General features: G+C 64.1%; 44 protein-coding genes and 1 tRNA gene. 16 read left to right on the forward strand and 29 right to left on the reverse strand.

The window, feature by feature from the left end; all coding sequences use genetic code 11:
- The 4 genes from sphst_RS09880 to sphst_RS09895 form a co-directional block, all read right to left on the reverse strand.
- A partial coding sequence (locus sphst_RS09880; protein WP_107045474.1) for an HWE histidine kinase domain-containing protein occupies positions 1 to 2,143 on the reverse strand: 2,143 nt, incomplete at its 3' end.
- Positions 2,140 to 2,472, reverse strand: a complete 333-nt coding sequence (locus sphst_RS20470) for a hypothetical protein (protein ID WP_234387553.1) — start codon at positions 2,470 to 2,472, stop codon at positions 2,140 to 2,142. The genes sphst_RS09880 and sphst_RS20470, both read right to left, overlap by 4 nt.
- A gap of 696 nt (positions 2,473 to 3,168) precedes the next feature.
- Complete coding sequence (locus sphst_RS09890; protein WP_031393613.1) at positions 3,169 to 3,903, reverse strand: metallophosphoesterase family protein; 735 nt, start codon at positions 3,901 to 3,903, stop codon at positions 3,169 to 3,171.
- A 288-nt stretch (positions 3,904 to 4,191) separates the two neighbouring features.
- Positions 4,192 to 5,022, reverse strand: coding sequence for a 23S rRNA (adenine(2030)-N(6))-methyltransferase RlmJ (locus tag sphst_RS09895; protein WP_031393614.1), 831 nt, complete (start codon positions 5,020 to 5,022; stop codon positions 4,192 to 4,194).
- Between the two features lie 130 nt (positions 5,023 to 5,152).
- Here sphst_RS09895 and sphst_RS09900 point away from each other — a divergent pair, with 130 nt between their 5' ends.
- Positions 5,153 to 5,488 (forward strand): hypothetical protein, encoded by a 336-nt coding sequence (locus sphst_RS09900; protein ID WP_234387554.1) that lies wholly within the window; start codon positions 5,153 to 5,155, stop codon positions 5,486 to 5,488.
- A gap of 72 nt (positions 5,489 to 5,560) precedes the next feature.
- Positions 5,561 to 6,112 carry a hypothetical protein gene (locus tag sphst_RS09905; protein ID WP_031393616.1) on the forward strand — a complete coding sequence of 184 codons (552 nt, stop codon included), beginning with the start codon at positions 5,561 to 5,563 and terminating at the stop codon, positions 6,110 to 6,112.
- A 166-nt stretch (positions 6,113 to 6,278) separates the two neighbouring features.
- Here sphst_RS09905 and sphst_RS09910 read toward each other — a convergent pair whose 3' ends face one another.
- Positions 6,279 to 7,376: an alkaline phosphatase gene (locus tag sphst_RS09910; RefSeq protein ID WP_043156644.1), complete on the reverse strand. Its 1,098-nt coding sequence runs from the start codon at positions 7,374 to 7,376 to the stop codon at positions 6,279 to 6,281.
- Positions 7,377 to 7,965: 589 nt separating this feature from the next.
- Between sphst_RS09910 and katG the strand changes: the two genes are divergently transcribed.
- The 3 genes from katG (at position 7,966) to sphst_RS09925 (ending at position 11,652) form a co-directional block, all read left to right on the forward strand.
- Positions 7,966 to 10,152, forward strand: a complete 2,187-nt coding sequence (katG, locus tag sphst_RS09915) for a catalase/peroxidase HPI (protein WP_234387555.1) — start codon at positions 7,966 to 7,968, stop codon at positions 10,150 to 10,152.
- 436 nt (positions 10,153 to 10,588) lie between these two features.
- Entirely contained in the window at positions 10,589 to 11,200 is a 612-nt protein-coding gene (locus sphst_RS09920; RefSeq protein WP_031393619.1) for a TetR/AcrR family transcriptional regulator, read from the forward strand.
- Positions 11,197 to 11,652 (forward strand): SRPBCC domain-containing protein, encoded by a 456-nt coding sequence (locus sphst_RS09925; RefSeq protein WP_031393620.1) that lies wholly within the window; start codon positions 11,197 to 11,199, stop codon positions 11,650 to 11,652. Before sphst_RS09920 ends, sphst_RS09925 begins: the two co-directional genes overlap by 4 nt.
- A gap of 91 nt (positions 11,653 to 11,743) precedes the next feature.
- On the opposite strand, the gene sphst_RS09930 is transcribed toward sphst_RS09925, so the two are convergent.
- On the reverse strand, positions 11,744 to 12,415 hold the full coding sequence (locus tag sphst_RS09930) for a hypothetical protein (protein ID WP_031393621.1): 672 nt from the start codon (positions 12,413 to 12,415) through the stop codon (positions 11,744 to 11,746).
- A 311-nt stretch (positions 12,416 to 12,726) separates the two neighbouring features.
- Here sphst_RS09930 and sphst_RS09935 point away from each other — a divergent pair, with 311 nt between their 5' ends.
- The 3 genes from sphst_RS09935 to sphst_RS09945 all read left to right on the forward strand — a co-directional run bounded on the left by sphst_RS09935 (position 12,727) and on the right by sphst_RS09945 (position 16,272).
- Positions 12,727 to 13,563: a hypothetical protein gene (locus sphst_RS09935; RefSeq protein ID WP_031393622.1), complete on the forward strand. Its 837-nt coding sequence runs from the start codon at positions 12,727 to 12,729 to the stop codon at positions 13,561 to 13,563.
- 161 nt (positions 13,564 to 13,724) lie between these two features.
- Positions 13,725 to 14,840: a sialidase family protein gene (locus sphst_RS09940; RefSeq protein ID WP_234387557.1), complete on the forward strand. Its 1,116-nt coding sequence runs from the start codon at positions 13,725 to 13,727 to the stop codon at positions 14,838 to 14,840.
- A 187-nt stretch (positions 14,841 to 15,027) separates the two neighbouring features.
- Positions 15,028 to 16,272 (forward strand): DUF2254 domain-containing protein, encoded by a 1,245-nt coding sequence (locus sphst_RS09945; RefSeq protein ID WP_051916304.1) that lies wholly within the window; start codon positions 15,028 to 15,030, stop codon positions 16,270 to 16,272.
- Between the two features lie 67 nt (positions 16,273 to 16,339).
- On the opposite strand, the gene sphst_RS09950 is transcribed toward sphst_RS09945, so the two are convergent.
- From sphst_RS09950 to sphst_RS10015, 14 genes are all read right to left on the reverse strand, one after another.
- Positions 16,340 to 17,212 (reverse strand): Brp/Blh family beta-carotene 15,15'-dioxygenase, encoded by an 873-nt coding sequence (locus tag sphst_RS09950; protein WP_051916305.1) that lies wholly within the window; start codon positions 17,210 to 17,212, stop codon positions 16,340 to 16,342.
- The gene (locus sphst_RS09955; protein ID WP_031393626.1) at positions 17,209 to 17,922 is read right to left on the reverse strand and encodes a bacteriorhodopsin; all 714 of its coding nucleotides are present in this window, start codon (positions 17,920 to 17,922) and stop codon (positions 17,209 to 17,211) included. The genes sphst_RS09950 and sphst_RS09955 overlap by 4 nt, the downstream gene beginning before the upstream one ends.
- 131 nt (positions 17,923 to 18,053) lie before the next feature.
- Positions 18,054 to 19,400, reverse strand: coding sequence for a sensor histidine kinase (locus sphst_RS09960; protein ID WP_031393627.1), 1,347 nt, complete (start codon positions 19,398 to 19,400; stop codon positions 18,054 to 18,056).
- Positions 19,401 to 19,402: 2 nt separating this feature from the next.
- A complete protein-coding gene (locus sphst_RS09965; RefSeq protein ID WP_031393628.1) occupies positions 19,403 to 20,080 on the reverse strand; it encodes a winged helix-turn-helix domain-containing protein in 678 nt (225 codons plus the stop codon).
- Between the two features lie 66 nt (positions 20,081 to 20,146).
- Positions 20,147 to 21,331 (reverse strand): trypsin-like peptidase domain-containing protein, encoded by a 1,185-nt coding sequence (locus sphst_RS09970; protein WP_051916306.1) that lies wholly within the window; start codon positions 21,329 to 21,331, stop codon positions 20,147 to 20,149.
- A 140-nt stretch (positions 21,332 to 21,471) separates the two neighbouring features.
- Complete coding sequence (locus sphst_RS09975) at positions 21,472 to 22,935, reverse strand: DUF389 domain-containing protein (RefSeq protein ID WP_051916307.1); 1,464 nt, start codon at positions 22,933 to 22,935, stop codon at positions 21,472 to 21,474.
- 35 nt (positions 22,936 to 22,970) lie between these two features.
- Positions 22,971 to 24,305: a chloride channel protein gene (locus tag sphst_RS09980; RefSeq protein ID WP_031393631.1), complete on the reverse strand. Its 1,335-nt coding sequence runs from the start codon at positions 24,303 to 24,305 to the stop codon at positions 22,971 to 22,973.
- 646 nt (positions 24,306 to 24,951) lie between these two features.
- The gene (locus sphst_RS09985; protein WP_107045470.1) at positions 24,952 to 25,734 is read right to left on the reverse strand and encodes a PP2C family protein-serine/threonine phosphatase; all 783 of its coding nucleotides are present in this window, start codon (positions 25,732 to 25,734) and stop codon (positions 24,952 to 24,954) included.
- Positions 25,731 to 26,741 (reverse strand): type VI secretion system-associated FHA domain protein, encoded by a 1,011-nt coding sequence (locus sphst_RS09990; RefSeq protein ID WP_031394286.1) that lies wholly within the window; start codon positions 26,739 to 26,741, stop codon positions 25,731 to 25,733. Before sphst_RS09990 ends, sphst_RS09985 begins: the two co-directional genes overlap by 4 nt.
- Before the next feature lie 11 nt (positions 26,742 to 26,752).
- The gene (locus tag sphst_RS09995) at positions 26,753 to 28,429 is read right to left on the reverse strand and encodes a serine/threonine-protein kinase (protein ID WP_234387558.1); all 1,677 of its coding nucleotides are present in this window, start codon (positions 28,427 to 28,429) and stop codon (positions 26,753 to 26,755) included.
- Entirely contained in the window at positions 28,429 to 29,169 is a 741-nt protein-coding gene (locus sphst_RS10000) for a LysM peptidoglycan-binding domain-containing protein (RefSeq protein WP_056407306.1), read from the reverse strand. The genes sphst_RS09995 and sphst_RS10000 overlap by 1 nt, the downstream gene beginning before the upstream one ends.
- Positions 29,166 to 30,614, reverse strand: a complete 1,449-nt coding sequence (locus sphst_RS10005) for a putative bifunctional diguanylate cyclase/phosphodiesterase (protein ID WP_234387559.1) — start codon at positions 30,612 to 30,614, stop codon at positions 29,166 to 29,168. Before sphst_RS10005 ends, sphst_RS10000 begins: the two co-directional genes overlap by 4 nt.
- A gap of 520 nt (positions 30,615 to 31,134) precedes the next feature.
- Positions 31,135 to 32,406 carry a spinster family MFS transporter gene (locus sphst_RS10010; protein ID WP_031395745.1) on the reverse strand — a complete coding sequence of 424 codons (1,272 nt, stop codon included), beginning with the start codon at positions 32,404 to 32,406 and terminating at the stop codon, positions 31,135 to 31,137.
- A gap of 51 nt (positions 32,407 to 32,457) precedes the next feature.
- A complete protein-coding gene (locus tag sphst_RS10015; protein WP_107045471.1) occupies positions 32,458 to 34,806 on the reverse strand; it encodes a TonB-dependent receptor in 2,349 nt (782 codons plus the stop codon).
- A 144-nt stretch (positions 34,807 to 34,950) separates the two neighbouring features.
- Between sphst_RS10015 and sphst_RS10020 the strand changes: the two genes are divergently transcribed.
- Positions 34,951 to 35,619 carry a TetR/AcrR family transcriptional regulator gene (locus sphst_RS10020; protein ID WP_051916250.1) on the forward strand — a complete coding sequence of 223 codons (669 nt, stop codon included), beginning with the start codon at positions 34,951 to 34,953 and terminating at the stop codon, positions 35,617 to 35,619.
- A 67-nt stretch (positions 35,620 to 35,686) separates the two neighbouring features.
- Here sphst_RS10020 and sphst_RS20475 read toward each other — a convergent pair whose 3' ends face one another.
- The gene (locus sphst_RS20475) at positions 35,687 to 35,971 is read right to left on the reverse strand and encodes a hypothetical protein (RefSeq protein WP_156360380.1); all 285 of its coding nucleotides are present in this window, start codon (positions 35,969 to 35,971) and stop codon (positions 35,687 to 35,689) included.
- Between sphst_RS20475 and sphst_RS10025 the strand changes: the two genes are divergently transcribed.
- The gene (locus tag sphst_RS10025) at positions 35,970 to 36,377 is read left to right on the forward strand and encodes a VOC family protein (protein WP_051916251.1); all 408 of its coding nucleotides are present in this window, start codon (positions 35,970 to 35,972) and stop codon (positions 36,375 to 36,377) included. The genes sphst_RS20475 and sphst_RS10025 overlap by 2 nt on opposite strands.
- A gap of 223 nt (positions 36,378 to 36,600) precedes the next feature.
- On the opposite strand, the gene sphst_RS10030 is transcribed toward sphst_RS10025, so the two are convergent.
- From sphst_RS10030 to sphst_RS20480, 3 genes are all read right to left on the reverse strand, one after another.
- Positions 36,601 to 38,898 carry a sensor histidine kinase gene (locus tag sphst_RS10030; protein ID WP_031393215.1) on the reverse strand — a complete coding sequence of 766 codons (2,298 nt, stop codon included), beginning with the start codon at positions 38,896 to 38,898 and terminating at the stop codon, positions 36,601 to 36,603.
- Entirely contained in the window at positions 38,898 to 39,269 is a 372-nt protein-coding gene (locus sphst_RS10035; protein ID WP_051916249.1) for a response regulator, read from the reverse strand. The genes sphst_RS10030 and sphst_RS10035 overlap by 1 nt, the downstream gene beginning before the upstream one ends.
- Before the next feature lie 256 nt (positions 39,270 to 39,525).
- Positions 39,526 to 39,849 carry a hypothetical protein gene (locus sphst_RS20480; protein WP_156360379.1) on the reverse strand — a complete coding sequence of 108 codons (324 nt, stop codon included), beginning with the start codon at positions 39,847 to 39,849 and terminating at the stop codon, positions 39,526 to 39,528.
- Between the two features lie 211 nt (positions 39,850 to 40,060).
- Here sphst_RS20480 and sphst_RS10040 point away from each other — a divergent pair, with 211 nt between their 5' ends.
- From sphst_RS10040 to sphst_RS10060, 5 genes are all read left to right on the forward strand, one after another.
- Complete coding sequence (locus tag sphst_RS10040) at positions 40,061 to 41,182, forward strand: GGDEF domain-containing protein (RefSeq protein ID WP_031393213.1); 1,122 nt, start codon at positions 40,061 to 40,063, stop codon at positions 41,180 to 41,182.
- A gap of 655 nt (positions 41,183 to 41,837) precedes the next feature.
- The gene (locus sphst_RS10045; RefSeq protein ID WP_051916248.1) at positions 41,838 to 42,284 is read left to right on the forward strand and encodes a Csu type fimbrial protein; all 447 of its coding nucleotides are present in this window, start codon (positions 41,838 to 41,840) and stop codon (positions 42,282 to 42,284) included.
- Positions 42,284 to 43,024, forward strand: a complete 741-nt coding sequence (locus sphst_RS10050) for a fimbrial biogenesis chaperone (RefSeq protein WP_081877439.1) — start codon at positions 42,284 to 42,286, stop codon at positions 43,022 to 43,024. Before sphst_RS10045 ends, sphst_RS10050 begins: the two co-directional genes overlap by 1 nt.
- An 18-nt stretch (positions 43,025 to 43,042) precedes the next feature.
- The gene (locus sphst_RS10055) at positions 43,043 to 45,385 is read left to right on the forward strand and encodes a fimbria/pilus outer membrane usher protein (RefSeq protein ID WP_081877438.1); all 2,343 of its coding nucleotides are present in this window, start codon (positions 43,043 to 43,045) and stop codon (positions 45,383 to 45,385) included.
- Entirely contained in the window at positions 45,382 to 45,837 is a 456-nt protein-coding gene (locus sphst_RS10060; RefSeq protein WP_051916245.1) for a Csu type fimbrial protein, read from the forward strand. Before sphst_RS10055 ends, sphst_RS10060 begins: the two co-directional genes overlap by 4 nt.
- A gap of 327 nt (positions 45,838 to 46,164) precedes the next feature.
- On the opposite strand, the gene sphst_RS10065 is transcribed toward sphst_RS10060, so the two are convergent.
- A tRNA-Ser gene (locus sphst_RS10065) sits at positions 46,165 to 46,255 on the reverse strand.
- A gap of 88 nt (positions 46,256 to 46,343) precedes the next feature.
- Here sphst_RS10065 and sphst_RS10070 point away from each other — a divergent pair.
- On the forward strand, positions 46,344 to 47,204 hold the full coding sequence (locus sphst_RS10070; RefSeq protein ID WP_107045472.1) for a peptidylprolyl isomerase: 861 nt from the start codon (positions 46,344 to 46,346) through the stop codon (positions 47,202 to 47,204).
- Here the strand turns inward: sphst_RS10070 and mmsB are convergent.
- From mmsB to sphst_RS10090, 4 genes are all read right to left on the reverse strand, one after another.
- Positions 47,201 to 48,082: a 3-hydroxyisobutyrate dehydrogenase gene (mmsB, locus tag sphst_RS10075; RefSeq protein WP_107045473.1), complete on the reverse strand. Its 882-nt coding sequence runs from the start codon at positions 48,080 to 48,082 to the stop codon at positions 47,201 to 47,203. The two genes, sphst_RS10070 and mmsB, sit on opposite strands and share 4 nt — an antisense overlap.
- Positions 48,083 to 48,286: 204 nt before the next feature.
- Positions 48,287 to 49,063: an enoyl-CoA hydratase gene (locus sphst_RS10080; RefSeq protein ID WP_031394231.1), complete on the reverse strand. Its 777-nt coding sequence runs from the start codon at positions 49,061 to 49,063 to the stop codon at positions 48,287 to 48,289.
- A 53-nt stretch (positions 49,064 to 49,116) separates the two neighbouring features.
- On the reverse strand, positions 49,117 to 50,157 hold the full coding sequence (locus sphst_RS10085; protein WP_031394232.1) for an enoyl-CoA hydratase/isomerase family protein: 1,041 nt from the start codon (positions 50,155 to 50,157) through the stop codon (positions 49,117 to 49,119).
- A gap of 141 nt (positions 50,158 to 50,298) precedes the next feature.
- Positions 50,299 to 51,444, reverse strand: a complete 1,146-nt coding sequence (locus sphst_RS10090) for an acyl-CoA dehydrogenase family protein (protein ID WP_031394233.1) — start codon at positions 51,442 to 51,444, stop codon at positions 50,299 to 50,301.
- Between the last annotated feature and the right edge of the window lie 93 nt (positions 51,445 to 51,537).

Raw genomic sequence — 51,537 nt, forward strand, 5'->3', positions numbered from 1 at the left:
CCCCGCCTGGGTCGAACGTCAGGGTCGAAGATCCGCTCGTTTCCAGCGCCAAGGCCCGCTCGATCAAGGTCGATCCGAAACCGCGCCGTGTGGGCTTGCTGACCGGAGGACCGCCGCTTTCCTGCCATCGCAGCTCCAGTCCGGCCTGCGGGTCAAACTGCCAACGAATGTCGACATGACCGCCGGCGGCCGACAAGGCCCCGTATTTGCCGGCGTTGGTGGCAAGCTCGTGGATCGCCAACGACAGCGCCAGTGCCGCTTTCGGGAGAAGCATCACATCCGGACCGGTGATCGTGACGTTCGCATGCTCCGCCCGATACGCGTCTAGCTCCTGTTGGATCAGCACGATGAGCGACACGCCTTCCCATCGACTCTGAGTGAGCAGGCTGTGCGCGCGCGACATCGACCGGATTCGCCGGTCGAGCCCATGGGTGAAAGCAGCGAGCGAGGACGCACTTCGGCTTGTCTGCGCCACCATCGCCTGAATGCTGGCCAAGGTGTTCTTCACCCGGTGGTCGAGTTCGGCCATCAGCAATTGTTCCTGCTGCCAGGCGCGCAGCCGTTCGCGTGCGGCAGCATCGATCCGCCGCAGGACGACCTCCAGCAGCGACACCCGCAGGTCGAACGCAGCATCGTTGTCGGACGGCGACCAGGGGGTCGACCGGCCGCGCACGGTTTCGGTCCACGCCTCGAAGGATTTGCGCGGCGTCAGCCGGATGCCGTTCGGACCGACCTCCATGGGCTTGGTCGGATCGCCGCCCCATTGCACGGTCTCGACGACCTCGGGCCTGAACCACAGCACGAAGTCGCGCGGTTCGCGCGAGACGGACACGGCAAGCAACCCGGAGGCGATCTCCGCATAGGCCTTGGCCGGCGGATAATCTTCGCCCAGCCGATCCGTGGCATACACCCCTTCGAACGTGCCCATGCGCAGGGTCAGCCAGTCTGTCAGGGCGCCAATCTGGTCGTCATCGGGCGTATTGCCCAGCGCGGTGATGCCGCTGTTGACGCGGATAGCGACACCGCCACGGGTCTGCCCCACCCGCAGCGCAAGACCACCCGCTTCTATGTAGTCGAGCAGCTGCTGCTGCTGCGCGACCAGCCCGGCACCGTAATCGTCCTCGCTCGCCAGCGCGTGCATGATGCCGGACAGCGCCTTGCGGGACAGCAACCGGGCCTCGAGCTGCTCGGCGCGCAGCCGCACTTCGAGTTGCAGCGAGAACATCGATCCGAACAGCTCGCAGACGCCGCGGAGATGACGCGGCAGGCGGCGCGGCGTATGATGGTGACAGGCGATCAGCCCCCAAAGCCTGCCTTCGAAGATGATCGAGATCGACATCGACGCGTCGACGCCCATGTTGCGCAGATATTCCCGGTGGATCGGCGAAACGTCACGCAGGGTCGCGTGGCTCATGTCGAGCGGCAGGCCGCTGCGCGGATTGATCGACGGCAGCAGCGGCGCGGGCGTGTAATCGACTTCGGTGATCAGCCGCAGCCAACTGGTCAAATACAGCGTACGCGCCTGTTTCGGGATATCCGACGCGGGATAGTGCAGATCGAGGAATGGCGTGATGTCGGCGTTCCGGGCTTCGGCGAACACCCAGCCGGAATCGTCGGGCATGAAGCGATAGACCATCACCCGGTCGTAGCCCGCGACCGCCCGCACCCGCTCGGCCGCCAGTTGGCAATAGGCCTGGAGATCGGGAGCGTCGCCAAGTCCGTCGAACATTTCCTGGACGCAGGCGAGCGGATCGACGGCATGACGGTCGCTCAGGTCGGCATCCTCGACCTCGATCACCAGCGCGCCATCGCTCAGATGGACGCTGGCATCGATGGCGCGGTCGGGGACGACCCGCAGCAACGGATCCAGCAGGTGACGCGGGCGCGCGAGGCTGGAGCTTTGCAGCAACTCGCGAAGCCGCTGAAGCTGCTCGGCATTCAGCAATTCCGCCAGGTTCTGCCCGGTCAGCGACGCCGCATCCCTGCCGAACAGGCCGAGGGTGTCGCCTGCGACCTGCTCGACCAGCATCGTTGCAGGATCGACCACGAGCATCGCACCATGGGGGAGGATCGAGCCGGGAATATGGATCGGCTCGCGATCGCAGTTGGTCAGATCGACGGCACCGTCCAACTGCTTCGTCATGCCGACATCCATTTCTCATACGCCGCAAACATCGAGACCGCCGCTGCAGCAAGGCGGTCCTGCACGGCAGCGTCGGGTAGGTTGGTGTCCAGCCCGACGGCACACCGGCTCCAGTCACCGGCACTCAGTCCTGGTTCGGGCAGGCCCCAGACAAGGCAGCCGGTCAGTCCACCGCCGACACCGAGCATGGGGTCGACGACGGTATGGAAACCGTATGTGTGGCCGAGAAGCAGACGAGATTCGCCCCGGTCGGCCGTGCTTGCCGCCCGACGCGAAAGCACGGGATGACGATGCCGGCGTTCGTGAATGTCGCCCGTGGCGGTTCGCAACCCGGAGCGGCCCCTCGGTGTCGGCACGCTGCTTTGGCGAGCAGGCATCGGGGCGTTCGGATGCTTGCCGCGCAGGGCGGTTCCGACCGCAGCGGACGCCTGTAACACTGACGCGCGCATTGGATTCCTCGATCAAGACGTACGGTCGATGATTGCCGTGGCATTCCTCGACGTCGCCGTATCCACACCATATTTTCGAAATCTTGCCTAGCGAATGTTGCTTATCGGTTTGCCGCCGCGACAATCATCGCAATTATTCCCGTAGCGCCGTGCTCATGCCGTCGAACGAATATGGCATAATTTTTGACATGTTTACGTACAAAATTCTCAGCCAAGTCAAGGCATTGACGACCAGATACGTCGATGGCGTAAATGAATGCTATTAAGTTCCCACAAGGCAGCAAAGGGAAAAACTATGTACCCAACACGCATTCCCGGCAACGAACCCGACCCTGCGATATGTCTTCGGTGCCAGGCTTCAGGACGCGACCGATAACCCGGCGGCGCATACGCTGCCTGACGATGATGCCGGTGATGTTGATGGCGTCGAGCTCACACGTGACGCTTGGTCGGCGACTGCAGAAAATTGGCTTTGGGGAGGCTCGGCGCTGATGCCGTTCCCTGAAGGACCGGATTTCGAGAAGCGACACGGCTTCCTGAAACGCACTTCGCATCGAGAAATACGATACCCTCGTGCTAGACCCGACCGGTTCGCAAAGGTCTGGACCAGTCGGTACGGGCATTCGCCTCGGCATCACGGGCCGCTTGTTCCCAATCATAATCGACGGACAGAAATTCTACCACCCAGCCATCACCTTCGTTGGACAAGACGGCATAGCGCGCATGCGGCGATCCGCTTTCGACTAGGTGAGCGTGGGGTCGGTCATCGTCATAGGCCGGAAGACCGACGCTTCCCGGATTTATGATCATGCGCCCGTCGTCGAGCGTCATCACCCGCTGGAGATGCGTATGGCCGCAGAGGATCACGGCCGCATCGACAGTTCCCGCACGGTGTCGAACTTCCTCGCGAGTGGCCTGACGAAGCCCCGCCTCCGTCACCGTCTCTAGAAAATAGGTCAGGTCGCTGTCCGGCGTGCCATGAACAAGCAGCACATCTTTGGACAGGCGCATGGTCGTGGGCAATGCTGTCAGCCACGCACGCTGTTCAGCGCTCAGCTGGTCGAAGGCGTGGCGATCGGACAATCCCATGCGCTCGCGAGGCTGCTCCGAGATCTGACGTTCGTGATTGCCGCGTATAGTGGGCAATCCCAGAGGCATCAGTCGATCGGCTGTTTCCCGCGGGAACAGGCCCCCTGAGCAGATGTCCCCGAGGTTCACGATCTGGTCCACGTGCCGGGTGGCGATGTCGCCGAGAACTGCGTCGAGGGCAGCGACATTCCCGTGAATGTCGGAAATTGCAGCGATCTTCATTACGGACCTATAACGATCTCGCCGTCCTATCGTAACCCCCGCGCTTCGGCAACGACAAGCATGAGGCCGGTTTCGGAACCGTCAGCAGCTTGGTGCCCCCCGGCGGCACGGATTACTGGTCCCAATAGATTGTCTCGAAATCGCCGACCGGAGGTGGGAAATCAGGAATGATCGTACTGAACGGACGGCCGCTCTCGACGATGCGAATTGCCTGCCAGAGCGTCCGGTCTCTGACGTTGGCAGCCCAGCTGCTTGCGGCCGGGCAGAGCGGGCCGATGCGGGTTTACGCTAATCGCCCAACCACGCGGCGGTGATCTCGCCGCTATGCCCCTCCGGCGCCAGCACCGCGCGCAGCGCTTCGAGCATAGGCGGCAGCGCCTGCGTGAAGGCGTAGGGCGGGTTGACGATATACAGGCCCGCGCCGTTGTAGATGCCGGACTGATCGGCATCGTACAGCCAATGCTCCACCCCCAGCACTTTGGGGATACCGAGCCTGCGCAACTGCCCCGTCCACCGCGTATGCGTGGCGCGGTCCTTCAGCGGATACCAGATCACCGTCACGCCATGCGCCCATTTGCGGTGCGCGGCGGCGAGGGTCGCGGTGATACGGTCGCGGTCATCGGGCTGTTCGTACGGCGGGTCGACCACCACCACGCCACGCGCGGTGCGGGGCGGCAGCAGCGCCAGCCAAAGCTCATAGGCGTCGCGCTCGTGCACCGCAGCGGGCGTGCCGCGCATCACCCCGCGCAGGGTATAGGCGTCCTCGGGGTGCTTCTCGTTCAGGATCAGCAAATCCTGCGGGCGCAGAAGCTGCGCGAGGATCCGCGGCGAGCCGGGGTAGAATTGCGGTTCGGTCCCGGAATTCACCGCCTGTACGGCGGCGCGGTAGTCGTCCAGCAACGGGTTCGGCTCGGCAAAGGCCCGCAGCACGCCCTGTAGGGACTCGCCGGTGCGTTGCGCGTCCTCGCCGTCAAGGTCGTACAGCCCGCAGCCGGCATGCGTGTCGATCAGCGTCAGCGCGCCCGGTTTCTGCTGCAGGGCCCGCACGAGCGCGATCAGCAGGCTGTGCTTCACGACATCGGCACTGTTGCCCGCATGGAAGGAATGGCGATAATTCATTGTGACGTAAGACCCTGACGCTCTGCCTGCATGCGGGCTGCCGGGCACGATTGCCGGGCGCGAGGTGACCGAAGTAACCGGTCCGGTGCCATTATAAAGTCGGGCGGCAACCTTCAACGCCGTTCTGATCATGGCACGGGCCACACGTCCCGGCCTTGTGTCGGACGATGATGATCCCGTCGCGATAATCGGTTATCGACCGTCGACGATGATGGATGGCATTGCAGATATGGCGCTCCGGCATGGCGATCGCCGCGCCCGGGCTTATGAACGGAATGAACCGGTGATCCGGTGCATCCAGGATGCGATCACCGCCTATCGCCGCGACGGCGGCGATCGTGACGGTCGCCCGACGATTGGCGCGCTGATCGCCGCGTGCAGTGCTTCTGGTCTCACGGCGGCCCGTGGCGGTCCGGTGACACGCTATACGATCTGTCAGGCGCTGAAGCTGACAGGCCTGTCCTGATGCGGATCGACACGGGCGAAATGCACGAAGCGGCCGCGCAACGTACCGGCCGCCTCGTCTGTTCTCGCCATTATGCCAATCGATCCTGACCAGACCGCCACGATCATCACCAGCCGGGCCATCCGTGCCGGCCATGAGCAGGATTTCGAACGCTGGGTGGAGGAACTGAACCGGCACGCCCGTGCGGCGCCGGGGTATCGGGCTGCGATCCGGCTCGGTCAGACGGCGGGCTTTCAGCACCTGCTCTTTCGCTTCGACGATCGCGCCGCAGCCGATACATGGCATGACGACCCCAGGATGCGCGCGCACGTCGCTGTCGCGGACCGCTTCTCCACGGCGCTCCGCCAGCTCGAAACTGGCGACGGCGTCACCTTCGAGCTGCCGAGCGATGCGAGTGCCAGCAAGTGGAAGCGGTTCGTGACGACATGGCTGACGGTGTTCCCGGTCCTCCTCCTCATCAGCATGATGGTTCGCACGGTGTTGAAGGACGCACCACTGCCGCTGCAACTCCTGCCCTCGTCCCTGCTGCTCACCGCGACCCTGCAGTGGATCATTCTCCCGCGCTTGCAACGCTATACCCGCTTCTGGCTGTTGCAGGACAGCTCGGGCCGGCTGCAAAGGTGAGGATAAGGCATGACGACGCATTGCCGGACATCACGCGCACCCTCACCCCACGCCCCAGCTTCGTACGTTCATTCATCGTTGGGCTGACCGCTTTCGGCCTCTAATCCTTCGCCATACGCGTTGCGATCCGGCAACGAAAAAAGCCGTCAGGCAGGCTGAGAGCGGATCATTTGTCCTTCTTCCAGCCGAATGCCGACAGCATGATGTCGAAGAGCCGCGTGTTGGGCATGAAACCCCGGACCTTGTCCGCACCGGGGCCGCTCGCGGCGACGACGACCTCTTCGCCGGTATGGCCGGGTTCGACGCTGATCACCGACTTCGCATCGGGATCATATTGCGTCGCGAGCGGCGTCGTGCGCTTGCCGCCGGTCATCCGCAGGCCGAAGCTGTGGTCCGCGGTGAACAGGATCAGCGTGTCCTTGCCGGCAACCGCGCTGATCCGGCGGATCATGTCGTCCATCTCGACGACATGCCGCAGGCCTGCCTTGGGATCGTCGGTGTGCATGTCCCATTCGACCATCAGGAAATAGCCCTTCGGGTTGCGGGCGAGCTGCGCGACGGTCGCCTCCACGGCAGGAAGCGGCGCGAAGTCGGCATCGCGCAGCACCGCGGTCCGGAGTGCCTGGGCGACCAGCGCGGGATCCTCGCCGAAGCGGTAGCCGGCGGTCCTGAACGCCTGTTCCGCGCTCGTGCCCGGGCCGGCGAATGTCGCGACGGCGTCGGCGCGGCCCTTGCCGATCAGGATATCGACGCCGTCGCCGAAGCGGGGCTTGAGCATCTGGCGGAATATCTCGCCCTTGTCCGCGCGCGCGGCGACATGCGCAAAGGTCGCAGCCGGGGTCGCATCCCAGATGTTCATGTTGGTGACGACACCCGTCGACAGCCCGCGCTGCTCGGCATATTCGAGAAGGGTCTTGACCGGCATCGCGCGGCCGCCCGGTCCAGAGGGCGTCGTCGATACCATCGCGTTGTTCGTCTTGTGCCCCGTCATGATCGCGGTCATCCCGGCCGCGGAATCGGTCACCCATCGGTCGAGCGCGGACGTATCCGACAGCGCGACGTTGGGCATCGACTGGATGAACAGCGATTGCGGCCGGTCGTGCGCCAGGATCCCAGCGGCGCCGAGCGTCGACAGGCCACCCGCATCGCCGAGGAAGAGGATGACGTTGCGTGCCTCCTGCGCTGCAGCGGGCGTGCTGCAGACCGCGAGCATCGCGCCAGCAAACGCCGTGCCGCCGAGGAATTTGTAGATCGCGGTTTTCATTGCAGAGGTCCTTGCATCGGGGCCGGTGCCGAGGGCGTTGCCGGGTCGTATTGCGGATTGATCGGGTCGTGCGGACGGGGATCGCCAGCGCCCGGTCTTGCGCTCTCGGTCCACGCCGGAACGAGCATTTCACGTTGCTGCGATGCACCCGCCGCGCTGCGGCGATAGACGAAGTCCCGTCCTTCACGGCTAGCCGGGTCTGCGAACACGCCACGCTTTTCGAGGTCGACGAACCAACGATCTATCGGGCGGACTTGGGGCGCGGTCACGACGAAAAACTCTGAACCAGACTAAAGACGCCCGTCCTCTAACCGCAGTAAATGTAAGTTTGGCGACACCTTGATCATATCAGTTGCCGCGACGTCCGTCGGCCTGACGATGATGATGACCCGGATCATCGCGAATGTACGCACCGTCAGACGACACGCTCACAGCCCTCTGTGATCGAGTGCGATGATAGCTGTCGCCCGTATAATCGATTGGACAAATGTACCCGAGATCCGGCATTTTACCAGCACGGTGGTAAAACTCATTAGGAGAGGACGCCAAGATGGCCGATTACGAACAGCCTAAGGCAAGCGGTTGCCCAATGGGCCCCCAGGGTGGCGGCGAGGTTAAGGCCCGCTCGCTCCTCGGTCGCACGAACAAGGACTGGTGGCCCGACGCGCTGCCGATCGACATGCTGCATCAGCACGGCGTCTCTCCCGACCCGATGGGCGACGAGTTCGACTATGCCGAGTCGTTCAAGCAGCTCGACTATGCAGCGCTCAAGGCCGACCTGACGGCACTGATGACCGACAGCAAGGCCTGGTGGCCTGCCGACTATGGTCATTACGGCCCGTTCATGATCCGCATGGCATGGCACGCCGCCGGCACCTACCGGGTAACGGACGGTCGCGGCGGATCGTCGTCGGGTCAGCAGCGCTTCGAACCGCTGAACTCCTGGCCGGACAACGGCAACCTCGACAAGGCACGTCGCCTGCTGTGGCCGCTCAAGCAGAAATACGGCAAGAACATCAGCTGGGCCGACCTGTTCATCCTTGCCGGCAACGTCGCGATCGAGAGCATGGGCGGACCGGTGTTCGGTTTCGCCGGCGGCCGCAAGGACGTCTTCGCGTCCGAGGGCGACACCTTCTGGGGCGCCGAGGAGATCTGGGTCAACGAGGGTGCGCAGACGCGCATCAGCGAGGACATGCCCGAGCTCGAAGGGCCTCTCGCCGCGATTCAGATGGGGCTGATCTACGTCAATCCCGAGGGACCGGGCGGTGAGCCCGACGCTCTCATGTCCGCACGCGACATGAAGGCGACGTTCCAGCGGATGGCGATGAACTCCGAGGAAACCGTTGCCCTGACCGCCGGCGGTCATGCCTTCGGCAAGGCGCATGGCGCCAAGGCCGCACCGCACTTCAAGGCCCCGTCTTCGGAATCGGTCCACATGCAGGGCCTCGGCTGGCTGACCGACAGCGAGGAAATCGGCCAGGGCCATATCACGACCTCGGGCATCGAGGGCGCGTGGTCGAACAACCCGACCAAGTGGACCGGCGACTATCTCCGCCTGCTGTTCAAATACGATTATGAGCTGACGGAAAGCCCGGCCGGTGCGAAGCAGTGGCAGCCGGTCAACCCGGAACCGGAGGACATGGCGCCCGACGCGCGCGACCCAAACAAGCGTGTGCCGACGATGATGACCACCGCGGACATGGCGTTGAAGGTGGACCCCGAGTTCCGCGAGATCGCGCTGCGCTTCCGCGACGACCAGGCGGCGCTCGACGACGCGTTCGCACGCGCGTGGTTCAAGCTGACGCACCGCGACATGGGGCCACGGGTCCGGTACCTTGGGCCCGAGGTTCCCGAAGAGACGCTGATCTGGCAGGATCCGGTCCCCGAAGGCACCGTACCGTCGGACGCTGACGTCGCGGCATTCAAGGACGCCGTGCTGTCGAGCGGGCTGACGATCGGCCAGCTGGTCAAGACCGCCTGGGCGTCGGCATCGAGCTATCGCCGGTCGGACCACCGCGGTGGGGCGAACGGCGCGCGCATCGCGCTCGCGCCGCAGAAGGACTGGCCGGTCAACGAGCCCGAGCAGCTCAGCCAGGTCCTGGCAAAGCTGAACGACTTGCGGGGCAGCATGTCGCTGGCCGACGCGATCGTGCTGGCGGGTTCGGCAGCGGTCGAGAAGGCGGCACGCGACGCCGGGCACGACGTGGCGGTACCGTTCCTTGGCGGCCGCGGCGATGCGACGCAGGAGTGGACGGATGTCGAAAGCTTCGTCTGGATGGAGCCGCAGGCCGACGGGTTCCGCAACTACCTGAAGACGCGTCACCCGGTGAAGACCGAGGAGCTGCTGCTCGACAAGGCTTCGCTGCTCGGCCTGTCCGCGCCGGAAATGACCGTGCTGGTCGGTGGCCTGCGCGTGCTCGGCGCGAACTTCGGCGATGCGCCCGACGGCGTGTTGACCAAGCGTCCGGGGCAACTGACGAACGACTTCTTCGTCAACCTGCTCGACAACGACACGTTCTGGGATCTGGTCGATACGTCGAGCGACGAGAAGTTCATCGGCTATGATCGCGGCGGTCGTGAAAAGAAGTGGCAGGCGACCCGCACCGACCTGGTCTTCGGCTCGAACTCGCAGTTGCGCGCGACGGCCGAGGTCTATGCCGAGAACGGTCACGAGGAAAAGTTCGTGCGCGACTTTATCCGTGCCTGGGTGAAGGTCATGAACGCCGACCGCTTCGACGTCACCGCCAAGCCGGTATCGTCGAACCAGGCGACGTAAGCTACGTCGGTGGGCGGATAGGCCGTGTCGATCGGGGGAAGTTTCCGAACGTACACGGCTTATCCGCCACTGGCCTGAGTTATAAGATATCGATTCTGATCATTCCGTGTCCTTTAGCCATGAGCTTCGAGGTCGCACTGCAGCCGCCATTATCGCGCTTATAAGGGTAGCTGCTTGTGCCCTTGGCCCCAACGGCAGAGCGATCTGCGCTGGATAGCGTATGAGGCAATCCCGGTCGAAGTCTTACGACCTGTGTACTGGTCCCGACGGCCGGGTGCATGGACCCGGGCCCGGACATTCGGGACGCGTTTGCCCCCCTCAGCTCCTACCATTCGATAGGGGCACCGACTTTCAATCCCGAACTTTGTGACTATCGCTTCCGAACACCGTCTTACTGATCCTTGCCGGCATACCGACCGGTTGGTATGTTTGCATTATGACGAGTCGAGGATCTTCCAATAGCGCTCGCGACAAGCTGCTGGACGCAGCCGTGACGCTCATCCGCCGCAACGGCTTTGCGGCCACCAGCATCGACCAGCTTTGTGCGGCTGCCGGAGTCACGAAGGGCGCCTTCTTCCACCATTTCGTTTCCAAGGAGGCGCTGGGGGTGGCCGCCGCCGGCCACTGGCTGGCGATCACCACGCCGCTATTCGCCGATGCGGACTATCATCGCGCACCCGCGGCACTGGCGCGCGTGTTGGGCTATCTTGACCTGCGCGAGACGCTGATCGACGGCGGCACTGACGCCTTCACCTGTCTGGCTGGCACGCTCGCGCAGGAGGTGCATCAATCACACCCCGCGATTGCGCGCGCTGCTGAGGCGGCAATCGTCGGCCATGCGCGCACGCTCGAAGGCGACGTTGCCGAAGCGCTGGCTGACCATGGCGTTGCCGACGTCGATGCAGCGAGCCTCGCGCTCCACTTTCAAGTGGTGCTCCAAGGCGGTTTCGTCGTCGCCAAGGCAACTGGCGATCCGCAAGCGGCGCGCGAGAGCGTGCGGCACCTGAAGCGCTACGTAACCCTATTGTGCCGAGGAGAGAAACGATGAGCAATATTCGTGAACTCAGCGTCGAACGCCGCATCGCCGCCCCCGTGGAGGATGTCTGGCGGACAATGGTCGACCGCTTCGAGGAGTGGTTCTGTCCGCGACCGTGGCGCGCCGAAGCACGCGAGATCGAATGGCGCCCCGGAGGCCGTAGCCTGGTCGTCATGCATGGCCCCGACGGTGAGGAGATCCTTAATGAGGGCGTAGTCCTCGACTATGAGCCTAATCGCCGCTTCGTATTCACCGATGCTTTTACAGCGGGTTGGCAGCCCAGTGGGCCGTTCATGGTCGGCCTGTTCGAGATCGCGCAAGACGGGGACGGCACGCGTTTTACCGCCGCGGCACGCCATTGGACCGATGAAGCGTGGGAGCGCCACCGGTCGATGGGCTTCGAAGCCGGCTGGGGCGCGATGGCCGATCAGCTCCAGACGCTGGCCGAGGGAGGTGCGCTGTAACCGCCATTTCTGTGATCATGCTTTCGCAGGTCTTAGAGGACCGCCTGGCAAGCGTGGGGCGGGCGGTTCTCCCTTGATTGCTAAGTCTGCGCTAGCGGGTGAACAAAAAGCCCACCGCGATGAGAAATGTCGCGCCTTCCAGCAGCCCGACAAGGACGTTCCAGGTCGCGCGCACCAGGCTGATCCCCAACACCTGCGCGAACCACCGCGTTTCGACGATCCAGAAGTTCACGATGCTCGATCCGACGAGCCAATGTCCAACCATGCGCGTCGCTTGATGGTGGTCCATCCCGAAACTGCTGCCGACGCTCAGACCCAGCGCAAAGACGGCCGCCGGATAACATTGCGCGTAAAATGGCTGCTGCAGGGAATTGCGATCGAGCTTGATCCTGCGTTGGCGCACCATGCGGGCTGCCAGGAAGAGTGGGAAACCCGCAAAAACGACGACGCGGAGGACCAGGGCGCTGGCATTGTCGTTGACCAGGTCGGCCAGACCATGATGATTGGCGATGATTTCGTCGGTCTGGCCCAACGCCGTAGCGACACTGTGCCCCAGCAACAGCGTGAGAGCCAGAAACAGGGGCGGACTGAGTATCGACGCGTAGCGTTCATCGTCGGGCAGCGCGGCTTCGCGCTCGATCTCCTCCATTGTACGGATCGGTCGAAAGAGCGCCTGCCAAAGCGTAAGGGGGAAGAAGACCACCCAGCTCATCACTTCGTACAGAAGTTCGTCGAGCGAATTGAGCCACTTCATGAAATCCATGCTTCATCATGTTCGATCTGGACGTCGATCGCAACGGCTTGCCTTGTGCTAGAGTCAGCCCCCTAGTGCTTGCCGAAGACGCACTATCGCGGGCCCTGCCGTATGTGATGAAGACCAGCACCGACCAAGCGGCTCTTTGGTCCAAGCGAGCATTCTCGCTCCGCAATTCGCATCGGCAGTAGGGGGCCGAACGCCGTTGACAGCGATGGACGCCGTCGCCTCCTTTTTATACAATCGTTCAACTGATGATGAGGTGATTTCGAACGAGCGGGAGAATCGCGATGCGTTGTCCGTCTGGCCTGTCCACGACTATGACCGCCCTTGTCATGGGCTTGGCATTTCCCACGATTGCCCACGCGCAATCCACGGGTCTCGAGGACATGGTAGGCGCCCGTGCAGGTCAGGCCGAGATGGAATTGCAACGACGCGGCTACGTCAACATCCGGGGTGAGCAAGGCGACGATCGCGTCTATACCTATTGGTGGAACGCCGATCGCCGCCAGTGCGTGAGCATTGCGACGATGGAAGGCCGCTACAATTCCATCCAGCCGACCACCTCCCCCGATTGCAGGAAGCCCGCGAACCTCCGCCCCGACCTTGGCCATGGTGGTCAGGCTGCGCCACGACCGCGTCCCGACTATGACCCCGATCTGGCCTATGGACGCGCGCCAGCGGGCCCCGGCGGCGGTCAGGATCGATATCCTTCGGGAGGACCTGTTGTTGACGGCAGAAACGTCGAACTCGGGCTCGTGTGTTTTGGGGACGGATCGAAAACCGGCTTTGCGAGCGGGACGACCTGGAACTGGAACCGTGATCGTGACCGCTATGAGTCCGGCACGTACACCGAAACCAGGAAGGAGGTCTTCGACGCCTCGCTCATGGTACAGACCTGGGCAGGTGGTGGACGTATCCGGCTACCCAAGTCGCTGATCCCGCCGATCAATTCCCGTGGCAATCAGGGATGGTGGGATTTGTCCGACGTGTCGGTCAGCCCAGATACGGTCCGCGCGAGTTACCGCCTGAACGGCTTGAACAAGCCACGGCTCGTGATCGATCGGCGCAGCGGCCGCATCACGGTCACGGGCATGAGTGATTATGGCTTTCGGGGCACGTGCGACCTGATCGGACACGAACCACGCCGCTTCTAGACTATGGCGCGGGCGGTGCGCTCCCAAATCGAACGGTCAGGCAGACCACGAACACGGACCATCGCGCACATCAGCCGCCATTGGCTCGGTTGGAAACCCCATGCTATCCGGCTCGCGCAACACGGGTCTGCGCGTACCCGCAACGTTGTTGGGGTACAGCGATGAAGTTCAGGGCATTTCTGGCGCAGATGGTGAAGGTCGCGGCAATCGCACTCGCGGTCAGCGCCGCGGCGCAAGCCCGGTTCGGCCATGCCCCGTCGGCTGCTGCGGCCCCGCTTCGGTCGCCGATCATATCGTCGGAATTCATATATACCGATGCGCCCTACCCGCAGGCGCATGCCTCGACGATCGTCGAACTGCCTGACCGGACGCTGGCCGCAGCCTGGTTCGGCGGTTCCGGCGAAAGCCAGCCTGACGTCCGTATCTGGTTCGCACGACGCGGCGCGACGCGATGGGAGACCCCGGTTGCGGTCGCTGATGGAGTGTCCGCGGACGGTCAGCGATTTCCGACCTGGAACCCGGTGCTGTTTCAGCCTGCGGACGGTGCCCTGCATCTCTTCTACAAGGTCGGGCCGAATCCGCGGGCGTGGTGGGGCATGGTCATCCGCTCCACGGATGGCGGACGACATTGGAGCCAGCCGCAGCGCCTGCCGGATGGCGTGTTAGGACCGGTCAAGAACAAGCCCGTCGTTGCGCCCGACGGCAGCTGGGTGTCGCCGTCGAGCCGCGAGGAAGGCAGCGCAGAGGCCAATATCTGGTCGATCCGGATCGAGCGGAGCACCGATCGCGGGAGAAGCTGGCAGGTCGGCGACGCGGTGGCCTCACCGATGCACATCGAGGCGATCCAGCCGAGCATCCTGTTTCACCCCGATGGCCGGCTGGAGCTGGTGGCGCGGACGCGGCAGGGTGCGCTTGCGATGAGCTGGTCACGCGACGCCGGGCGCCACTGGTCCCCAATAGCGGCGATCGACCTGCCCAATCCCAATGCGGGAACCGATGCGGTGACGCTGCGCGATGGGCGCCAGTTGATCGTCTACAATCACAGCGCGCATCTGCCCGAGCGGCCGGGCGATGGCGCACGCTGGCCGCTCAACATCGGTTTGTCCGACGACGGCGTGCGGTGGCACAACGCTTTGACACTCGAGAGCAAGCCGCTACCCGACGGCTATGCCTATCCGGCGGTGATCCAGACGCGCGATGGACTGGTCCACGTCACCTACACGCATAACCGTACCAAAATCCGTCACGTCGTGATCGATCCGACACAGCTGCGCTGAGTAGGAGGTCACGCTCCGGCGCCCCGTCACGAGGTAAGATCTTCCCGGCGCCAGTCGCTGAATGTGATCGAGGCGGGGCTTGTTTGCTTCGCACAGATGATCTGCGGACAGTTCGAGCGGAGCCGCCGGATCACCGCGCTGTTGTCGTCGTGGCTATTCGGCTACCAGCCAGCTGAAGGAGCGCTAAATGACGCAATGGACATGGATTTTGAGCCGGATCGTCCGGCAGGTCTGGTTCCGGGCAGCGATCATCAGCCTGCTCAGCGTCGCGCTGGCGATCCTCGCCGCTTTCGTCACGCCGTATCTGCCGTACACGTTCGATGCCGATATCGGGCAGCAATCTGTCGGCACGATCCTTCAGATCATGGCCTCGAGCATGCTGGCGGTCACGACCTTTTCGTTGACCGCAATGGTCAGTGCCTACTCCTCCGCAACGCAACTCGCGACGCCGCGTGCGACCCAGCTGATGGTCAGCGATCCGACGTCGCAGAACGCGTTGTCGACCTTCCTCGGCGCCTTCGTCTTCTCGATGGTCGGGATCGTTGGCCTGAACACCAGCGCCTATGGCCATGACGGCCGGATCATCCTGTTCGCAGCGACCGTGCTGATCATCCTGCTGGTGGTCGGCACGCTGCTGCGCTGGATCGGGCATATCACGGCGTTTGGACGGATGGCCGATGTGATCGACCGCGTAGAGGAGGCCGCGACCCAGGCAATGGAGAATTTTGCTGCACACCCTCATCTTGGCGGCCGTGCGGCTGTCGCCATCCCCGCCGATGCCGTCACAGTCACCGCGGTGCAGACCGGATATGTCACGCATATCGACATCACCGCACTTGGCACGATCGCGGACCGCAATGACCTGACGGTGTATGTCGATGTCCTGCCTGGCGCGATGATGCATCCCGCGCGTACGCTTCTGCAGGTCTCGGGAAAGATCGACGACGGCATCCAGAGCGAACTGATCAAGACGTTCACCATCGAACGGCATCGCTCGTTCGACCAGGATCCTCGACTGGGGCTGATCGCGCTGTCCGAAATTGCCAGCCGGGCGCTCGCACCGGCGACCAATGATCCAGGAACGGGGATCGAGGTTCTCAATGCCCTACTTCGCGTATTCCTGACGCTGAGCCCCGGCGCGGCGCGTGTCGATAAGGAGCCGGACTCCCCACGGGTTCACATCGGCCAGCCAACCATGGAGGATATGCTCGGCGATGCCTTCGGCCCGATCCTGCGCGAAGGGATTGCAGAGGTCGAGGTGTCGTTGCGACTGACGGCTACGCTTGCAGCGATGCACGCAAGCCTGCCGGCTGCGCGTCGGGAAATCGAGCACTGGGCCAACCGCCACGCGAAGCGGGTGGCGACGACCATGGAAGATCCCGACGACCTGACGGCATTCAACGAAGCCTATCACAGGCACTGGCCCGCCTGAGCCACGATCAGGCGGCATGCTGCCATCTGGTTCGACTACACCCAAAGCCTCTGCCGACAGCCTGACGTCATTCAAGGACATGAGCACGCACCACGTCCCTGTGGGCACGAGGCAGCCCCATCGACCCGGATCGCCGCGTAACCCTGTCGAAATACGGCGTCACCAGCAGATGCGGCATCGCCAGTGCCGCGACGCCGGCAAAGAGTGAACGCACGCCCGAGGGGTCCCACCGCAGCAGCACTCCGCCCATGATTCCGACCAGCAGCACAGCCAGGACGAGGATTGGTCCCGTGGCGCGGAGATACGCAATTGTCGTCACGCACTGTAACCGATCTCGACGCTCTTTCGTCTGCGGCATGGCGTGCAGCACCAGAAACCCAACCGAGAACCCGACGAGCGGGGGCAGAATGAGAAGCGCGGTCGTTCCGACCAGAAGACGTCGATCATGGCGCGCCGCGCCGATGATCACCAGGCAGGCGGCTGCTACGCCACCCGCAATTGCCAAAATGCTGACCATGGCCGGCGCACCGGACTCTCGAACTCCGGCAAGATCGAGAATTCGGGTGAGGCTTGCCGCGTGCAGCGTCGCAGGCGTTGCGACCAGGCTTATGCCGCGGGCAATCCTTTCGAACGGCCTGCTCGCGGGGGCATCCTCAAGACCAAAATGGACTGCCGACGCCAGCAGGAATGCAGGGAGTGCGATCGCAGAATCGACGATCCACCACATAAGACAGACAAACAGTGCAGATACGTACAGCATCAGGAATGCCGGGCGCCGCCGATGCTCGACGATAGCGAGATCACTTGCACCGTGCGCCATGCCGACGACCCCGACAGCAAGGGCTGCGAACGCGAGCTGTACGGTGAGCACGCAAAACGAGGCGACCAAAGCCCCCGCCAGAAGGAAGCCCCAGCCAAGGGCCGGGGCGCGCCGTGTCATGCCCGGTGGCCGCGTTCGCCGTGATCGTGCGCCAACGCCTTGTCGAGGTTGGCTGCCGCGTAGAATGCGTAGACGACCTTGGCGATCACATCCATGATCAGGAACGCCCAGACCGATGCAGGATCAGTGATCAGTTTCAGGCCTTCCGGTCCGATCAGGAAGACGATCGGATAGAGGAACCAGATGACGGTCAGGAAGGTGAGGTTCTTGCCATAGGCCGTTCCCAAGGCAGCACCACGGTTGAGCGCCAGTGACCGCAATGGACCCCATAGAAGATACAGGACGCCCAGAAACGCGACGCAGGACCATCCGTACCAGATCCATTTCGCCATCGATGGTGCGGCAAGCGACGATATCAGCCCCGTGACGATCATCAGGACATCGAGCACGATGACCGAGGTTAGATACCCACCAACCTCACCCGTCTTACCATGCTCGTGAAAAGCCAGCAGCACGAGACCCGACAACAGGATCGGCGTCGTCACCGACCAATCCACGTAGCGTGCCAGATATGTCAGCGAACCGTCGCCGTTGATGAGCGTGCCGATGCCAAAGGCCATTGCGAGATACGCGGTCGCCGCGATGAACGGCACGCTGGCGTGCAGGAGCGTATGATGGCCCGACGGCTGCGTCTTCTTACCCGTCGCATATATGGCCAGCGACGCGACCGACATCACGCTGAAGCCGATCAGGAAAGCGGTTTGATCCACCAGGGAGCCCCTATCATGAGGACGACCCGGCGCCGACCTTGAGCCACCAACATCACTCAGATGTTTTGGGTCCTGGCTCGCGATAATTTCATGAAGCTGTCATGTGTGACGGCGTCTCAACTGACGATTTCCTATGTCTTCGGGAAGTGTACCGCCGCACGAAGACCCGGCGCGTTGTCGGTTAATATCAGCGATGCGCCATGAACGCGGGCCGCGACCTGTGCGATGCTGAGACCAAGGCCAGAACCTTCGGAATGCCGGCTCGTGTCGAGCCGAACGAAGCGGGTCACGACATGCTCGCGCTGGTCAGCCGGTATACCCGGTCCCGTATCTGCCACGACGAGCGTGAACTCATCGATCTCATGCCCAAGCGTCACGCGGATCGACCCGCCGGGCGGCGTATATTTGATCGCGTTGTCGAGCAGATTGGCGACGATCTGCCCCAACAGCGAACGAACGCCCCTTATGGTCACCGGCGTCGTTTCGACCGTCAGATCCAGTCCACGATCATCTGCCACGGGCTCGAAAAGCTCCACGGCCTCGATGACGATTGCGGCCAGATCGACAGGACCAAACTCGCTGGCCATCGTCGTCTCGGCACGGGCCAGTGTTAGCGTATCGTCGATCGTGCGAAGCAGGGCGTCGAGATCGCTGCGCATATCCAATGTCGCGTCACTATGACCCCCGCCCAGTGCAGCAAGCTCGAGCCGAGACCGGATCCGCGTCAGCGGCGTCTTCAGGTCATGAGCAAGCGCATCCGTCGCGGTTCGCAGCGAATCTACCAGGCGTTCGATTTCCGCGAAGCCATGGTTCAGCGTCGCTGCAAGCCGGTCATATTCGTCGCCGCGCCCCGTCACGGGCAAGCGTTCGTCAAGATGTCCCGCCCGGAAACGATCGTCGGCGGTGCTGGCGGCATCGAGAAAGGCAAGCCCGCGCCGGCTGTACCAGAAGCCGAAAAGCAGGCCGATCACTCCGGTGGCGGTCAGTGACCAGGCCAGTGCCGATACATAGCGGTCGTGCAGCAGGCGGCGATCGTCCGAGAGGCTGCCGACCAGTAGTCGATAGTCGTTGCCGAGAAGCACCGTGCGCGCTGCGACCTGTCGTTCGAACACCCTGCCGCGTGTCGTCGCGACCTGGGTCTCGAAGGTACGATACCCGGTGCGGTCGATCTCGTCAGGCCATTTGGCGAGATTGCCCGCAACCGGCTGTCCCGAAGCGTCCGTCATCAGATAGATGAAGTCGGTGACGCGCGGGCGCCCGACCGCACGCGACACCGACTGCGCGACGGCAAATGGCCCCTCACTCTGATAGCGCTCGATAAGGCCTGCCGTCTCGTCGTCGACTGCCGCCTGGGCACGCGCGTCGAGCAGGCGTATCGTCTGGACATATTGAACGCTCAGGGCGATCCCCGTTGCGATGAGTGCGATCAGCGTGATCCAGAGCGCGCCGCGCAATGCGGCCGTTGAGGGCAAGCGCATCGTCAGACAGCATCCAGTCGATAGCCGGAGCCGCGCACCGTTCTGATCATCTGGACATCCTCCGGACCGTCGATCTTGGCACGCAGACGACTGACATGGACATCGACGACATTCGTCCCCGGATCGAAGTTATAATCCCAGATCGCCTCGATCAGCATCGTACGCGTCACCACCTGCCCGGCATGGCGGGTCAGATAGTCGAGCAGCTGATACTCCTTGTTGAGCAGTTCGATACGTCTGCCGTTGCGCATGGCCGTGCGGCCGAGCAGGTCGAGCGTCAACGAGCCCGTCTGCCGGGTACCTTGCGTGGCGTGCGTATCGCTGCGCCGCCGCACGATCGCCTCCAGACGGGCAACGAGTTCGCCGAACGAAAAAGGCTTGGCGAGGTAATCGTCGCTGCCGGCCTGAAGCCCTGCGATCCTGTCGTCCACCTGCCCCAGCGCAGACAGAAGCAGCACCGGCGTCTGGTCACCCTTTGCGCGCAGCGACTTCAGCACCGAAAGTCCGTCGAGCCCGGGCAGGTTCCGGTCCAGAATGATCGCATCGTATTTGCCGACGATAGCCGCAGTGAGACCGTCGATACCGGTGGCGGCATGATCCGACGCATGTCCGAGTTCCACCAGCCCGCGGCGGACATACTCAGCGGTTTGTGCATCGTCTTCGATCAGGAGCAGCTTCAAGCGCGCGATAATCCTTTTCAGGTGTTCAGGGAGCGGACGCGTATACCGCCCCCCGGTTCCACACGCTCAGGACTGGCCCGACGTTTCGCTGGCGATGCGCAGGTTCAGGGAGACCTGACGGCCGTTACGCACCACCTGCGTCGGGACGATCGAACCGATCCGAGCCTCTGCTACGGCTCGGGCAAGGTCGCGCCCGTTATCTACCGGCCTGGATCCGAAGCGTCGAACGACGTCGCCGCGCTGCAGGCCGGATCGGGCAGCGGCCCCGCCATCTTCGACTTCGGCGATAAGCGCGCCCTTGGTGACGTCCGAGCCCATCGCACGCGCGATGTCCGGTGACATGTCCTGCAAGGAAACGCCGATCCGCCCCCGCGACACGTGGCCGTTTTGCGCAATCTGAAGCGCGACCTTGCGCGCTATTGCGGCAGGTATCGCAAAGCCGATGCCCACGTTACCGCCCGTCGGCGAGAAGATCGCAGTGTTCACACCGACCACCCGGCCTGCACCATCGAACAAGGGCCCGCCCGAGTTGCCGCTGTTGATCGCAGCGTCGACCTGGAGGAAATCGTCATACGGCCCGGCCCCGATCTCACGGCCGCGGGCAGACACGATGCCGGACGTCACGGTATTGCCGAGGCCGAAGGGACTGCCGACCGCAAACACGCTATCGCCTACCCGGATATGACCGCTGTCACCCCATTTGATCGGGGTGAATTTGCCCTTCCCGTCGATCTTCACCACGGCGACATCAATCTTGGGATCGCGGCCCAGGACGCGACCGGAAAACTCCCGTCCGTCCGACATCTGGACGGTGACGCGGTCGGCGCCGTTGACGACATGGTTGTTCGTGATGACGATCCCGGAGGCATCGACGATGAACCCCGAGCCGAGCGATCCGCGCTGCGGGCCTTGCTGCTGCTGCGGCGCTTCGAATTGCCCTCGGCGATCCTGCATGCCAAAGCCGAACAGCTGCCCCAGACGATCCGCCAGTTCGCTATCGTCTGAGCCGAACTGTGTCGGTTCGAATTGCAACGCCTGAAGAGCCGCGGGCTTGACCTGGATCTGAACGACGCTCGGTCCTACGGCCTCGACCATATCCGACAAAGAGGCGTGCACACCCGTCGACGCGACGGCAGCAGGACCGGATGCAATGAACCGGTCGGCGATATTCACGCGACCATCGTCCGCAGCAATCGCGCCGCCCGCGACACCGACGAGCGCGGTTGTGCCAAGCGTGACGGCAGCGATCATTGGACGTACAGTCAGGCGACGCTTGAATATCACGATCCATGTCCATGTTCAGTTTGAAGCAGATGCTTCTTTCTGGACCCGGATGATGGGCGCAGCCTGTTTTGAACATTACATCCGTGCAATCTTTCCAGCCGGAGCGGCTATGCCCCGCGCTCGCCTGTTTCCGCCGGAGACGGGTCCGTGTCGACCGACCATATCAGGCGCAGGCGACCGCCCGCACGCCCGGGGGCTGCCCTGCCCCCTCGCGCGACGATACCCTGTGCTATCGCTGTGCGCTGACGCAGGGTCCCGCCCAGCACGTCGACCGCCCGCGCGAACCGGGCGGATACCCAGGCTGCGTCGCCGAGCGCCTGATCGTCGATGACGCCGGATTTGATACCGACGTCCGGCAAGACGACATCGTTCGGCGGATTGAGACTGACATGCCAATCGGCGACCACCGCGTCCGCACGACGTTCCAGATCGCGATAGCCCGCAATGCCAAGCCCCGTCAGGGGCGCCGCCGTCGCGCGGATCGTTCGCGCCGCCGAATCCAGCTGCACCGATGAAACGGGAATGCCAGCGATCAGCGCAACGTCCGCGATCGCCCGATCGCGCTCGCGTGCGACGCGCAGCGCATCGCCATTGCCCGCCCGCGCGATCTGCGCCGCCTCGACCGCGCCGGTCTCGGGCGAGATGCGGACCTGGTCGACATGGACATCGACCGGCCGCGACAATCGTTGGCGAAGGTCCGCAGCGAGCTTGCGATCCGCCCCCGGTTCGATCCTCGGCGTCAGCATGACCGCACGAACGCGGACCGGGTTCGCGCCATGGTCGATCTCGACCTGGCTCAGCCGCGCGCCGGGCGGAAAGTCCTCGCCCAGTGCATCGCGTACCTGCCGCTGGGCGACCGCCTCGAACGCAATGCGACGCAGACCGGCACCAAGGGGAATGGACAGGACTCCGATCGCGACCGCGAACAGCACGAGCTGCCACCCGGTATGGTGCGGCGACAGGTGGCTGCCGAACCCGTAACAGCGCGCGACGAGTGCGGCGGTCAGCGCGATGGTGATGGCATTGGTGAGGAACAACAACAGCGCGCCAGAAAAGACCACCCAGTTCCACGTCGCGATGCCGAACCCGACCACCACCAGCGGCGGCATCAGGGCGATGGCGATCGCCACGCCGACGACCGTACCCCCGCGCCCCCGGATCAGCGCATAGCCGCCTGCGATGGCCGACAGCAGGGCGACGAGCAGGTCGAACAGCGTCGGCTGCGTCCGCCCGGCGATCTCGCTCGTGATCGTCTGGACGGGGGAGAGCAGGATCAGCACGACCGACAGCGCCACCGCGATGGCCGCCCCCAGCATCAACGCGGTCGCCGCGCGGCGTATCTCGTGGAAGTCGAGCGTCGCGATGCCGAAGCCCAGCCCGATGATCGGCATCATCAGCGGCGACAGCAGCATGGCGCCGATCAGCACCGCGACCGAGGGCATCAGCAGCCCGAGCAACGAGATCGCGGCCGAAATGACGATCAGGAAGGCGTAGCGTCCCGACCACCCCGCTTCCTCGGCAATCTGTCGCAGGATGCCGTCATGGTCGACGCTTTCGGTGGCCTTGGCCATCCACGCCCGGGGGAGCGTTGCGAATTTTGCAGGGTTCAGGTGGATCGGGTCGTCTCCGTCATGGCGAAGGTCTTCGATAGACCATGGTACAGCTTCTCGCGGCATACCCACTGGCTGGCCGCATCGGCGATGAACGCGGTCGCGAACATCGGCAGCATCAGGCCGCGGCTAGCGGTCGTCTCCGACAGGATGATGACCGCGGTGAGCGGCGCTCGGACGACGCCCGCGAAATAGGCGACCATGCCGAGGATCACGATCGCGCTGGCGGGCTCGCCGGGGAAGATCTCGCGCAGCAGATTGCCGACGCCAGCGCCGACGGCGAGCGACGGCGCAAAGATCCCGCCCGGCAGGCCCGCGATCGCCGTCGCGGCGGTGGCGACCAGCTTGGCCGGCCCGAACCAGAGCGGCGCATCCACGCCGACGATCATCGCGCGCGCCGGGGCATAGCCGGTTCCCCATGTCAGCCCGGTCACGACGCCGAGTACCGCAACGACGCCCCCGCAGACACCGGCGAACGCGACGGGATGCGCGCGCGTCCATCCCGTCACGCGGTTGCGGCTGACCGCCATCGCCAGGAGAATGCGCGAGAACAGCCCGCCGGTCATGCCACCCGCGATCCCTGCGACCGGCGCGACGATCAGCGCGGACAGCAGCGGCATATGCGCACCGATCGCGCCGAAATAGATATAGTCGCCCTGCACCGACTGCGCGACCATCCCGGCGATCACGATCGCGGCAAGGACGAGCAGCGTCACCCTCTGCTCATAGGCGGACGCGAGTTCCTCGATCGCGAACAGCAGCCCGGCGAGCGGCGTGTTGAACGCCGCCGCAACGCCTGCGGCACCACCGGCGATGAGGACTCCGCCCCGCAACGGCACGCGGACGAGACGATGCGTAAATCCCATGACGGCTGCCGCCAGCTGGACGGTCGGGCCTTCGCGGCCGACCGATGCGCCACCCAGTACCGCGCCGATCGTCAGCACCGCCTTGGCTGCCACCGTCCGGATCGAGATCAACGTGCCGGTCGCATCATTCGGATTGGCCTGCGCCGCGATGACCTGGGGAATCCCGGAGCCCCGCGCGAACGGCGCATAGCGACGGGTCAGCCAGACCAGCCCCATGAACGTCAGCGGCGTCGTGACCAGCGGCAACCAATGCCAGGTCTTTGCAAAATTGCTGAAAACCTCGCCCGCCCAATCGGCCGCCTCGGCAAACAGCGTCGCGACGATCCCGATCAGGATCGCCCCCGCAAGGATCGCCCCCCGCGTCCGGAACTGTGTCGATCGCGGCCCGCGCGCGCGCAGCAACGCCCGATACCGCGACGGCGTCCAGCGTTTGGACGGTAAGAGACGATTGAACAGGCCAGCCATCGGGCTCTTTTAGGTCACGGCGCCAGTTAGGCCACCCCTGACACCGGACGTCACGATGCGGCCCTTCCACAGTCGCCCGATAGCGGTCTTATCCGGCGCCTCCTCCCTCAAGCGGACATTCGCGATAGGAGCGAGATGACACAGATACGAAGCTGCGCAAGACCGGCCGTTACGCCGACAGTCGTGATCTGGCTGCCTGCCGCGATGACTAAACCTGACGCGCTTAAGGGTGAATACTTGACAGAGATGGGGCATACCTGCCCTAAAGACCACGAATGCAGTCTAAGCCTGCCAATAATCGCGCTTGCAGCGGTCGGGATCAATGCGGCGGCGATTTGGCATCTCTGCCGTTTGCGAGGATGTCATACCCCATAAATGGCACCAGCGCTTGGCTATGCTCCAGCACGGAACGCCGCCAGCCCCGCTAACCGCCATCCCGGTCATTCCCGATGCATAAAAACCAAATGGCTTGCATCACGTTGAATTCCCGTCATCGACGGAGCTTGAGTTATCGGCCGACATCTATGCGTGCCGGCCGTTCGACGGCAGCGCGATATGGAACGTTAGTATTCTTATACTAGGCTAGCAGATGGTACACGGTTCTGCATGACGCTGCATAACAACAGAGCAGCGGTCGTGCGTTCCGCTACGGGTGAACGCACAGGTCTCGCCCCGATAGCGCTGCGATCACGACGAGCGTTGCATTGTCACTGCCATCACGTTGCAGTGCGTTTTCAAGAATGCGGTCCGCCATGTCCCCGATCGCCGCGGGCATCGTCGCGAAATCGCGCGGATCAAGCGATCGTGAAACGCCGTCCGAGCACAACAGAAGTCGATCGTTCGGCTGGACTAGTGTGGTGACGCTATCCAGCGCTACGGCCGGCGCAACGCCGAGCGCGCGTGTGACGACATTGGCTTGCGGATGACGGTCCGCCGCCGCTTCCGTTAGGACACCCGCGTCGATCATCTCCTGCACGACGCTGTGATCGTGGGTCAGCTGCTCCGCCCCGCCGCCGCCGCCGCCGCGCATCAGATAGGCCCGACTGTCCCCCGCCCAGAAGATCGTCGCCTCACTGCCCTCGATCAACGCAATCACGATCGTCGCGCCGCTGGTCGCATGCACATCGTAGATCGCGCGATTGGCATGCGACACCGCGGCGCGCACCGCTGCCGCGTTGATCGGCGCCGGATCATCCGCCAGTGCCTGCAAGACATCGACCACCGTTTCCGCGGCGGCGGCGCCGCCGCTATGGCCGCCCATGCCGTCGACGACCGCCCAGAGCCCACGGTCTGCCCGATCGAGAAGCCGATCCTCGTTGACCCTGCGCACCCGCCCGACATGGGATCGGTTTTGCGACACATAGACGGTTTCCTCAGCGAGCGACGGACCGCCTCGGGGTTTGCGTCGCAACAGGCTGGCGATCTTCATGCGGGATCGCGGGCCATGGCCGTATCCGCGGCATCATAGGCGAGGGCGAAGGCGCGATCGAGCGAGCCGGGTGCGGATGCCACGATCTGCCGTGTCAGGTCGGTATGACGGTCAGCGACTTCTGCCATCTGCAGGCTCGCACGACTTTTCAGCAGCGTCGCGCGGTCCGCGATTGCCGCATCGACAGATGCCGGCTCGAACGTGCCGATCGCCGCACGCAGGCTCCCCTGCAGGCCTGCGAACGTGGCGACCAGATGCCGCTTCACGTCACGAAACGACGCCTTCAGCGCCGCCGGGCCCGACAGGAACCCGGTGGAGCCCGCAAGCAGCAGGTCGATCGCCAGCCGCTGTGTCGGCGCCCATTTGAACGGATTATTGTCCGCACCGCTGATGGTCGTGCGCGTCAATTGATAGCGTCCGCGCGCATGGTCGCGCTCGGCCATCAGGTCGCCGATCCCCAGCACCATCTGCCGATACACCGCACCAGCCCGCCGCATGATCTCGGTCGGCTCCTCTTCGGAGAGCAGCGAACAGTCCAGCCCGGCGCCCTCGCAGAATGCCTCCAGCAACGACCCATCGCCCGGCGGTCGCGCCTCACCGGCATCGGCCCAGTCGCTCGGCACCTCCACCGACGATCCCAGCGGCGGCGTCAGCACCATGGTCAGCGCGCCATCGACTTCCAGGTCGCCATGCGGGGCCTGCGTCGCGACCATCTTGAATCGGCCGAGCCTCAGCGCGCTCGGCACCGGCAGCACCACGTCGACCGCATCGGGAAACCGTTGCCCGGTATCGGCATCGAATACGCCATTCGCGCCGAGCGCCCGCAGTGTCAGCCCATCGCCGTCGACGCGCAGTTCACAATGCGCCCGCGACAGCGCGCAATCGGGGTCGGCGATCGGCCAGTCCGCCTCGGTATCACGACCGATGCGGAGCAGACCCTCGCGGATCAGCCGCGCATCGAGCGGCTGGACCATGTCGTCTCGGTCGAAAAGCTGGAGCATGTACATCGAACGGATCCTCAGGCGGCCAGACGAGCGGACGGCACGACGCGGGTAGCGCGCATCGCGATGTCGGCCTGCGCGCCGGTCCCCGCCAGATGCGGCTCGACTGCGGCGGCGGCGCGATTGAACGCGTCGAACGCGGCGCCGAATTCGTCGCGGCGGCGATGCGATATGCGCAGGGCGAAATCGGACTTCGCCGCCTCGTCCAGCGCCTTGCGCAGTCGGGCGAGCGGCCGGGCCACCATAGCGCCGCTCAGATAGCCGATCACCAGCACCACACCCATGATCACCAGCGACAGCACCGTCAGCAGCATCCGCGCATTGTCGATCGCGGCGTCCAGCGCGGTCCGGCGCAGCACCAGGTCGACCGTGCCGAACTCGGCCCCGGCATAGCGGATCGGCCGGACGAACCGCAGTCCTGCGCCCTTGCCCCGGTCGGGTGCCGCGGTCACGCCGGCGCCGCTGCCGATCGCCGCTTCGCCAAAGGTGCGGCGATAGCGCGTGCCGATCAGCTTCGCGTCGTCTGCCGCGCGGACGATCCCGCCGGTATCGGCGACCACCATGTCGCGAATCTCCTGATCGCGCGAGGCCGAGGCGACGAAGGCCTGCAGCGCGGTCCAGTCCTGCTGCTCGGGCGCGAGGCCCGCATTATCGGCCGCCAGCACCGCGGTGTTGCCGGTGACGAACGCCGCGATCGAGCGACCCGACACGATCGCCATATGCTCAAGCGTGCGTTGCTGCCGCCCCAGGATCGACGAGACGCTCGCGACCAGCGCGATCGCGGTTACTGTGACGAGCGCCAGCGGGAGCTTGATCTTCAGCGGCAGACCACGGCGGCCGGGTGCTGCCTCGGCGGTCGCCGCGATCTCGCGGGTCAGCGCCTCGTACACCGCATGGCCGTCGGCGAACCGCTGCTCGGGCTTCTTCGCCAGCAGCTTGTCGATCACAAAACGCAGGCCCGGCGGGCAGTCCGCGGCGGAGCGCGCGATCGGCTCGACACGCTCCTGCGCGATCTGGATGGCCAGCGTCGCCAGCCCCATGCCGGGAAATGCAACCTTGCCGGTCACCATCTCGTACAGCACCACGCCCAGCGAGAAGAGGTCCGACCGCTGGTCGACGGGGATGCCGAGCGCCTGTTCCGGGCTCATATAGCGCGGCGTTCCGATCATCTGGCCGACCTGCGTGCGCGCAAGGCGTCCTTCGGTGCCCGACACGTCGATATCGCCGATCCGCGCGACGCCGAAATCGAGCAGCTTGGCGGTGCGGCCGTCCGCCGACAGCAGGATGTTCGATGGCTTCACGTCGCGGTGCACGACGCCCGCCCTGTGTGCATAGTCGAGCGCCGAGGCGAGTTGCTGACCCAACGCCAGGACGCGTTCACACGGGAGTCGCCCTTGCGCCAGCAGCAGCGTGTCGAGCGGCTGCCCCTCGATCAGCTCCATCGCGATATAGGCGACACCGTCCGCCTCGCCCACATCGTAGACGGTCGCGATATTGGGATGGTTCAGCGCGCCCGCGGCGCGCGCCTCGCGCAGGAAGCGCTCGCCCAGTTCGGGGTCGCGACCATATTCCGGCTTTAGCACCTTGATCGCCACGGTGCGCCCGATCCCCGGATCGAACGCGCGGAACACGTCCGCCATCGCGCCCTCGCCCAGCCGACCGTCGATCCGGTAGCGTCCCAGCATCTCGGCCATCACTTGCGCGCCTTCACGGTGGCGGCGATGCGCTCGGCACGCGTCAGGTCGCGCGCGATGACCGGGTTGCCGGGATCGAGCGCAGCGGCGCGGCGCAAGAGGCCGACCGCGCGCACGACATTCCCCGAATTGAGCGCCGCCAGCCCCGTCGCGCGCGCCTGACGCGCGGCGACCCGATTGACCGTGGGTGCAGTCGGCTTCGTCGCCGGCGCCGGCTTGGGCGCGACAGGCTTCATGCGGGTGGGAGCGGCCGGCACGGGTCGCGGCTCGGATCGCCGGGGCGCCTCGATGCGCGGGGGCTCGCCTGGAATACGGAGCGTCCGGCCAGCCACCAGATCAGCAGGCTTGGCGATGTCGTTATAGCGTGCGAGCTGATACGCCTTCAGACGATTGCCCAGGAACCGCTGCGCCAGTCCCGACATCGTGTCGCCGTCCCGCGTGGTATAGGTGAAATTCGTCGGCCCCAGCAGATCCTTCGGATCGCGGTCGATCGAGTCGCGCAGCACCTGGACCGAAGGATTCATCGGATCGCGCTTCAACGCGGCGTTGATCCGCTTCTTCGCTGCGCCACTATCGCCCTGATCGAGCAATAGCAGGATTGCGTCGATCTCGCTCGCCGGCGTCGTCTGCGGCGCAGGCGCCGGTTGCGGTCCCGCCTTGGGCCCATGCGAACAGGCGGTAATCGCAAGCGCGAGCGCCAGCGCGCCGGTCCGCGCGACCTGTCGAAGAGAGAAACTCATGCGGTAAGCCTTTCGGTGATCCGGTCCCGCATCGCGTACGGGTCGATGGCCAGCAACTTCGCGAGCCCGGCGGAATCGCGTGCGAACGCGACGAACTCCGCGCCCTTCAGCGGTGGCGAGAAATAATAGCCCTGGAAATGCGTGCAGCCGTGACGCAACAGCCACTCATATTCTGCGCGTCGCTCGACCCCTTCGGCGAGCACGCGGATGCCGAGCCCGCGCCCCAGCGCGACGATGCTCTGGCAGATCGCTTGGCTGTCGCGCAGCGTATCGACGTTCGTCACGAATTCGCGGTCGATCTTGATCTTGTCGAACGCCAGCGTGCGCAGCGTGCTGAAGCTGGAATAGCCGGTGCCGAAATCGTCGATCGCGATCCGCACGCCAGCCGCCCGCAACGCGTCGAACAGCTGAGTGGCGCGCGTACCGTCGCTCATCGCGACACTCTCGGTCAATTCGATCTCCAGCGCAGCCGCCCCCAGCGAATGCCGCGCAAGCGTGCGTGCGACCAGTGCCGCCATGTCGTCGCGGTCGAGCTGATGCCCCGACACGTTCACCGCGACCCGCAGGGCGTCCAGGCCCTGTGCCTGCCATGACCGCGCCTCCCGCGCAGCGGCGTTGAGGGTCCACATCCCGATTTCATGCGCCAGCCCCATCGCCTCCATCACCGGCACGAACCGCGACGGCGAGACCTGCCCGAGGGTGGGATGAAACCAGCGGATCAGCGACTCCGCGCCCGACACCCGACCTTCCCCGGCGTCGATCAACGGCTGGTATCGCATTTCCAGTTCGCCGCGCGCGATCGCCTGGCGAAGGTCCTGTTCTAGGGCATACCGCTCGCTGGCCAGGGCTGCGAGATCGAGGACAGGGCTGGCGACCGCGACCACGGCACCGGGCTGTACTGTCAGTGACGCCAACGTGCGGGACAACATCGCCTGCGCGTTCACACCCTCGGCCGGCATCCTGGCCTGGCGCACGCGAATTTCGGGCAGGATTTCCCGGTCGCCGTCGATCACCACGTCGCCCAGCGCGTATCGCAGCACATCCAGTTCGGTCTGCGCGGCTTCCTCGACGACATCCGGGCCGAACCAGATCGCGACGCTGGCGCGATCGACATGCGCAATCAGTCGTTCTTCGGGCAACATCCGCGTCAGCCGGTCGACGATCGTCAGCAGCAGGCGTTCGCCCAGCGCCGGGTCAAACGCGCACAGCCGATCGAAGTCCATGAATCCGATGATACCGAGTACGCCGCGCCCGTCCGCCATCACCCGCTCGATCAACGGCTCGCGGGTCGGCAAGCCGGTAATCGCGTGGCGATGACTGGTGCGATGCTCGACAGCCTGCAGTCGATCCGCGATGGTCGCTACGCTCTGTGCCAGCCTTTCACCACGCGAGACCGTCGGAGACGTCCCGGCGAGATTCTGCAAATGCCGGATCAGTCGCGACACCCGGCAATGCTGGGCAATCGAATACGCCATTGCTGCGAAACCGAGACACACTGCAACGGACGCTATGGCGGCGACACTGCGATCGACGAACCGCCACGTGACGATAGCCGCCGCTATTGGTAGTAGCCCGATGCACCAACGCTGCGCAGGCGGAATCGCCGTTGAAAACCCCATAACGACCTGAATAGCGGCCATTATCATACGGATGTGTTAATATGGCCCCGCCTGTGCGTCAGACCTGATCCCCGGACGCCACGGCATTGGTAATCAGCTCGTCAGACGGAGCGGAGCGATGCGGCAAGGCCGAATTCACCGAGGATCACATCAACGGGGCGCCGCGTAAGCATAAATCTAACATGAAAGTGGCGGAGCTCGCGGCAGGCGTCGAGCGGTACCGCCGTTCTCGTGCCTGTTCCAAGCGACTGGACGCTATCAAAGCTTCACAATCCGCTATCCGCATTCCGCGAGCACACGCCCAGACAGTCCCGGCTGGCGCCATCCGGCTGTCGGTGTTGGCGTCTTAAGTCGATTGATCGACCCAGTCCTGACGGAGCGGTGTCGACGCCAGCCACATCAGCAACGCGGCCACCAGATACAGCACGAGCCCCATGAGCATCGCATAGCGCAGCGCTTCGTCGCGATAATGCGCGACGAGACCGTCCGACAGTGCGCCAAGCGCAAAACTGCCGCCGCCAAGACCGATGAGGTTGTTGATCAGCAGGAACGTCGCCGATGCGGTGGCGCGCATATGCCCGGGTACCAGATGCTGGATCGCCGTGATGACGGGCGCGAGCCAGACATAGGCGAGCGCCTGGGGCACGAGGAAGAAGACGAACGCCGCCGTCACCGAGGACGACAGGATTCCTGCGGCAAACAGCGGCACCGCGATGACGAACGCGATCGCGGGGACGCGCGCGTACATCCGCCGATCGCGCGCACCCAGCCGGTCGCCGAGCACGCCGCCGAGCAGAACGCCGGCAACACCCCCCAGCAACAGCACGCCGCCATAGAATTGCGCGGTCTCGATCAGGTCGAGCCCGAAGCTCCGCTGCATCAACGACGGCAGCCAGAAGGCCAGGCCATAGCCAAGCATCGAGCTCGCCGAGGCGCCGAACGCGAGCAGCCAGAAGCTCGGCTTGCGCACGAGAATGCCGAACACGCGGCGGACGGGCTCGCGGTCGCACGTATCGGACCTACGAACCGGCTCGCGCACGCACAGCCGAAACACCGGCGCGAGCACCAGCCCTGCGACACCGACCACGATGAACGCGGTCCGCCAGTCGATCGACGTCGCTATATAGCCGCCGAGCATCACGCCGGCTGCCGACCCGAGCGGGATGCCGAGCGAATAGACCGCCAGCGCGCGCGCACGGCGGTCGGGCGCGAACGTGTCTGCGATCACGGCATAGGACGGCGCGACGCCCCCCGCCTCGCCAACCCCCACGCCGATCCGGAACGCGAAGAGCTGCGCAAAATTGCTGGCCACACCGCACAGGGCAGTGAACGCGCTCCACACAGCGAGCGAGAGCGTGATAACCCAGGTGCGGCTCGTCCGGTCGGCCAGCCACGCCAGCGGGATCGCAAGCGTCGAATAGAGCAACGCAAACGCCAGCCCGCCGAGCAAGCCCAATTGCGTGTCGGTCAATGCCAGGTCCGCCTTGATCGTCGGCGCGAGGATGCCAAGGATCTGCCGGTCGACGAAGTTGAACGTGTAGACCAGCAACAGCATGACGAGCGCCGTCACGCGGTAGCGGCGGCCCTCGCGCGGGGTCGCCGGGATATCACTCGCCATATATTGCTCCAGCAAACGCAGGGCGATCACCCGCCCCCCGGTTGCGCTCCATCAGAATTTCGCGGTGAGGGTCGCAAAGACCTGACGCGGGTTGCCATAATAGGCGGTCAGCACGCCGTCGCTGCCGAGCGATGGCCGCAACGCGCCCGCCGCCGTCCGCAGATAGTCGCCGGTATCGGGGTTCTGCAGCAGGAAGTTGTAGCCCGACACGACATAGCGCTTGTTCGTCAGGTTCTTGCCGTGCACCCCGATCGAGAAGCGCGCGTCGATCGTATAGACGAGGTTCGCGTCGAGCAGCGCATAGGCGGGCTGGTCGAGCAGCGGCGTGCGCAGTTCGAACTGCTGTGAATCGCTGCGATAGGACAGCGTCGTGCTCGCGTCGATCGCGCCCGCGGATCCGACCGGGACATGATAGGCGAGCGTCCCGCTCGCGGTCAGGTCGGGCGTGTTCTGGAACTTGCGATTGGCGGCCACATTGATCCCGCGGGAATCGATGAAGCGCGTGTATTTGGCATCGAGATAGCCGATCGTTCCCGACAGGTTGACGCGGTCGCCCGCACCCGCAATGCCCTCCGCGACCGTCAGATTGGCCTCGCCTTCGACACCGTTGATCCGGGCGCGGCCCGCATTGGTCGTGATGCCGATAAAGGTCTGGATGCCGCCGACGGTGGCACCGACCGATCCGGGCACCTGGACGTCGGTATATTTCGAATGGAACCCCGCAATCGCCAGCGTCAGCCGCCGATCGAACAGTGACGCCTTGTATCCAGCTTCGAAACTTTCGACGCTCTCGGGCTCGAACGACAGGAAGTTGTAGATATCCTGCCGGTCGCCACCGGCACCGGTGATGCCGTTGCCGTTGAGGTCGGGTGCCGCGGTGCCGACGCCGCGCGGGTCGAACCCGCCGCCCTTGAACCCCTTCGACCAGCTCGCATAGAGCGTGTTGTTCGCATCGGGCTTGAAGCTGACGGACGCGCGCGGGGTGAACTTGGCAAAGCTCGCGGTTCCGCGGAAGTCGGTCTGTCGCGCGATCGGCGCGCTCGTGCCGCCGAAGAAGGGGGAAGCGCCCAGATACACGTTGCGTTGGATCTGCGACATGCGATCGTCCCAGGTATAGCGCCCGCCGACCGAAAGGCTGAGCATCGGCGTCACGTCGAGCGTGGCATCACCAAAGACCGCCACCGTATTGGTCCGCACATTCCCGAAGGTCAGCGCGGTGACCGTCCCCGGCAGCCGCACGTCGAACACGGTGCGCGCCTTGGCATCGAGATAATAGAGCCCCGCCAGCATGTTGAAGGGTCCGGCATCGACCAGCAGCTGCACCTCCTGGCTAAACTGCTCGTTATTGTAGAAGGCGGGGACGTCGACATCGACGGCGGGCAGCGCGTCGAAATCGATCGGCGTCGCGCTGTCGTCCTTGCGATAGCCGGTGATGCTGCGCAGGGTCAGATATGCGGCGGGCTTGAGTTCAGCGAAGAGCGACCCGCCATAGGCCTCGACCGATTGTTTCGGTGCGACCAGTCCCCCGCGGCTGTCGAACACGTCGGACAGCACCGGCGTGCGCGACACCAGCCCCGGGATCAGCCGATGCCCGCCGCGCGGGTTGCCGTCATCCTTCGTATAATCCCCCGACAGGCGGAAGAACGCGCTGTCGCCCGCCTCATATTGCAGCGTGCCGCGCGCACCCCAGAAATCCTTGTTGTAATTGTCCTGCCCCGTGGTGAGGTTCGTGCCGAACCCGCCCCGGCTCAGTCGCGCGACCGCACCGCCGATCCTGAACCCCGTATCGCCGATCGGCGTACTCGCGCTGATGACACCGTCCGCCTGGTCATAGGTGCCATAGGTTGCGCGAATGCTCAGCGTCGGGTCGGCGCCGATCCGGCGGGTCACGTATTTCACCGCGCCGCCGATCGTATTGCGGCCATAGAGCGTGCCCTGCGGACCGCGCAGCACCTCGATCCGCTCGACGTCGTAAATGTCGAGCACCGCCGCCTGTGGTCGGTTGAGATAGACGTCGTCGAGATAGATGCCGACGCCCGCCTCGAACCCGGCGACGGGATCCTGCTGGCCGACGCCGCGGATGAAGGCGGTGAGCGTCGAATTGGTGCCGCGCGACGTCTCGAGCGTGACGTTCGGCGTGACAGCGGCGAGATCGGTGACGTCGAGTGCGCCCGACGCCTCGAGCTGCGCGCCCGTGAACGCGGTGATCGCGATCGGCACGTCGAGCAGCCGTTCCTCGCGGCGGCGTGCGGTGACGACGATATCGCCATCGATCCCGGCCTCCTCAATGACGGGCCCGGCCTGAGCCGCGTCTGCTGCCGGCGCGGCGGGTTGCGTCTGCGCAGACGCGGATCCCGCCAGCAACGCGCCGAGTGCGACACCGGCGTTCAACAAGATCATGACGGATTTCGGCTGTGCCACGGTGTCATCCCCTCCTGCGGCGCCCGCGTGATGCGCCCGGTATGATCCGGGTTGTGCGCCTTGGTTTCAGTCTATACTGAAACCTGAACCAGTATTCAACTTGTGTATCGAAGGCAGACGAGAATGGCGAAGGCGCAGGAGACGACGCCGGCAGGGGCCGCGGGCATCGGCGAAGCCAAGGTTCCGCGTACCGATCGTGGCCGCCGGACGATGCGCGCGATCCTGGACGCCGCGGCGATCGAGTTCGGCGACAACGGATTCCACCAGGCATCGATCAGCGACATCACGCGCCGCGCCGGGGTCGCGCTTGGCAGCTTCTACACCTATTTCGACTCAAAGGACGCGGTGTTCCGCGCGCTCGTCCGCGACATGTCCGACCAGGTTCGCGATCATGTCGCCCCGGCGATCCTGTCCGCACCCGATCAGATCGCGGCCGAGCAGGCGGGGCTTCGCGAATTCATCAGCTTCGTCCGTGACCACAAGGAAATCTACCGGATCATCGACGAGTCCGAATTCGTCGATCCAGAGAGCTTTCGCCTCCATTATACGACTACGGCGGACCGGATCACGCGTCGCCTGCGAAAGGCCGCGGACCGCGGCGAGGTCAAGGGCGACGTCAGCGAGGTCCATGGTTGGGCGATCATGGGAATGAACGTATTCCTCGGACTTCGCTACGGCGTCTGGAGCGAAGACGAGACACCAGATGAGATCGCGAAGGTCGTCGCGAAAATGCTAAAAGAGGGCATCTTACGCAGCCCGGATGATCGAGCCATGTCCGAGGTCAAGACTTGATGGGCCGATTGGATACACGACCCCAAATTCGGCCATTCACGCGGACTTCCCCGCTCCCCAACGTCAGTCATTCGTTCATCTCCGCGCGGACCGCTTTCGTTGTCCGGTGTTCGACCATGAACGTCATGATGGGAAGGATTGCTGGCCGTCCGCTTACGGGAAGGCCCGTGGCAATAACCGATATTGCGAGACTGCCGCTTTCTGCAAAGAGAATGGCCGATCGGAAATAAAGTTGCCAGGCGATCCGCACGCCGATAACATCGTGCCAGCAACGATGGGGGGGAGCTAATGCTGTGCCGACTATCCGCAGGCTACTATCAGTCGTTGCCGTCTTGTCCGCATTGATGCCCATGACTATTTCCGCAGAACCGATCGGCAGAATTACCGGCGTCGGTGGCATCTTCTTCAAGAGCAAAGCGCCGAAAGCCCTCATGGCGTGGTATCGCGATGTTCTCGGCATCAAAGTTGAGGCGTGGGGCGGAGTCGCTCTGCACTATGACGCGCCAGATCACCCGCCAGTTCTCACTCTGAATGTATTTCAGGAGGGATCCAACTACATGGAACCCTCAAAGCGCGAGTTCATGCTGAATTTCGCGGTAGATGACTTGGACGCGTTCGTTGATCGCCTGAAAGTAAAGGGCGTTGCGATACTTAAGAGGGATGACACCGACGCAATCGGGAAATTTGCGTGGATCGTTGATCCGGACGGGACCAAGATAGAGTTGTGGGAGCCGAAGGCCGAGACTGCATCAAAGTAGGCCCGTCTCGACGGAAATCGGCAGTTTCGGACGCTCGCCGAGAATTGCGGTGGCGCGCAACCCGGCTCCGCGAACGCCAAATCGAGTCCTGCTGTGCGATTCTACCGCAACTAACAGCCGCGGAACGTACGCTATGAGAGAAGAACCGCCATTTGGTCAGGCTCAACGTCAGCAGCGCGGCGGTCAGGTTCGATCCACCGTCTCCAATGGAAACCCTGATAGGCTAAATAGCTACAAAATCGGGAAAATCGATGGTCAGGATCGCGCCTCGCTCCGGAGCTTCGCGCGATCTGATGCTGATCTTTCCGCCGATTTCCATGACGATCTGCCGGGAGATATAGAGGCCAAGACCTGTCCCGCGATCCGTCTCCTTGGTGGTCATGAAGGCATCGAATGCCCGGTCCGGATGACTCAAAGACAGCCCGGCGCCATTGTCCACAATACTGATGCGGACGCCGCTCTCTGAGACAGTTACCTCCAGTTCGACGGCACCGGTCAGACTGGCGTCCTCGGCTTCGCGTCGCGTTGCGATGGAGTCGACCGCGTTCTGAATGGCGTTGACGAGCACCTGCTCGAGGCCGACGCGCGGAGCAAGGAGCAGAACCGGTGGCCCGTCTGGCAACGTCATTTTCACGCCGACATCGTGCTGGATCAGCAGCGGCCGCATGAAGGACAAGGTTGTGCTGACGACGTCGCCCAGGTCAAGCGGTTCGGGGCTGTCATTCTCGATCCGAGCGTAGCGCGAAATGCGCGCAATGATATCGCGTGCGCGGTTTACCTGTTCGCTGATCCGATCAAACTTGTCGCGAGCACGCGCCGCGCCATCGGGACTCGCCTGATCGAGCAACAATCGGCCATTCTCGGCAGAGAGCGAGATGGTGAAGAGAGGTTGTTTGAGTTCATGACTCAGGGCTGAGGCCATGCCCCCGAGCTCAACGAGACGCGCCTGCTGGAGCATCCGATTCTGCGCCAGCTTCGACTGCCGGAGGCGCACCAACCACCCCGAACGCCAATGGCCGGGAGCCAGGAGGTCGCGACCGACGAATAGATACCAATCACTAGATTCCTGGTCTGCGAGCCGAAACTCGACAAACGCCTCGGCATCATCGCAGATGTCCGCAAAAGCTAGACAATCATTGGTATGGATCGCTTCGGACCGCTCCTGTGCAACCCGTTCGATGTTCATGTCCAGAAAAGCAAGGGTGCCCGTGGCAGCGTCGAAGCGGATATCCGCCGCAAGGCTCAGGTCCATTTCCTTCTTGAGTTCGATGAATGCCCGGGCAATTCGCAAGCGCTCTTGCACCAACTCGGCAAAGCTGTTGTTCGCGGTGACGATAGCTGCGATCGGGCGGTCGAACTCGTTGAACGTAAGCTTTTGAGGCAGCGAAAGGCCAGGCTGGCCGAACCCTTCCGCGACTTCCTTCCAGGCCTGCAGCGAACGACGCAGGGCGCGCGTGATGAGCAGCTGCAGCAAGATCGACACGACGAGAATGACGCCCAGGCCGAGCATCTCTAGAAGCACAACGCGATAGGCACTCTCGGCAGCTGGTCGGATTGAGTAGAGATAGAAATATTTGCGGTCAGGAAGAGTGTAACGGCCGAGCTGACACGCGGTAACCCAGTAGGCGAACGTATTGCGGTCGTTCGGCCCCGTCACATTCAATCCGTCATCGATCCGTTTGCAGCCGAAAAGCTGCATCGCTTGTGCGGTTCGCAGACTGCTTTCTTTGTCTGAGATAAGCAGTCTTTGGGCGTGCCTTCCAGTATTGTTTGTTTTTGCCACGCCCAAGAACCGATTTCCGGTCACGAGCCCGCGACCGATCCGCACCTCAGCCAGAAGCGCGGTTTCGGCCATGAAGGATTTGAATTCTTCCGGAAAGCGCCGGACACTGCTGACAAACATGACGAGCGCGCACGCGAGCACGATGAGTGTAATGGATGCCGGCAAGAGCTGGGCGAGGCTGATCGTGCGGCGCAGCGAGACCCGACCGGCTGGAAGGTTCACGACGAAGAGCGAGAGCGCTAGATCGACCAGCGCTGCCATCAACACATCGTTGAGAAGCTTGCGGATCATCGTCAGCGCGAAAATCGTCAGCGACGCATCGTAGTTGATGCGCAGGAATAGAAACCCCGCCGCCGTCCCGATGGTAAGCAAAAAGACGGCGGTGGCGATGGCAAGTGAAGAGCCAGCGAAGCGGGTCCAATTGATGAAAACTACATGTCCCAGCGCCAGCGCAATGGTAAAGATATGGCCCCACCAGAACCAGGATGATGCCATCGTTAGCAATACCATGGGAATGGCTAGCCGCAGCCCGCCCAACCTGTATGCGAGAAGGTAGAAAAGGGGGCCGAGATACATTTCGAACCCGGGCGCAAGAATAATGCGGAAGGAACTCGCGCCGATGGCCACGGCCAAAAGGACGATCGTCAGAGCCCATCCCTGGACGGTCATTTGCCGTAGCGGCTCTGCGGCTAGCTGAAACTCGCCGCCGTGCCGTAAGCGGTTGACGATGTCATTCATCAACCCCGCCCGTCTTGTGTAAGCAGTGACAGGAGCAATTCTAAGTCGACTGGCTTGAAAAGGACATGAAGATCCTTCTTCTTGGTTTCATGCTCTATTTGTTCGGTCAGATCGGTGTGGCCTGTCATCAGGATTATGGTGTTCACCTTTGCCCGCAGGTCAGGGTCGGCTCGGATTGCGCGGACCAGGTCAAGGCCACTGCCGTCTCGTAAGCGGAGGTCCGTCAACAGGGTTACGTGGCTGGAACCTTGCTTCAAGCTCTCCAGCGCAAGGGCCACACACGCTGCGCCGCTAACCGCGAACGAGCGCAATTCTAACATTTCAACCAACTCCTCCCGGACGTCGGTCTCGTCCTCGACGACCAAGATCATTGTTGGGCACTTTCAATGGTGACGCAAGCTCAAGATAAGAACGCGAAGTTTTCAACGTGTAAATGGCGACGTGAATAAACGTCGACGTTGATGAGCCTGCGCCTTAATCGCGACGTCCCGGATCGTCGGCCGCCGCCACGACACCTCTCTCGCAACGCGTATCAACCTTGGTGACGGGTATAGGGAAACATTCGAGCGGCTGTTGCTGCCTTCTCGTCGGACGGGATCGTCGTCGATCATATCGTCGGTGCGGTTGTCATCGAACGTGAAGCGGTGGGGGAGCGATGATGGTTGACGCCCGTGAGCTGCACGATTTCAACGAGCCCCAGCTGCGATGGTGATCGAGGCGCTGCCAAGCGAAACGATCGACGCCTTGCCCTCTGGCGCAATCCGGATCGGTGACCATGGCAAGGCCGAATATTATGGTGCGGCAGAGCGGCGCCTGTCGGGCTCCGGCAATCACGACCGCCTCGGCCTCGACTTCTTCAGCAGGATCGCGCCCTGTATGGACAATCCCGACTTTCGCGGCCGCGTCGAGCGTGCCCGGGTATCGGGAATGCTCGATTTGGAATTCAGCCACGTCTGCGACTTCGAGGACCGCGACCGGGAACTGGGTCCGATCGCTGAACTTTTCGGTGTCGTTATCTCGATCGATTCACGCTGTCCTATAATGCGCGCATGCATGTCGGCGCTTTTCCCTACCATCACGATCGGCGGCACAGGACTACGCACTGCCCCTGCGACCGGATTCGCCCAATCCTGGCTGTGCTGGCATCAGGGAACACGTGATCATGCCCCGCGGTCTGATATCGCGTGGTTGGCTGGAACGGCTGGGAGACCATCGGCTCGATGGGGCGGCGCTGGACGGGCTGAAAACGCTGTTGCCGCGATTGGTGATCGCGGCTTTGGCGAGTTTGCTGTTGCTCACCCATCTGGGTTCTCGCGCTGCGATACTCTGGATCAGCTTTGTCGGATTTGCGGAGCTGTGGTGCAGGCAATGCAGTATCATGCTGGCGCGACCGGATGGCGGGCGCCTGCCGCTGCGGCTCAACTATATTGCCTCCGCACTCATGACGACGATCGCGTGGACGAGCTTGCCGGTTTTGCTGTGGTGGAGCAGGGTACCTGATATAGGTTCGGCGGTTATCGTCATGCTGATCTCGCAGCTGATCCACGCCCAAGCCTTTGCCTTCCGCGCTCCGTCGATCGTGGCGTTCAAGGTTGGTGTTCCCGCCAGCGCGATGCTCGCGCTGCCTTGGCTGGTCGAACCAGCAAGCTATTTTACTACTCTCACGTCGACAATCGCGTCGGGTCTTTGCATCAGTTATATCTTCGCAAGCGTGCGAGCAAACTGGCGGAGCGATGCGGCGCTACGCAAAGCTCATGACGAGCTCGAATATCTGGCCTATTTCGACGGACTTACCTCCCTCGCCAATCGTCGACAGTTCACACGACACATGCGCAATCTCATCGAACTGTCCGATCGTCAAAAGTCCCGGTTTGCCTTGCTCCTGATCGATCTTGACCATTTCAAGGTCGTCAACGACACATTTGGCCACGATGCTGGCGATGCGCTCCTCGTCGCGGCAGGAGAGCGTCTGCGCGCAGCCGTTGGAGAGTTGAGCCATGTCGCGCGGCTCGGCGGTGACGAGTTTGCCATACTCTTACCCGACATCGGCAGCACCGCCGATATCGATGCGGCATGCGGTCGCATCGTCGATGGCGTCCAGCCTGCTGTCGACTTCAACGGAGGACAGATGTACCTAAGTTTCAGCATCGGCATCGCGCTTTATCCCGGCGACGGCGACAGCATACAAACAGTCCTGAAATCCGCGGACGTTGCGCTTTACGACGCGAAGCGGAGGGGGCGAAGCACGTGGCGCTTCAGTGAAGGGTTCGGCAAGGTCGCATAAGTCAAGTTTGAGACCTGCGGACGGTGCGCGTCTGATTCATTGCTTGCACTACACTGACACACTCGACCCAAATCCGGCCATTGCTGCCACCTCCCCCGCTCCCCGATTTCAAGCATTTCCCTGTTCGCGCTGGCGGCTTTTGGCGGCGGATATTTCCTCATGGACGCCGTGATCGAGAAGAAAGCGGCGCGTCCGATTTAGGGCAGTCGGTGGGAGGCAGCCGCCGGTTCAAACGGCTGCGAGAATGATAATCGGCGCCGTTCGGGTTGATCGCGGCGTGCACGTATTCATACAAATGCTCGGTAAATCTCAGCCACTCTTTTCAAGCGGACAAGCCCTTCAGTACGATGAGGTGAAGAATTACCGCCCAGACTCCTCAATCCATGCGGACTCTAGAGAACTCCCTAATTCGCAATAATCTGCAGTTGGTTAGGGCCACCGGTGATGGATCCCCGCATATAAATGGTGACGTTTTCCTGAGGCTGACGCCCTTCCTTTGGCGGGCATTCTATAATTGCCTGAGAAAGGTCGCCGTTTTATGATTACGCAGAACTTGGCCCGGCATATTGCGTTACTGCGCATAGGCCGGCCGTCGCTTCACACCACTACAGCCTTTTTCAAAACGCAGGCTCGCGTTCTGAGCATTCCCCTATGCATGGTTGTGGCGAATGGCTCGGCAAGCGCATCGACGGCGAACACGACGTTCAATGTGACGGCCAATGTCGTGTCGAGTTGCCAGATTTCGGCGACCGCGCTGACGTTCGGAACCTATACCGGGGCCCAAACCGACGCGACCTCGACGATCACCGCGACCTGCACGGATACCACCGCCTACACCATCGGCGTCAGCGCAGGCTTGGGCACGGGGGCGACCGTAACGAACCGGTACATGAACGGCCCCAGCGTCGATGTGCTCGCCTATGCCGTCTATCGCGACAGTGCGCGTACCAATAGCTGGGGCACGACGATCGGTACGGACACGGTCTCGGGCACCGGCAACGGCGGCGCTCAGGCCATTACCGTTTATGGGCGCCTTGCAGCGGGTCAATTGCCCGTCCCCGGAGCCTATTCGGATACTCTGACCGCAACGATCACCTACTGATGGCCCGGGGAAGTGTTATTCGCGTCGAGAGGCTTCGTCGCTGGTCGATGGCGGCCGGATACGGGGTCGTCCTGGCAACGGGCATCGCCCCGCTTCACGCACAATCCCTGTCGGTGAGCCCGGTCACGTTCAATCTTGCCGCCTCGCAGCAGGCGACGAGCCTGACGGTTCGCAACGATGGCGCTGAGGAAACGGTGGTCCAGATCCGGCCCTTTGCCTGGACGCAACAGCCCGACGATGTCCTCACACCGGCCGACGATGTGGTCGTCAGTCCCCGCATCGTGACGATCCCACCCCATTCGAACCAGGTCTTCCGGGTTCTCGTGCGGCATAAGCCGGCGTCCAAGGAACTGACGTACCGATTGGTCCTCGATCAGATCCCGCGCGCGTCCGAACCCGGTGCCGTGCGCATGGTCCTGCGCATTTCCATGCCGATCTTCGTCGAGCCCGTCGCTCCGGCGAACCCCGGCGTTCGATTTCGGCTGGCGCGCCGGGACGGTGACACGGTGCTCGTGCTCGAAAATCCGGGAGCGCGTCATGAGACGCTGCGCAACGTTGTCCTGCGCGACACCAACGGCGCGCCGATCGCCATCAAGAACGGTGGCTCACCCTATCTGCTGGCTGGCGCGACGCAGGAACTTCCGGTCCAGGACATGCCCGTCCAAGCCGCCGTGGATGGCCGCTATCGACTGACGATGGAGGGCGGAAAGGGCCCCATCACCGTTGCCCTCGCGCGGTAGCGGGGACGGGACCGTGCGATGCGCGCCAAAGCCCTCCGATCGACCTGTCGATTTCTCTTGATGATCTGCCTCGCTGACCATGCCGGGGCCGCTCCCGCACCGACGCTGCTGGAGGTCTGGATCAATGGGCGCCCGACTGGGAAAATCGGCGAGTTTGTTCTGCGCGGCGACGGACTGGCGGCAACCCCCAAGGAACTCGTCGAACTCGGCCTTGCCCCGCGCACCACGCCCGGCGATGAACTTGCGGACATCGTCGCCGACCGTGATTTTCGCTGGCACGTCGACCAGGCTACAGGCCGACTCTACGTGACCGCTTCCGAGGCGCGTCTGGTGAGAACGACGATCTCGGCCACTGCCGATCCTGCCATGGCCGGAGCGGTGGAGAGCGGGACCGGTTCCACGCTGAACTACGATACGACAGTGACCGGCGATGCTCGTCGCCAGGCCTTTTCCGCGTACCTCGATGCCCGCGTCTTTTCAGGCCATGGGGTTGCGGCTGGTCAGGCCTTGATGACCGCATTCCGTTCGGGGACGACGACGACCTATCGCGCGACGAGGCTTGATTTCACCTACACCGTTTCGCTGCCCGACCGCCTGCTGCGGCTCAGGTTGGGCGACTTCATCACGTCGGGTGCGGACTCGCAACGGGCGATCCGGCTCGGCGGCATCCAATTCGGTTCGGACTTCGCGCTGCGACCCGACCTGATCACGATGCCGCTGCCGGATTTTCGTGGAAACGCGGTCGTCCCCACCATCGCCGACATCCTTGTGAACGACGCATCCGCGGTATCCCTGCCTATCGGCGCTGGTCCCTTCGAGATCCGCAACGTCCCGGTGCAGACGGGCAGCGGCAAAGTCTCGCTGAACCTCCAGAATTCGCTGGGACAATCCGTCAGGACGACGGTGGCCTATTATGCGAGCAATGCTCTGCTGGCACCCGGGTTGCACACGTTCGCTGTCCAGGCTGGCGTTATCCGGCACCAATTCGGGAGCCAGAGCAACGCCTACGGACAGCTTGCGGCAAGCGGCAGCTACCGCTGGGGCGTATCGCCACGGCTGACGGCGGCGCTCTATGCCGAAGCAACCCGCAGCGCGGCGCTCGTCGGGTCGGGTGTGTCGGTAAACCTGGCCAATTTGGCAATCGCCACGGGTGATTGCGCGGCCAGCAGCGGGCGGGACGGGAACGGCGTGCGCTGCGTCGCGCAAATCGAACACCGCGACTCACTGGTGTCGCTCAGGCTGTCCCACGGATTTGCGACGAAGGACTTTCGCGACATCGCGGCAAGCGATGGCTATCCTGCCATTCGCCAGCAGACCGACGCCAGCATTGCGCTTGCAATGGGTCCGGCCGGTACGATGTCCCTCGGCTATACCGCACTCGATCAGGCAGGCGACGTCGCCTGGGAAAGGCTGAAGGGCGCGCCGGCGATGTTTGGCCGCGGCTCCGCGGTCCGTCTGGCGTCCGTCACCTACAGCGTGCAGCGGGGACCGGTATCGATCTATGCGAACGGCTCGCACGACACCACCGCACGCGGCGGCCGCAGCATCATGTTCGGCCTGTCGCTTCCCTTCGGACGGCGCAGTCAGGCGAGTGTTGATCGGCAGATGCAAGGCGGCCGCTGGCAAAGCCAGCTGCAGGCGGCGCGCGGCACGAGCGAGGCCGATTCATGGGGCTATCAGGCGGCGATCGGGCGCGGCGCGATCGACAGCCAGTTTGTCGAAGTCCAACATCGGTCCCGCATCGGATGGCTGGCCGCCGGGATCGATCGGACCAACGGTGCAACGACGATCCGTGCCCAGGCGCGCGGGTCCGTGTCCGCAATCGATGGCTCGGTATTTCTGTCGAATACGATCAACGACAGTTTCGCGATTGTCGACACGCAAGGGTTGGCAGGTGTTCGGGTGCTACACGAAAACAGGGTCGCCGGCCGAACCGGCCGGTCGGGCAAGCTGATGGTTACGGACCTGCGGTCGTTCCAGGTCAATCACCTCGCCATCGAGCCGACCGATCTGCCGCCCGATGCCGTGATCGCAACCGGGGAACGCGATGTCCGGCCACAGGATCGGGCAGGCGTCGTGCTCAGGTTTCCGATCAAACGACCAAATGGCGCAGTGCTGGTCCTGGTCGAGGCAAGCGGCAGACCACTTCCACCGGGAAGCACCGTCACGCTGGAAGCGTCCGGGGCGACGTTTCCCCTGGGCTTTGACGGGGAGACCTTCGTCGAGGGGCTCGACCAGCACACCGTCCTGAACGTCGCGCGCCCCGACGGCACACGCTGCCGTGTTGGACTGTCCGTCGCTGCACGGGAGCGGGGTCTCGCGCGGCTTGGCCCGTTTTCCTGTGTCGAGACAGCCCCGTGATCGCCCGCGTGCTGTTCGCGCTCTTCTGCCTCGCGATACCGGCTGCCGCGGATGCGGGATGCTCGATATCGGCCAGCGGGGTCGCGTTCGGGAACTATGACGGGTCCGCCACGTCGGCGGACGACGCGACGGGCACGATCACGATCAACTGCTTCATACTCTCCGGTCTCGGCGGGTACACGATCGCGCTCAGCCCGGGACGAGATGGCAGCTATACGGCGCGACGCATGATCTCTGGAACGGCGACCTTGCCCTATCAGCTTTATGCGGATCCGGCACGAACGCAGATCTGGGGCGACGGGTCGGGCGGGAGCTTCACCGTGCGGTCCTTCGATATCATCCCGTTGCTTGGCGGGAGTTCGACCTACCAGATTTACGGAAGAGTCCCCGCCAGGCTCTCGCCACGCCCCGGAGCCTATAATGATACGATTTTGATTACAGTAAGCTATTGATTGATCCCGTATTTACTACATTTGAAAAGACGTCCGATCTGGGGAAGGGTCAGACGACTAAACCCGTAGCCCATCGTCTGAACGAACGGCTGTTCGCGGCAATCGCCGCCCGAAAGCGGACGGGCGGATTTCCACCGTTTTTACCTGTCAACTCTGAGCATAGGCCGTACGCAATACAGGGGCGCGGCCTAACGCGACATAAACCACGGCCAGCGATACCCGCGGAAATCGTGCAGCGACGGTCGGCTTCAAGCGCGCGCGCTTTCGGGGAACGGTTATGCGAACCCGACGACTTGATCGCAACTTTGGGCTTAGATCCAAGGGGTGTGGCGGAGCGGGAGGGATTCGAACCCTCGATACGCTTTTGACGTATACTCACTTTCCAGGCGAGCGCCTTCGACCACTCGGCCACCGCTCCGCATTGCTCTGGAACGCGCCTGCTAGAGCGGGTTTGGCTGCGGCGCAAGCGATTGCGTGCGGGGCGGCACTCGGGCAGTCTCACAGCGATGATCACCGCCCTTCTCGCCGCCGCCCTCGCCCAAGCCACGCCGGTGCCGGCGCCGCTGCCGTCCGATCCGGTCGCGTCGGACTGGGTCGCGGTGCCCGATGACGAGATCCTCGTCTTCACGCTGGCGAACGGGCATGGCTTCACGCTTCGCCTCGCGCCCGCCTATGCGCCAGCGCATGTCGCCAATATCCGCGCGCTCGCCCGCGCGCGCTGGTGGGACAGCGCGACAAGCGTGTACCGCGTGCAGGACAATTATGTCGCGCAATGGGGCGATGCGACTGAGAAGAAACCGCTCGTCCCCGGCGTCGCGGACGGGATCGCCGCCGAATATGACATGGCCGGGCCGACCGCGGTCGCGCGGCTCGCCAAGCGCGATCCCTATGCCGAATGGGCGGGCTACAGCGCGGATGGCTGGCCGCTCGCTGGGTCGGGCACGCGGCAATGGCTGCCGCATTGCTACGGGATGGTCGGCGTCGCGCGTGATCTGGCGCCGAGCGTCGGCAGCGGCGCCGAGCTCTACACCGTCATCGGCCATGCGCCGCGCGCGCTCGACCGCAACATCGCGGTCGTCGGGCGGGTGGTCGACGGGATCGAGTGGCTGTCGTCGCTGCCGCGCGGTACGGGGGATCTCGGCTTCTACGCCACGCCTGCCGAGCGCAGCCCGATCGTCTCGGCACGGCTGGCGAGCGACCTTCCCGCCGCCACCCGCCCGCACTTCCAGTACCGCGCGACGGCGAACCCGCGCTTCATCGCCTGGATCGCGGGGCGCGAGAACCGGATCCCGCCCTTCTTCACGGTGCCGGCGGGCGGTGCGGACATCTGCAACGCGCTCCCGCCGGTCCGCCGCACGCCGGGCTAGGCCTTGCCCTGCAACGTGCGGATGATCGCGGAGAAGTCGAGCCCGCCCTGCCCGGCCTCGGCGAACGCCTCGTAGCGCTCGGCCGCCTTCGCGCCCATCGGCGTGTCGGCGCCGACATCCTGCGCCGCCGCCATCGCGAGCCGCAGGTCCTTGAGCATCAAGGCGGCGGCGAACCCGCCCTGATAATCATGGTCGGCGGGGGTGTCGGGGCCGATCCCCGGGAGCGGCGCATAGCTCGTCATCGACCAGCTCTGCCCCGACGAGACGCTGGCGATGTCGTAAAAGGCCTGTGCGTCGAGCCCGAGCTTGTCCGCGAGCACGAACGCCTCGCAGGTCGCGATCATCGTCGCGCCGAGGATCATGTTGTTGCAGATCTTCGCCGCCTGCCCTGCGCCGTTCGCGCCGGCATGGATCACCGCCTTGCCCATCGCCGCGAGAATCGGCTCGGCGCGCTCGAACGCCGCCGCCGAACCGCCGACCATGAAGGTGAGCGTGCCCGCATTGGCCGCGCCGATCCCGCCGGAGACCGGCGCGTCGACCGCGGCGAGCCCCTTCGCCTGCGCGGCGTCGGCGACCTGTTTTGCGGTGGCGACATCGATCGTCGAACAGTCGATCAGGATCGCGGTTGGGCCCGCGACACCGAACAGCGCGTCATACACCTCGGCGACGTGCTTGCCCGCGGGCAGCATCGTCACAATCGCCTCCGCCCCGTCGGCGGCTTCGGCCGCGGAGGCGACGGGCAGGCAGCCCGCGGCCTTCGCCTTGGCCAGCGCGTCGGCGCTCAGGTCGAACGCGTGGACGTCGTGGCCGTTCTTCGCGAGGTTGGCGGCCATCCCGCCGCCCATGTTGCCGAGCCCGATGAATCCGATGCGTGCCATGTTCTCTCTCCTAAATCTGCCGCGGCGACTGTGCCGCTCGCGCACCAACCCCGCCATTCGCGACTACGTCCCGCACGCCCCAACTCCGTCATCCTGACGAAAGTCAGGATCCAGAGCCAGGAACGACACCGCCAGTAACCCTGGATCCTGACTTCCGTCAGGATGACGGGCAGCGACGATGACGAGCGGGCAGCGCGGCGTCCGCTACTTGCCCGTCCACTGCCCCGCGCGCTTCTCGACGAATGCGGCCATGCCTTCGCTCTGGTCCGCGGTGCCGAACAGCCCGTGGAACAGCCGCCGCTCGAACTGCACGCCCATCGCGAGCCCCGTCTCGAACGCCGCGTTGACCATTTCCTTGTTCGCCAGCACCGCGAGCGGCGCCATCGCGGCGATCGTCGCGGCGGTCCTCACCGCTTCCTCGACCAGCTCGTCGGCGGCGATGATCCGCGAGACCAGCCCTGCGCGCTCGGCCTCGACCGCATCCATCATCCGCCCGGTCAGCACCATCTCCATCGCCTTGGCCTTGCCGACCGCGTGCGTCAGGCGCTGCGATCCGCCCATGCCGGGGGAGACGGCGAGCTTGATCTCGGGCTGGCCGAACTTGGCGGTGTCGGCGGCGAGGATGAAGTCGCACATCATCGCGACCTCGCAGCCGCCGCCCAGCGCATAGCCCGCGACCGCGGCGATGATCGGCTTGCGCGTCCGCGTCACCTGCTCCCAGCCGGCAAAGAAGTTGCTCGCATACATGTCGGCAAAGCCCTGGCTCTGCATCTCCTTGATGTCCGCGCCCGCCGCGAACGCCTTGGCTGAGCCGGTCAGCACCGCGCAGCCCTGCGACGGATCCGCATCGAACGCGGCGAACGCGGCGATCAGGTCGGCGAGCACCTGCGAATTGAGCGCGTTGAGCGCCTGCGGGCGGTTGAGCGTGACGAGCGTCACCGCACCGCGCTGCTCGACGAGGATCGTTTCGTAATCGGCCATCTCAGTCTCCTGTTCCGTCACCTCAGCGAACGCTGGGGTGACGTGCTCTATGTTCAACCCGGCGTCCACGCCTCGGCCTCGGGCAACGGCGCGAAGATCTGGTCGATCACATGATCGCTCACCGCCTCGGGCGTCGCCGGATCCCAGCGCGGCGCATTGTCCTTGTCGACGATCACCGCGCGCACGCCCTCGATGAAGTCATGCCGCTGCACGACATGCGCGCCGACCGCATATTCCTGTTTCATCTCGTCCGCGAAACTCGCCATCGCCGCGCCCTCGTGAAGCAGCCGGAGCGAGACCTTCATCGTCTGCGGCGACTTGGTCTTGAGCGTCGCAAGCGTCTTCGCGGCCCACTCACCACCATCGGCGTCGAGCGCGGCATAGATCTCCTCGAGCACATCGGACGCGAACAGCCGGTCGATATCGTCCTTGCGCGCAAGGATCGCCGCTTCGGGTGCCTCGGTCGACAACGCGTTCAGAACGCCAGCAATATCCTGCGGCCTCTCCGCGATCCGCGCCTTGGCGTTGTCGAGCGCGTCGCCCGGCAGATAATGCGTCGCCAGCCCCAGCGCGACACACTCCGCGCCATCGAGCCGGTGCCCGGTCAGCGCGAGATACTGTCCGATCCGCCCGGGCAGCCGCGACAGATACCAGCCGCCGCCGACATCGGGGAACAGCCCGATCCCGGTCTCGGGCATCGCGAACTTCGTGTTCTCGGTCGCCACCCGGTACGCACACGGCAAAGCGAGCCCGACGCCGCCGCCCATCGTGATCCCGTCCATGAACACGACGATCGGCTTGGCATAGACGAACAGCCGGTGGTTCATCCGATACTCGGCATGGAAGAACGCGCGCGCCGCGACGCCGTCGCCGGCGCCCGACGCGGCGAGCATCCGGATATCGCCCCCGGCGCAGAACCCGCGCCCCTCGGCATGATCCACCACGATCGCCTCAACCGACGCATCCCCGCGCCACGCCTCGAGCGCCTCCAGCACGCCTTCGCACATCGCCAGATTGAGCGCGTGCAACGCCTTGGCCCGGTTCAGCCGAATACGCCCGATCGGGCCTTCGACGGTCGTGATCAGGTCATTCATAGATCACCTCCCCGGCGAAGGCCGGGGTCCAGTTGGAAAGGTCGATGTAACAGAGGATGTCACCAAGCCGATTCGCGTCCCCCACCTGGACCCCGGCCTCCGCCGGGGTGGCTGCTATTCGGCAGTTGGTGGCCATAGTCATCATTGCCGGGTCAGCTCGCGACCGACGATCATGCGCATCACCTGGTTGGTACCCTCGAGGATCGAATGCACGCGCAGGTCGCGCCAGAAGCGTTCGATCGGGTAATCCTGCAGATACCCGTAGCCGCCATGCAACTGCAACGCGCGGTCGACCACCGACGAGCCGGTGTCCGTCGCAAGCCGCTTCGCCATCGCCGCGAACTTGGTCTTGTCGGGCGCGTTCGCCGTGACCTTGGCCGCCGCCATGTACAGCAGCGCGCGGGCCGCTTCCAGTTCGGTCGCCATGTCCGCCAGCATGAACTGCGTGTTCTGGAAGTCCGCGATCGGCTTGCCGAACTGCTTGCGGTCGCGCGTATAGGCGATCGCCTCGTCGAGACACCGCTGCGCACCCCCCAGCGAGCACGCACCGATGTTCAGCCGCCCGCCGTCGAGCCCCATCATCGCGATCCGGAAGCCCTCGCCCTCGCCGCCGACCATGTTGGCGCCCGGCACACGGACGCCGTCGAAAATCACCTGCCGCGTCGGCTGCGAATGCCAGCCGAGCTTCTTCTCGTTCGCACCGAACGACACGCCGGGCATGTCCTTCTCGATCACCAGGCAGGAAATACCCTTGGGCCCCTCCTCACCGGTGCGGACCATGGTGACATACACCTCGTTCTCGCCCGCGCCCGAGATGAACTGCTTCGATCCGGTCACGATCCAGTCGTCACCGTCGCGCACCGCGCGCGTCTTGAGCGCTGCGGCGTCCGACCCCGAGCCCGGCTCGGTCAGGCAATAGCTCGCCAGCCGGTCCATCGTCACCAGATCGGGAAGATACTTGTCCTTCACCGCAGCCGAGCCGAACCGGTCGATCATCCATGCCGCCATGTTGTGGATGCTGATGAACGCGCTCGTCGACGGACACCCGTACGACATCGCCTCCATGATCAGCGCGGCTTCGAGGCGCCCGAGCGCGATCCCGCCGCTCTCCTCGCTGACATAGATCGCCGCGAAACCGAGCTCGGCCGCCGCTTTGATCGTGTCGCGCGGGAAGATGTGCTTCTCGTCCCACTCGGCCGCATGCGGCGTGATGCGATCGGCGGTGAAGCGGCGCGCGAGCTCCTGGATCTCGCGCTGGTCGTCGGTGAGGTCGAACTGGTTGGTCATAAATCTCTCTTCCGTCATGCTGGGCTCGACCCAGCATCCAGAGCCGCAAACGCGGAAACCTGTGGCTCTGGATCCTGACTTTCGTCAGGATGA

This window comes from Sphingomonas sp. STIS6.2 (genome assembly GCF_000732685.2).
Classification (GTDB): Bacteria; Pseudomonadota; Alphaproteobacteria; order Sphingomonadales; family Sphingomonadaceae; genus Sphingomonas; species Sphingomonas aerolata.

What these genes read in the sequence shown, in the direction of transcription:
- sphst_RS09890 (WP_031393613.1), bottom strand. Translation starts at nt 3,903, where the DNA reads ATGAAGATCGCTGCAATTTCCGACATTCACGGGAATGTCGCTGCCCTC.
- sphst_RS09895 (WP_031393614.1), bottom strand. Translation starts at nt 5,022, where the DNA reads ATGAATTATCGCCATTCCTTCCATGCGGGCAACAGTGCCGATGTCGTG.
- sphst_RS09900 (WP_234387554.1), top strand. Translation starts at nt 5,153, where the DNA reads ATGGCACGGGCCACACGTCCCGGCCTTGTGTCGGACGATGATGATCCC.
- sphst_RS09905 (WP_031393616.1), top strand. Translation starts at nt 5,561, where the DNA reads ATGCCAATCGATCCTGACCAGACCGCCACGATCATCACCAGCCGGGCC.
- sphst_RS09910 (WP_043156644.1), bottom strand. Translation starts at nt 7,376, where the DNA reads ATGAAAACCGCGATCTACAAATTCCTCGGCGGCACGGCGTTTGCTGGC.
- katG (WP_234387555.1), top strand. Translation starts at nt 7,966, where the DNA reads ATGGGCCCCCAGGGTGGCGGCGAGGTTAAGGCCCGCTCGCTCCTCGGT.
- sphst_RS09920 (WP_031393619.1), top strand. Translation starts at nt 10,589, where the DNA reads ATGACGAGTCGAGGATCTTCCAATAGCGCTCGCGACAAGCTGCTGGAC.
- sphst_RS09925 (WP_031393620.1), top strand. Translation starts at nt 11,197, where the DNA reads ATGAGCAATATTCGTGAACTCAGCGTCGAACGCCGCATCGCCGCCCCC.
- sphst_RS09930 (WP_031393621.1), bottom strand. Translation starts at nt 12,415, where the DNA reads ATGGATTTCATGAAGTGGCTCAATTCGCTCGACGAACTTCTGTACGAA.
- sphst_RS09935 (WP_031393622.1), top strand. Translation starts at nt 12,727, where the DNA reads ATGACCGCCCTTGTCATGGGCTTGGCATTTCCCACGATTGCCCACGCG.
- sphst_RS09940 (WP_234387557.1), top strand. Translation starts at nt 13,725, where the DNA reads ATGAAGTTCAGGGCATTTCTGGCGCAGATGGTGAAGGTCGCGGCAATC.
- sphst_RS09945 (WP_051916304.1), top strand. Translation starts at nt 15,028, where the DNA reads ATGACGCAATGGACATGGATTTTGAGCCGGATCGTCCGGCAGGTCTGG.
- sphst_RS09950 (WP_051916305.1), bottom strand. Translation starts at nt 17,212, where the DNA reads ATGACACGGCGCGCCCCGGCCCTTGGCTGGGGCTTCCTTCTGGCGGGG.
- sphst_RS09960 (WP_031393627.1), bottom strand. Translation starts at nt 19,400, where the DNA reads ATGCGCTTGCCCTCAACGGCCGCATTGCGCGGCGCGCTCTGGATCACG.
- sphst_RS09970 (WP_051916306.1), bottom strand. Translation starts at nt 21,331, where the DNA reads ATGATCGCTGCCGTCACGCTTGGCACAACCGCGCTCGTCGGTGTCGCG.
- sphst_RS09975 (WP_051916307.1), bottom strand. Translation starts at nt 22,935, where the DNA reads ATGGCCAAGGCCACCGAAAGCGTCGACCATGACGGCATCCTGCGACAG.
- sphst_RS09980 (WP_031393631.1), bottom strand. Translation starts at nt 24,305, where the DNA reads ATGGCTGGCCTGTTCAATCGTCTCTTACCGTCCAAACGCTGGACGCCG.
- sphst_RS09985 (WP_107045470.1), bottom strand. Translation starts at nt 25,734, where the DNA reads ATGAAGATCGCCAGCCTGTTGCGACGCAAACCCCGAGGCGGTCCGTCG.
- sphst_RS09990 (WP_031394286.1), bottom strand. Translation starts at nt 26,741, where the DNA reads ATGTACATGCTCCAGCTTTTCGACCGAGACGACATGGTCCAGCCGCTC.
- sphst_RS09995 (WP_234387558.1), bottom strand. Translation starts at nt 28,429, where the DNA reads ATGGCCGAGATGCTGGGACGCTACCGGATCGACGGTCGGCTGGGCGAG.
- sphst_RS10000 (WP_056407306.1), bottom strand. Translation starts at nt 29,169, where the DNA reads ATGAGTTTCTCTCTTCGACAGGTCGCGCGGACCGGCGCGCTGGCGCTC.
- sphst_RS10010 (WP_031395745.1), bottom strand. Translation starts at nt 32,406, where the DNA reads ATGGCGAGTGATATCCCGGCGACCCCGCGCGAGGGCCGCCGCTACCGC.
- sphst_RS10015 (WP_107045471.1), bottom strand. Translation starts at nt 34,806, where the DNA reads ATGATCTTGTTGAACGCCGGTGTCGCACTCGGCGCGTTGCTGGCGGGA.
- sphst_RS10020 (WP_051916250.1), top strand. Translation starts at nt 34,951, where the DNA reads ATGGCGAAGGCGCAGGAGACGACGCCGGCAGGGGCCGCGGGCATCGGC.
- sphst_RS10025 (WP_051916251.1), top strand. Translation starts at nt 35,970, where the DNA reads ATGACTATTTCCGCAGAACCGATCGGCAGAATTACCGGCGTCGGTGGC.
- sphst_RS20475 (WP_156360380.1), bottom strand. Translation starts at nt 35,971, where the DNA reads ATGGGCATCAATGCGGACAAGACGGCAACGACTGATAGTAGCCTGCGG.
- sphst_RS10030 (WP_031393215.1), bottom strand. Translation starts at nt 38,898, where the DNA reads ATGAATGACATCGTCAACCGCTTACGGCACGGCGGCGAGTTTCAGCTA.
- sphst_RS10035 (WP_051916249.1), bottom strand. Translation starts at nt 39,269, where the DNA reads ATGATCTTGGTCGTCGAGGACGAGACCGACGTCCGGGAGGAGTTGGTT.
- sphst_RS10040 (WP_031393213.1), top strand. Translation starts at nt 40,061, where the DNA reads ATGCCCCGCGGTCTGATATCGCGTGGTTGGCTGGAACGGCTGGGAGAC.
- sphst_RS10045 (WP_051916248.1), top strand. Translation starts at nt 41,838, where the DNA reads ATGGTTGTGGCGAATGGCTCGGCAAGCGCATCGACGGCGAACACGACG.
- sphst_RS10050 (WP_081877439.1), top strand. Translation starts at nt 42,284, where the DNA reads ATGGCCCGGGGAAGTGTTATTCGCGTCGAGAGGCTTCGTCGCTGGTCG.
- sphst_RS10055 (WP_081877438.1), top strand. Translation starts at nt 43,043, where the DNA reads ATGCGCGCCAAAGCCCTCCGATCGACCTGTCGATTTCTCTTGATGATC.
- sphst_RS10070 (WP_107045472.1), top strand. Translation starts at nt 46,344, where the DNA reads ATGATCACCGCCCTTCTCGCCGCCGCCCTCGCCCAAGCCACGCCGGTG.
- mmsB (WP_107045473.1), bottom strand. Translation starts at nt 48,082, where the DNA reads ATGGCACGCATCGGATTCATCGGGCTCGGCAACATGGGCGGCGGGATG.
- sphst_RS10080 (WP_031394231.1), bottom strand. Translation starts at nt 49,063, where the DNA reads ATGGCCGATTACGAAACGATCCTCGTCGAGCAGCGCGGTGCGGTGACG.
- sphst_RS10085 (WP_031394232.1), bottom strand. Translation starts at nt 50,157, where the DNA reads ATGAATGACCTGATCACGACCGTCGAAGGCCCGATCGGGCGTATTCGG.
- sphst_RS10090 (WP_031394233.1), bottom strand. Translation starts at nt 51,444, where the DNA reads ATGACCAACCAGTTCGACCTCACCGACGACCAGCGCGAGATCCAGGAG.